Source organism: Pseudomonas sp. MB-090624 (assembly GCF_003205245.1).
GTDB classification, from domain to species: domain Bacteria; phylum Pseudomonadota; class Gammaproteobacteria; order Pseudomonadales; family Pseudomonadaceae; genus Aquipseudomonas; species Aquipseudomonas juntendi.
Genome location: NZ_QJRK01000015.1, coordinates 57,672 through 108,662, shown reverse-complemented (window position 1 = coordinate 108,662; position 50,991 = coordinate 57,672). Strand labels below are relative to the sequence as shown.

At 64.1% G+C, this 50,991-nt stretch carries 41 protein-coding genes and 1 riboswitch (1 of these 42 cut by a window edge); of the genes, 20 read left to right on the top strand and 21 right to left on the bottom strand.

The features are described from left to right. Window positions 1–356: 356 nt before the first annotated feature. Window positions 357–806: a hypothetical protein gene (locus DMX12_RS10910; RefSeq protein ID WP_232108668.1), complete on the bottom strand. Its 450-nt coding sequence runs from the start codon at window positions 804–806 to the stop codon at window positions 357–359. Between the two features lie 572 nt (window positions 807–1,378). Between DMX12_RS10910 and DMX12_RS10905 the strand changes: the two genes are divergently transcribed. The 7 genes from DMX12_RS10905 (at window position 1,379) to yccS (ending at window position 12,753) form a co-directional block, all read left to right on the top strand. Next, entirely contained in the window at window positions 1,379–3,181 is a 1,803-nt protein-coding gene (locus DMX12_RS10905; protein ID WP_110677494.1) for an acyl-CoA dehydrogenase, read from the top strand. Between the two features lie 31 nt (window positions 3,182–3,212). Further along, on the top strand, window positions 3,213–4,658 hold the full coding sequence (locus DMX12_RS10900) for a TldD/PmbA family protein (protein ID WP_110677492.1): 1,446 nt from the start codon (window positions 3,213–3,215) through the stop codon (window positions 4,656–4,658). Next, window positions 4,655–5,974, top strand: a complete 1,320-nt coding sequence (locus DMX12_RS10895; protein WP_110677490.1) for a TldD/PmbA family protein — start codon at window positions 4,655–4,657, stop codon at window positions 5,972–5,974. Before DMX12_RS10900 ends, DMX12_RS10895 begins: the two co-directional genes overlap by 4 nt. A 109-nt stretch (window positions 5,975–6,083) precedes the next feature. After that, window positions 6,084–7,511: a multidrug transporter subunit MdtD gene (mdtD, locus tag DMX12_RS10890; protein WP_029887785.1), complete on the top strand. Its 1,428-nt coding sequence runs from the start codon at window positions 6,084–6,086 to the stop codon at window positions 7,509–7,511. A 112-nt stretch (window positions 7,512–7,623) separates the two neighbouring features. Next, window positions 7,624–8,961, top strand: a complete 1,338-nt coding sequence (dbpA, locus tag DMX12_RS10885; RefSeq protein ID WP_232108669.1) for an ATP-dependent RNA helicase DbpA — start codon at window positions 7,624–7,626, stop codon at window positions 8,959–8,961. 215 nt (window positions 8,962–9,176) lie between these two features. After that, entirely contained in the window at window positions 9,177–10,358 is a 1,182-nt protein-coding gene (locus DMX12_RS10880; protein WP_110677488.1) for an NAD(P)/FAD-dependent oxidoreductase, read from the top strand. A gap of 211 nt (window positions 10,359–10,569) precedes the next feature. Continuing rightward, window positions 10,570–12,753: a YccS family putative transporter gene (yccS, locus tag DMX12_RS10875; protein WP_029886249.1), complete on the top strand. Its 2,184-nt coding sequence runs from the start codon at window positions 10,570–10,572 to the stop codon at window positions 12,751–12,753. A 49-nt stretch (window positions 12,754–12,802) separates the two neighbouring features. Here the strand turns inward: yccS and DMX12_RS10870 are convergent, their stop codons facing one another. From DMX12_RS10870 to tkt, 10 genes are all read right to left on the bottom strand, one after another. After that, the gene (locus DMX12_RS10870) at window positions 12,803–13,540 is read right to left on the bottom strand and encodes an ABC transporter substrate-binding protein (RefSeq protein ID WP_110677486.1); all 738 of its coding nucleotides are present in this window, start codon (window positions 13,538–13,540) and stop codon (window positions 12,803–12,805) included. Between the two features lie 104 nt (window positions 13,541–13,644). Further along, a complete protein-coding gene (locus DMX12_RS10865; protein ID WP_110677484.1) occupies window positions 13,645–13,941 on the bottom strand; it encodes a helix-turn-helix domain-containing protein in 297 nt (98 codons plus the stop codon). 12 nt (window positions 13,942–13,953) lie between these two features. Beyond that, entirely contained in the window at window positions 13,954–14,454 is a 501-nt protein-coding gene (locus tag DMX12_RS10860; protein WP_110677482.1) for a M48 family metallopeptidase, read from the bottom strand. 39 nt (window positions 14,455–14,493) lie between these two features. Beyond that, entirely contained in the window at window positions 14,494–16,614 is a 2,121-nt protein-coding gene (locus DMX12_RS10855; protein WP_029886251.1) for a bifunctional diguanylate cyclase/phosphodiesterase, read from the bottom strand. Between the two features lie 248 nt (window positions 16,615–16,862). After that, entirely contained in the window at window positions 16,863–17,927 is a 1,065-nt protein-coding gene (gene fba / locus DMX12_RS10850) for a class II fructose-bisphosphate aldolase (RefSeq protein WP_009681373.1), read from the bottom strand. Window positions 17,928–18,027: 100 nt separating this feature from the next. After that, window positions 18,028–18,357 (bottom strand): MliC family protein, encoded by a 330-nt coding sequence (locus DMX12_RS10845; protein ID WP_009681374.1) that lies wholly within the window; start codon window positions 18,355–18,357, stop codon window positions 18,028–18,030. Window positions 18,358–18,515: 158 nt separating this feature from the next. Then, window positions 18,516–18,767 (bottom strand): hypothetical protein, encoded by a 252-nt coding sequence (locus tag DMX12_RS10835; protein ID WP_029886252.1) that lies wholly within the window; start codon window positions 18,765–18,767, stop codon window positions 18,516–18,518. Continuing rightward, window positions 18,767–19,930, bottom strand: a complete 1,164-nt coding sequence (locus DMX12_RS10830; protein WP_110677480.1) for a phosphoglycerate kinase — start codon at window positions 19,928–19,930, stop codon at window positions 18,767–18,769. The genes DMX12_RS10835 and DMX12_RS10830 overlap by 1 nt, the downstream gene beginning before the upstream one ends. A gap of 12 nt (window positions 19,931–19,942) precedes the next feature. Next, window positions 19,943–21,004, bottom strand: a complete 1,062-nt coding sequence (gene epd / locus DMX12_RS10825; RefSeq protein WP_009681378.1) for an erythrose-4-phosphate dehydrogenase — start codon at window positions 21,002–21,004, stop codon at window positions 19,943–19,945. Between the two features lie 179 nt (window positions 21,005–21,183). Continuing rightward, the gene (gene tkt, locus DMX12_RS10820) at window positions 21,184–23,181 is read right to left on the bottom strand and encodes a transketolase (RefSeq protein ID WP_029886254.1); all 1,998 of its coding nucleotides are present in this window, start codon (window positions 23,179–23,181) and stop codon (window positions 21,184–21,186) included. Window positions 23,182–23,431: 250 nt separating this feature from the next. On the opposite strand from tkt, the gene DMX12_RS10815 reads away from it, so the two are divergent. From DMX12_RS10815 to DMX12_RS10800, 4 genes are all read left to right on the top strand, one after another. Continuing rightward, on the top strand, window positions 23,432–24,424 hold the full coding sequence (locus DMX12_RS10815) for a metalloregulator ArsR/SmtB family transcription factor (RefSeq protein ID WP_110677478.1): 993 nt from the start codon (window positions 23,432–23,434) through the stop codon (window positions 24,422–24,424). Between the two features lie 18 nt (window positions 24,425–24,442). Then, window positions 24,443–25,633 carry a methionine adenosyltransferase gene (metK, locus tag DMX12_RS10810; protein ID WP_009681381.1) on the top strand — a complete coding sequence of 397 codons (1,191 nt, stop codon included), beginning with the start codon at window positions 24,443–24,445 and terminating at the stop codon, window positions 25,631–25,633. Window positions 25,634–25,777: 144 nt separating this feature from the next. Next, the gene (gene ligB, locus DMX12_RS10805; RefSeq protein WP_110677476.1) at window positions 25,778–27,466 is read left to right on the top strand and encodes an NAD-dependent DNA ligase LigB; all 1,689 of its coding nucleotides are present in this window, start codon (window positions 25,778–25,780) and stop codon (window positions 27,464–27,466) included. A 134-nt stretch (window positions 27,467–27,600) separates the two neighbouring features. After that, window positions 27,601–27,993, top strand: a complete 393-nt coding sequence (locus tag DMX12_RS10800; RefSeq protein ID WP_009681384.1) for a DUF1090 domain-containing protein — start codon at window positions 27,601–27,603, stop codon at window positions 27,991–27,993. 97 nt (window positions 27,994–28,090) lie between these two features. Here the strand turns inward: DMX12_RS10800 and DMX12_RS10795 are convergent, their stop codons facing one another. After that, on the bottom strand, window positions 28,091–28,549 hold the full coding sequence (locus DMX12_RS10795; protein WP_054912856.1) for a cytochrome c: 459 nt from the start codon (window positions 28,547–28,549) through the stop codon (window positions 28,091–28,093). A gap of 119 nt (window positions 28,550–28,668) precedes the next feature. Between DMX12_RS10795 and DMX12_RS10790 the strand changes: the two genes are divergently transcribed. Continuing rightward, window positions 28,669–29,820 carry a murein transglycosylase A gene (locus DMX12_RS10790; protein WP_110677474.1) on the top strand — a complete coding sequence of 384 codons (1,152 nt, stop codon included), beginning with the start codon at window positions 28,669–28,671 and terminating at the stop codon, window positions 29,818–29,820. A gap of 57 nt (window positions 29,821–29,877) precedes the next feature. On the opposite strand, the gene DMX12_RS10785 is transcribed toward DMX12_RS10790, so the two are convergent. Beyond that, window positions 29,878–30,264, bottom strand: coding sequence for an MAPEG family protein (locus DMX12_RS10785; protein WP_009681388.1), 387 nt, complete (start codon window positions 30,262–30,264; stop codon window positions 29,878–29,880). 28 nt (window positions 30,265–30,292) lie between these two features. Continuing rightward, complete coding sequence (locus DMX12_RS10780) at window positions 30,293–31,126, bottom strand: EamA family transporter (RefSeq protein WP_009681389.1); 834 nt, start codon at window positions 31,124–31,126, stop codon at window positions 30,293–30,295. Between the two features lie 199 nt (window positions 31,127–31,325). On the opposite strand from DMX12_RS10780, the gene DMX12_RS10775 reads away from it, so the two are divergent. Continuing rightward, on the top strand, window positions 31,326–32,561 hold the full coding sequence (locus tag DMX12_RS10775; protein ID WP_029886258.1) for a sodium:proton antiporter: 1,236 nt from the start codon (window positions 31,326–31,328) through the stop codon (window positions 32,559–32,561). Window positions 32,562–33,069: 508 nt separating this feature from the next. On the opposite strand, the gene DMX12_RS10770 is transcribed toward DMX12_RS10775, so the two are convergent. After that, on the bottom strand, window positions 33,070–33,471 hold the full coding sequence (locus DMX12_RS10770; RefSeq protein WP_009682837.1) for an acyl-CoA thioesterase: 402 nt from the start codon (window positions 33,469–33,471) through the stop codon (window positions 33,070–33,072). Between the two features lie 178 nt (window positions 33,472–33,649). Next, window positions 33,650–33,746: riboswitch (S-adenosyl-L-homocysteine riboswitch) on the top strand. A gap of 20 nt (window positions 33,747–33,766) precedes the next feature. On the opposite strand from DMX12_RS10770, the gene ahcY reads away from it, so the two are divergent. From ahcY to DMX12_RS10745, 5 genes are all read left to right on the top strand, one after another. Further along, window positions 33,767–35,176, top strand: coding sequence for an adenosylhomocysteinase (ahcY, locus tag DMX12_RS10765; protein ID WP_110677472.1), 1,410 nt, complete (start codon window positions 33,767–33,769; stop codon window positions 35,174–35,176). A gap of 229 nt (window positions 35,177–35,405) precedes the next feature. After that, window positions 35,406–36,251, top strand: a complete 846-nt coding sequence (gene metF, locus DMX12_RS10760) for a methylenetetrahydrofolate reductase [NAD(P)H] (protein ID WP_110677500.1) — start codon at window positions 35,406–35,408, stop codon at window positions 36,249–36,251. Window positions 36,252–36,344: 93 nt separating this feature from the next. After that, entirely contained in the window at window positions 36,345–37,421 is a 1,077-nt protein-coding gene (locus tag DMX12_RS10755) for a hypothetical protein (RefSeq protein ID WP_110677471.1), read from the top strand. 56 nt (window positions 37,422–37,477) lie between these two features. Then, a complete protein-coding gene (locus DMX12_RS10750) occupies window positions 37,478–38,266 on the top strand; it encodes an ABC transporter substrate-binding protein (protein ID WP_110677469.1) in 789 nt (262 codons plus the stop codon). A gap of 219 nt (window positions 38,267–38,485) precedes the next feature. Continuing rightward, window positions 38,486–40,378 (top strand): DEAD/DEAH box helicase, encoded by a 1,893-nt coding sequence (locus tag DMX12_RS10745; RefSeq protein ID WP_110677467.1) that lies wholly within the window; start codon window positions 38,486–38,488, stop codon window positions 40,376–40,378. A 238-nt stretch (window positions 40,379–40,616) separates the two neighbouring features. Here DMX12_RS10745 and DMX12_RS10740 read toward each other — a convergent pair whose 3' ends face one another. The 3 genes from DMX12_RS10740 to DMX12_RS10730 form a co-directional block, all read right to left on the bottom strand. Beyond that, a complete protein-coding gene (locus DMX12_RS10740) occupies window positions 40,617–41,195 on the bottom strand; it encodes a YceI family protein (protein WP_009682831.1) in 579 nt (192 codons plus the stop codon). 32 nt (window positions 41,196–41,227) lie between these two features. Continuing rightward, window positions 41,228–41,779 (bottom strand): cytochrome b, encoded by a 552-nt coding sequence (locus DMX12_RS10735; RefSeq protein ID WP_009682830.1) that lies wholly within the window; start codon window positions 41,777–41,779, stop codon window positions 41,228–41,230. Between the two features lie 254 nt (window positions 41,780–42,033). Beyond that, window positions 42,034–43,899 carry a flavin monoamine oxidase family protein gene (locus DMX12_RS10730; protein WP_110677465.1) on the bottom strand — a complete coding sequence of 622 codons (1,866 nt, stop codon included), beginning with the start codon at window positions 43,897–43,899 and terminating at the stop codon, window positions 42,034–42,036. A gap of 225 nt (window positions 43,900–44,124) precedes the next feature. Between DMX12_RS10730 and DMX12_RS10725 the strand changes: the two genes are divergently transcribed. Next, complete coding sequence (locus tag DMX12_RS10725) at window positions 44,125–45,531, top strand: adenosylmethionine--8-amino-7-oxononanoate transaminase (RefSeq protein ID WP_029887358.1); 1,407 nt, start codon at window positions 44,125–44,127, stop codon at window positions 45,529–45,531. A gap of 70 nt (window positions 45,532–45,601) precedes the next feature. Next, window positions 45,602–46,321 (top strand): 16S rRNA (uracil(1498)-N(3))-methyltransferase, encoded by a 720-nt coding sequence (locus DMX12_RS10720; RefSeq protein ID WP_110677463.1) that lies wholly within the window; start codon window positions 45,602–45,604, stop codon window positions 46,319–46,321. Here the strand turns inward: DMX12_RS10720 and DMX12_RS10715 are convergent, their stop codons facing one another. From DMX12_RS10715 to DMX12_RS10705, 3 genes are all read right to left on the bottom strand, one after another. Further along, on the bottom strand, window positions 46,322–46,939 hold the full coding sequence (locus DMX12_RS10715; protein ID WP_054913905.1) for a hemolysin III family protein: 618 nt from the start codon (window positions 46,937–46,939) through the stop codon (window positions 46,322–46,324). Window positions 46,940–47,055: 116 nt separating this feature from the next. Further along, on the bottom strand, window positions 47,056–47,517 hold the full coding sequence (locus tag DMX12_RS10710) for a chemotaxis protein CheW (RefSeq protein WP_054904974.1): 462 nt from the start codon (window positions 47,515–47,517) through the stop codon (window positions 47,056–47,058). Continuing rightward, window positions 47,510–50,991, bottom strand: the 3' portion of a protein-coding gene (locus tag DMX12_RS10705; RefSeq protein WP_110677458.1) for an Hpt domain-containing protein. It continues 1,468 nt past the right edge of the window; only the last 3,482 of its 4,950 coding nucleotides appear in the window; its start codon lies off the right edge, out of view; its stop codon occupies window positions 47,510–47,512. Before DMX12_RS10705 ends, DMX12_RS10710 begins: the two co-directional genes overlap by 8 nt.

The following is a 50,991-nucleotide window of genomic DNA, read 5'->3' as shown; positions in this document are numbered from 1 at the left end:
ATGCGCAAGTACCTGACAGGCATCTGGGCGTGCATGAGCGGAGATGAGCCATTTGATACGGCCAAGCTTTTCAGCTCTGAACACCTCAGAAAAGCTTGACCGCCAACAGAGTATCTACGTTTGTTTCGGGCCAATCATTCCTGTGGAATTTGCGCGCGAACGCTTTGGCGCATGGCTTGATATTGTGTCGTATGAACAAGGCGGTCGCGCACGCCTGTCACAGGCCTCACTGGCCCGAAACAAACGTAGGAGCGAGCGCCAGCTCGCGATGCGCCGCGCGGGCGGCGCTCGGTCTTACAGGCGCCGAAGCTGCTGCGGCGAACAAAGCGGGCATCCGTTGCCGAGCAGGTGCCACGCTATCGTTCCAAGATGCGCGACCCAGAGTTACGCCAAAGCCACCAGATACTCCACCCCTTAAACGCTTCTGAAGCAAGCAACAACCCAACCCATATCCAGTTATTGATACCAGCAACGACCATGGGCAAGAGCAAAATCACCGAAACTGACGGAACAATGAAAAAAAATCTGAATGGTATCTGCACCAGCGCCAAAAACACCACGAATTTTTGACACCTGAAAAAACCCATGCATGTAACAATAACTGAAAGCTGTAAAAACAGCCCGATCCAGATCACAAGACCTGAGCCACCCCAACTCCGCGCCACTTCGAGACCACTATTTAAATCCGACCAAAAAGGTATTGCTCCTCGGGCAACATTACGCAAGATGTACAAAATAATATAAAACGTATCCATACTCGCCCAAAGCAAATGTATAGCGCGCAGCTTCTTAGTATTTGACACCATCAATAGGCACCTCTTCTATATTCATACTCCTCGTCAGGCACAACAGGACGCCAGTGCCAGGATTCCCCGGTGATCGCCCATGGATCATCAGCCTGTACATAATTTTGCGTTATCCGTCGTACATCCCCATATCGATGTATAGCCGACAGTCTGGCGAAACTTCGCTCATTTTCGCCCAACGGCATCCACCTCTGACTTACAACCCTACGGGTATTGGCGTAGTCTTTCCCGTCGCTCGCAAAAAAACGTCCCTCATCCCCTCGGGAGGTTACGAAGTTTGCGGCTAATGCCACACCAGTCCAGAGATCACTTTGGACGTAGGAAATTTCTACGACGCACGTAGGTACCAAGACTGATAGCTGCATGCCTTTTGATCTCACAGGTGCTGGAATGCTTGCTGCGAGCATCTGGTTCCGTTGACGCTCACTCAACCCAGCCCCTTCCCCCGTCAATCAACATCACACGCTCCAAATACGAGGATCTGTGACTGAACATCATTTGTATCGATCATGGTAGCCAGTCTTATTCGGCCGATCCTAGACTCGCCTCAAGCCCGCTCAAGGACCGCCCCCATGCCCGAGACCCTGCTCAGCCCCCGCAACCTCGCCTTCGAACTCTACGAAGTCCTCGACGCCGAAGCCCTCACCCAGCGCCCACGCTTCGCCGAACACAGCCGCGAAACCTTCGACGCCGCGCTGACCACCGCGCGCACCATCGCCGAGAAGTTCTTCGCCCCGCACAACCGCAAAGCCGATGAAAACGAGCCACGCTACGTCGACGGCCGCGCCGAGCTGATCCCCGAGGTGAAACCCGCCGTCGACGCGTTCCTGGAGGCCGGTTTCCTCAACGCCAACCGCGACTACGACGCAGGTGGTATGCAACTGCCCAGCCTGGTCTCGCAAGCGTGCTTCGCGCACTTCCAGGCCGCCAACGCCGGCACCACAGCCTACCCGTTCCTGACCATGGGCGCGGCCAACCTGATCGAAAGCTTCGGCACGCAGGAGCAGAAGCGCCTGTTCCTGCAGCCGATGATCGAAGGCCGCTTCTTCGGCACCATGGCCCTGACCGAACCCCACGCCGGCTCGTCGCTGGCCGATATCCGCACCCGCGCCGAACCTGCCGGCGACGGCAGCTATCGGCTCAAGGGCAACAAGATCTTCATCTCCGGCGGCGACCACGAGCTGTCGGAAAACATCGTGCACATGGTACTGGCCAAGCTGCCGGACGCCCCGCCTGGGGTGAAGGGCATCTCGCTGTTCATCGTGCCCAAGTACCACGTCAACCCCGACGGCAGCTGCGGTCCGCGCAACGATGTGCTGCTGGCCGGGCTGTTCCACAAGATGGGCTGGCGCGGCACCACCTCCACGGCGCTCAACTTCGGTGACAACGGCCAGTGCGTCGGCTATCTGGTCGGCCAGCCGCATCAAGGCCTGGCCTGCATGTTCCAGATGATGAACGAAGCGCGTATTGGCGTCGGCATGGGCGCGGTGATGCTGGGTTATGCCGGCTACCTGTATTCGCTGGAATACGCCCGCCAGCGCCCGCAGGGCCGCCTGCCGGACAACAAGGACCCGCACAGCAGCGCGGTGCCGATCATTCAGCACACCGATGTGAAACGCATGCTGCTGGCGCAGAAAGCCTACGTCGAAGGCGCCTTCGACCTTGGCCTGTACGCCGCGCGCCTGTTCGACGACACCCAGACCGGCAGTGATGAGAGCGCCCGCAACCAGGCGCAGGAACTGCTCGATCTGCTCACCCCGATCGTCAAGTCCTGGCCCTCGGCGTTCTGCCTCAAGGCCAACGAACTGGCGATCCAGATTCTCGGCGGCCACGGCTACACCCGCGAATACCCGGTGGAGCAGTACTACCGCGACAACCGCCTGAACCCGATCCACGAAGGCACCGAGGGCATCCAGTCGCTCGACCTGCTCGGCCGCAAGCTGGCGCAGAACAATGGCGCCGGCCTCAAGCAACTGCTTCGCCGAATCGCCGCCACCGGCGAGCGCGCCAGCCACCACCCCAACCTCGACCCGCTGCGCCAGCCACTGGAGCAACTGGTCAACCGCCTGCAAGGGGTCACCCTGACCCTGCTCGGTGACCTGGCCCAGGGTCAAGTCGCCGGCGCGCTGGCCAATTCGGCCCTGTACCTGAAGGCCTTCGGCCACTGTGTAATCGGCTGGCGGTGGCTGGAACAGGCAGTCCACGCCGAACTTGGGCTGCTCAAGGCCGACGCTGGCGAGCGCGACTTTTACCTCGGCAAGCTGCAAGCCGCCCGTTATTTCCTGACCTGGGAAGTACCAGGCTGCCATAATGAGCTGGCATTGCTCGAGGCGCGCGACGACACTTGCCTCGCCATGCAGGACGAGTGGTTCTAGGGGGAGCCACCGTGTACACGGAGGCTTGCACATGTTCGATTCCAGCGCCCTGCTGCGCCAGCGCTTTGCCGCGCTGCGCAGCACGGCCGAGTTGTTTTCCCTGCGCCATGTGAAACAGTCGCACCAGGCGCTTTCGGTTCGCCGCAATGTGGCCGAGCCACCCTCGTTCAGCCAGGACGAGGGCGCGATGCTCACCGTACGGGTCAATGGCGTGGAGGCCTATGCGGCCACCGCCGACCTGTCGCAGGCCGGCCTGCAGCGCGCCTTGGAGCAAGCCGAAGCACTGGCACGGCAGATCGCCCGGCATAGCCTGCTGGACCTGCGCGGGCAACCCGTGCCCAGCGCCCGCCACGACCACATCTCGCCCAACTTCGACCAGCCCGTGCCCAGCCTGGCCGACTGCCTTGGCTTGCTCGCCGCCGAATCAGCCAGCGTACCCAAGGACAGCCGCCTGGTGGACTGGCAGGCCAGTCTGGGCCTGAGCCTGGTCGAGCAGACCTACCTGAACTCAGCCGGCGCCGAGCTGCGCCATGCACAGCGCTTTCTGTTCCCGGGGCTGGGGGTAACTGCCAGCAACAGCCAGGACAGCCAGAGCCGCAGCCTGGGCCGCGACAATTTCGGCCAGCAAGGCGGCTACGAGATCGTTGAGCGTTGTGGCCTGGTTGGCGCCGCCAGCCGGGTCGCCGACGAGGCCCTGCAGTTGCTGCTGGCCCCTAATACGCCCAGTGGCCCGCGCGACCTGCTGTTGATGCCCGACCAGATGATGCTGCAGATTCACGAATCGATCGGCCACCCGCTGGAGATGGACCGCATCCTCGGTGACGAGCGTAACTACGCGGGCACCAGCTTCGTCAAAGCCAGTGACTTCGGCTACCTGCAGTACGGTTCCAGCCTGCTGAACGTGACCTTCGACCCGACCATCGGCGAAGAACTGGCCAGCTACAGCTTCGATGATGACGGCACTCTGGCCAGCAAGCAGTTCCTGATCCGCGACGGCCTGCTGCTGCGCCCGCTGGGCGGCGCGCTATCGCAGTTCCGCTCCGGCCTGGACGGTGTGGCCAACAGCCGCGCCTGTGGCTGGAACCGTGCGCCGATCGACCGCATGGCCAACCTCAACATCGAGCCGGGCGAGCACTCACTCGAACAACTCATCGCGGGCATCGAGCACGGCATCCTGATGCGGACCAACCGGTCCTGGTCCATCGACGACGCGCGCAACAAGTTCCAGTTCGGCTGCGAATGGGGCCAACTGATCGAGAACGGCGAGCTCAAGGGCATCGTCAAGAACCCCAACTACCGTGGCATCTCCGCACAGTTCTGGCGCAACCTGGCAGCGGTCGGCGACCGCAGCACCTTCCAGGTACTGGGCACGCCCAACTGCGGCAAGGGCGAACCCAACCAGGTGGTGCGCGTGGGCCACGCCTCGCCGGCCTGCGTGTTCCGCCAGATCGACGTATTCGGAGGCGACGCCTTATGAAACACGCTTTTGAAACCCTGGCCGGGGAGGTGCGCGCCGCCCTGGAAAGTGGCGAGCAGTTCACCCTTGGCTACAGCGCCGAGCAGTCCCAGTTCGTGCGCTTCAACCACGCCAAGGTGCGCCAGGCCGGGCATGTCAGCCAGGCCAGCGCGCAGCTGCGGCTGATCCGCGACGGTCGCCAAGCCGAACAGCAGGTGACCTTGAGTGGCGATGCGCAACTGGACCGCCAACGCTTGGCGGATGCCCTGGCGCAACTGCGCCAGACCCTGCCACTGCTGGCCGTCGACCCTTACCTGCGCCTGGACGAAAGCGCCTGGCACAGCTACAGCCAGCAACAGCAGCCGCTACCTGAGCTCAGCGATGTGCTGGCGTTGCTCGACCGCGAAGCGGGTGATCTGGACCTGGTCGGCATTTATGCCGCGGGCCCGGTCTGCCGGGGCTTCGCCAGCTCGTTCGGCGCCTTCGGCTGGCACCAGGCCAACAGCTTCAACTTCGACTGGAGCCTGTTCCACGAAAACGGCCAGGCGGTGAAGGCCAACTACGCCGGCCAGGTGTGGAACCCCGACGACTTCACCGCGCGCCTGCGCCAGGCGCGGGAGCAGTTGGGCTTCCTCGGGCGCCCGGCGGTCACCCTCGAACCCGGCAGCTACCGTGCCTACCTGGCCCCGGCGGCGATGGACGAAATCGCCGGCATGCTGTGCTGGGGCGGTTTTTCCGCCCAGGCGCTGGCCACCGGCAATAGCGCCTTGCAGCGCCTGTACAACGGCGATGCAAGGCTGAGCCCGCTGGTAAGTTTCACCGAGCAGGTCAGCGGCTCGCTGAGCCCGGCGTTTTCCGATGAAGGCTCACCGCGCCTGGATGTGCCGCTGATCCAGCAAGGCCGGGCGGCGCAACGGCTGATCAGCGCGCGCAGCGCCGCCGAATTCAAGCTGCTGGCCAACGGCGCCGACAGTTACGAGTCGCCCTGCGCACTCAGCCTGGCACCGGGTGGCCTGCCCATGGACGAGGTCTTGCAGCGGCTGGGCACTGGGCTGTACATCAGCAACCTGTGGTACCTCAACTACTCGGACTTGCCAGCAGCGCGTATGACCGGGCTGACCCGGTTCGCCACCTTCTGGGTGGAGAACGGGCAGATCCAGGGGCCAGTGAGCACCATGCGCTTCGATGACAGCCTGTACAGTTTGCTCGGTAGCCAACTGGAGGACCTGACCCAGGAGCGCGAGATGATCCTGTCGACCAGCACCTATGGACAACGCAGCACCGGGTCGAGTCATTTGCCAGGTGCGCTGGTCAAAGGCCTGACCCTGACATTGTGATTGGACTTGCCGGCCCTTTCGCGGCTAAAGCCGCTCCTACAACAAACGCGTAACCCCTGTAGGAGCGGCTTTAGCCGCGAAGAGGCCGGCACTGACAAACGAGGAAGTCATGCCCGAACGCACCCCGCTAGACCCCGCCACCGCCCGCTGGATCCCCTGGGTGGTCGCCATCGCCTTCTTCATGCAGTCCCTGGACGGCACCATCCTCAACACCGCGCTGCCGGCCATGGCCCGCTCGCTGGCCGAAGACCCGCTGCGGATGCAGGGCGTAATCATTGCCTACATGCTCACGGTGGCCCTGCTGATACCCGCCTCGGGCTGGATCGCCGACCGCTTCGGCACCAAGCGCATCTTCTTCAGCGCCATCCTGCTGTTCAGCTTTGGTTCGCTGCTATGCGCCGCCGCCAACAGCCTTGGCTTCCTGATTTTCGCCCGTGTGGTGCAGGGCCTGGGCGGTGCGCTGATGCTGCCGGTCGGGCGGCTGGTGGTGTTGCGCGCCTACCCGCGCAGCGAGCTGGTACGCATCATGAGCTTCATTACCATCCCCGGCCTGCTCGGGCCACTGCTGGGTCCGACGGTGGGCGGCTGGCTGGTGGAGATCCTCAGCTGGCACTGGATTTTCCTGCTCAACCTGCCTGTCGGCCTGCTGGGCTGCTACGCCGTCTGGAAGTTCATCCCCGACCTGCGCGGCGCTGAACGCACCCGCTTCGATACCCCTGGCTTCCTGCTGTTCGGCGCCGCGATGGTGCTGATCACCATTGCCATGGAGGGGCTCGGCGAGCTGCACCTGCCGCACCTGCGGGTGATGCTGCTGCTGTTTGCCGGCATGGCGTGCCTGGCTGCCTACTGGCTGCGCGCCGGGCGCGACCCCGAGCCGCTGTTCTCGCCCAGCCTGTTCCGCGTGCGCACCTTCGCCATTGGTATCCTGGGCAACCTGTTCGCGCGCCTGGGCAGCGGCGCCCTGCCGTTCCTGGTGCCGTTGCTACTGCAAGTCGCACTGGGCTATTCGCCGGCCCAGGCCGGCATGAGCATGATCCCGCTGGCGGCGGCGGCAATGGTGGCCAAATCCCTTGCCAGGCCGTTGATCGAACGCTTCGGCTACCGCATCATCCTGACCAGCAATACCTTGCTGCTGGGGCTGCTGCTGGCCAGCCTTGGGCTGGTTGACGAGCAGACGTCCTATGCCGTGTTGCTGATCCAGCTGGGGCTGCTGGGCGCGGTCAACTCGATGCAGTTCACGGCAATGAACACGGTAACCCTGATCGACCTCGACGATGCCAGCGCCAGCAGCGGCAACAGCCTGCTATCGGTGGTCGCGCAGCTGGCGCTGAGCCTGGGCGTGGCCTGCGCCGGCGCCCTGCTTGGCGGCTTCACCGCCGCCGGCAGTGCCGAAGGCGTTGACACCACGCTGGGCGCCTTCCAGCTGACCTTCGTCACCATCGGCGTGATGGCCATGCTGGCGGCGGCGATCTTCCTGCAGCTGGCACCGACGGACGGAAGGCGTGCCCGTCGTCCGGAACACCACATGGAGTCTTAGGGCGAATGGCCACGAGGCTGGTAGACTATGCGGCATTTTTCGCTTCGCACCGCAGGCCCGCCTCGTGACCACCGAATCCACCGCCTTTGCCACCTTGCCGCTGTCCACTGCCATGCTGGCCAACCTGGACGCCCTCGGCTATGCCGCGATGACTCCGATCCAGGCCCAGAGCCTGCCGGTCATCCTCAAGGGCCAGGACCTGATTGCCCAGGCCAAGACCGGCAGCGGCAAGACCGCCGCCTTCGGCATCGGCCTGCTGAACCCGATCAACCCGCGTTACTTCGGCTGCCAGGCCCTGGTGCTGTGCCCGACTCGCGAACTGGCCGACCAGGTCGCCAAGGAACTGCGCCGCCTGGCCCGCGCCGAGGACAACATCAAGATCCTGACCCTGTGCGGTGGTGTTTCGCTGGGCCCGCAGATCGCCTCACTGGAACACGGTGCGCACATCATCGTCGGTACGCCTGGGCGCATCCAGCAGCACCTGGACAAAGGCACGCTGGTACTCGATGGCCTGAACACCCTGGTGCTCGACGAAGCCGACCGCATGCTCGACATGGGCTTTTTCGATGCCATTGCCAGCATCATCGGCAAAACCCCATCGCGCCGCCAGACCCTGCTGTTCTCGGCCACCTACCCGGCCGGCATCAAGCAACTGGCCGCCGACTTCATGCGTAACCCGCAGCAAGTGAAAGTCGAGAGCCTGCACACCGACAACCAGATCGAGCAGCGCTTCATCGAGATCGACCCAGAGCAGCGCCTGGAGGCGGTGACCCGTGTGCTGGGCCACTATCGCCCGCAGTCGTGCGTGGCGTTCTGCTTCACCAAGCAGCAGTGCGAAGACGTGGTTGCCCACCTGACCGCCAAGGGTATCGTCGCCCAGGCGCTGCACGGCGACCTGGAGCAGCGCGACCGCGACCAGGTTCTGACCATGTTCGCCAACCGCAGCAGCTCGGTGCTGGTGGCCACCGACGTGGCCGCGCGCGGCCTGGACATCGATGGCCTGGACATGGTCATCAACGTCGAGCTGGCACGCGATGCGGAAATCCACGTGCACCGCGTGGGCCGTACTGGCCGCGCTGGTGAGAAGGGCCTGGCGGTGAGCCTGGTTGCCCCGGCAGAAGGCCACCGCGCCCAGGCCATCGAGCAACTGCAGAAGAGCCCGCTGCGCTGGGACCAGCTCGACAGCCTGAAGAACAAGGGCGGCGAGCCGCTGCTGCCGGTGATGAGCACCCTGTGCATCGCCGCCGGGCGCAAGGACAAGCTGCGCCCTGGCGACATTCTCGGGGCGTTGACCGGTGATGCCGGGATCCCGGGCAAGCAGGTGGGCAAGATCGCGATCTTTGACTTCCAGGCGTTTGTGGCAGTGGAGCGGGCGCTCGCCAAGCAGGCCATGCAGCGCTTGAACAGCGGCAAGATCAAGGGCCGGTCCCTGAAAGTTCGCATCGTCTGACATTTTTGGGGCTGCTTTGCAGCCCATCGCAGGCAAGCCAGCTCCCACAGGATCACCGCATCGTCTGACATTTTTTGGGGCTGCCTTGCAGCCCATCGCAGGCACGCCAGCTCCCACAGGGTCACCACAGGCCTTCAGACTTGTGCAGTACCTGTGGGAGCTGGCTTGCCTGCGATGGGCCGCACAGCGGCCCCGGCTATCCATGAGGTAACACCGTGCACTCCACCGACGTGATCATCCTCGGCGCCGGCGCCGCCGGCCTGATGTGCGCCCAGCTCAGCGCCCGCCGCGGCCGCCGGGTACTGTTGCTCGACCACGCCAACAAGCCAGGCAAGAAGATCCTCATGTCTGGCGGCGGGCGCTGCAACTTCACCAATATGTACACCGAACCGGCCAACTTCCTCTCGCACAACGCCCATTTCTGCAAATCGGCGCTGGCCCGCTACACGCAATGGGACTTCATCGAGCTGGTGTGCAAGCACGGCGTGGCGTACCACGAGAAGAAGCTCGGCCAGTTGTTCTGCGACAACAAGGCCAGCGACATCCTCGACATGCTGCTGGCCGAATGCGACGAGGCCGGTGCCGAAATCCGCATGCACACCGGCATCGAACAGATCGAAAGAACCGAAAGCGGCTACCTGCTGCAGACCAGCGGCGGGCAGTTCGCCTGCCAGTCACTGGTGATCGCCACCGGTGGCCTGTCGATCCCGACCCTGGGCGCCACCGGGTTCGGCTACCAGGTCGCGCGCCAGTTTGGCCACACCCTGCTGCCGACCCGCGCCGGGCTGGTGCCGTTCACCATCACCGAGCCACAACTCAAGGCATTGTGCAGCGAGCTGTCCGGCACTTCGCTTGATTGCACGGCCACCTGCAACGGCACCAGCTTCCGCGAAAACCTGCTGTTCACCCACCGTGGCCTGAGTGGCCCGGCAATCCTGCAGATCTCGTCGTTCTGGGAAGCCGGTGACACTGTCGAGATCAACCTGTTGCCCGACCGCGATGCACTCACCTGGCTGCAGCAGATGCAAACCGAGCGCGCCAATGCCGAACTGAAGACCGTGCTGGGCGAAGTGTTCACCCGCAAGCTGGCCAACCTGCTGGCCGAGCAGTGGTTCGAGTCCAGGCCCATGAAGCAGTACACCCCGGCAGAACTGGCGCACATTGCCGAGAAGCTGGCCAACTGGCAGGTGGTGCCTGCGGGCACCGAGGGCTACCGCACCGCCGAAGTGACCCTGGGCGGCGTGGATACCCGCGAAGTGTCGTCCAAGACCATGGAGTCGCTGAAAAGCCCCGGGCTGTACTTTATCGGCGAAGTGCTGGATGTCACCGGCCACCTGGGTGGCTTCAACTTCCAGTGGGCCTGGGCATCGGCCAACGCCGCAGCGCAGTTCGTGTAGAGTAGAATCCATTCAGCAGCACGGAACGCTTTTTGCTGGCCCGTGCCCAGCGCCGGAATCTGGGCCGCTTCGCGCCCCTTCGCGGGCATGCCCGCTCCCACGGGGTTTTGTGCAGTACCTGTGGGAGCGGGCGCGCCCGCGAAGGGCCGCAAAGCGGCCCCAGTAACCGGTTCTGAAAGGTATTCCTCTGATCACTGCCTAGCAGGCCAACATGTCATCGAGCTCGTTCCGTCAGTCACTGCGTCGCCTGTGGGGCCAAGACAAGTTCAGCTATAGCATCCGGGTCACCATCGCCCTCACCGGCAGCCTGGCCCTGTGCTGGTACCAGAACGAGATGGCCCTGCTGATCCCGCTGTTCCTCGGCATCATCGCCAGCGCCCTGGCCGAAACCGACGACAGCTGGCAGGGCCGCCTCAGCGCCCTGGCCGTCACCCTGGTGTGTTTCGCCATTGCTGCGCTGGCGGTCGAACTGCTGTTCCCCTACCCCTGGTTCTTCGCCATCGCCCTGGCCCTGGCAGCGTTCAGCCTGACCATGCTCGGCGCACTGGGCGAGCGCTACGGGGCCATTGCCTCGGCAACCCTGATCACCGCGGTGTATACCATGATCGGCGTAGACCAGCGCGGCGGCCAGGTCACGGATTTCTGGCACGAGCCCATGCTGCTGGTGGCGGGCGCGGCCTGGTACGGGCTGTTATCGGTATTGTGGCAGGCGCTGTTCTCCAACCAGCCGGTCCAGCAGAGCCTGGCCAAGCTGTTCTTCGAACTGGGCAGCTACCTGAAACTCAAGGCCAGCCTGTTCGAGCCGGTGCGCACCCTAGACGTCGAGGCCACACGCCTGGCCCTGGCCCAGCAGAATGGCAAGGTGGTGGCAGCCCTGAACGCGGCCAAGGAAATCATCCTGCACCGGGTCGGCAACAGCCAGCCAAACTCCAAGGTCAGCCGCTACCTGAAGCTGTATTTCCTGGCCCAGGACATCCACGAGCGGGTCAGTGCCTCGCATTACCCCTACAACGCCCTGACCGAAACGTTCTTTCACAGTGACGTGATGTTCCGCTGCCAGCGCCTGCTGCGCAAACAGGGTTCGTCCTGCCAGGAGCTGGCCCGCTCGATCCGCCTGCGACAGCCTTTCGTGCTGGCCAGCGGTTATCCCGAGGCCCTCGAAGACCTCAACGCTGCGCTGGAGCACCTGCGCCTGCAAAACAATCCGGCCTGGCGCGGCCTGTTGCGCTCGCTGCGGGCCCTGGCTGCCAACCTGGCCACGCTCGACCGCCTGCTCAGTGCCGCGAGCAACCCCGACAGCCTGGCCGACGCCAGTGACAGCAGCCTGCTCGACCGCTCGCCACGCTCGCTCAAAGACGTGTGGACCCGCCTGCGTACCCAGCTGACACCCACGTCGCTGCTGTTCCGGCATGCCTTGCGCCTGCCCTTGGCGCTGTCGATCGGCTACGGCATGGTGCACCTGATCCACCCCACCCAGGGCTACTGGATCATCCTCACCACCCTGTTCGTCTGCCAGCCCAACTACGGTGCGACCCGGCGCAAGCTGGTGCAGCGCATTTTCGGCACGGCCATTGGCCTGACCGTTGGCTGGGCCTTGTTCGACCTGTTCCCCAACCCGCTTATCCAGTCGCTGTTCGCCGTAGTTGCCGGGGTGGTGTTCTTCGTCAACCGCACGACCCGCTACACCCTGGCCACGGCCGCGATCACGCTGATGGTACTGTTCTGCTTCAACCAGATCGGCGACGGCTACGGCCTGTTCCTGCCGCGCCTGTTCGATACCCTGGTGGGCAGCCTGATTGCCATCCTTGCGGTGTTCCTGTTCCTGCCTGACTGGCAGGGGCGGCGCCTGAACAAGGCGCTGGCCAATACCCTGGCCTGTGCCAGCGTGTACTTGCGCCAGATAATGCAGCAGTATGCCCACGGCAAGCGCGACGACCTGGCCTACCGCCTGGCCCGGCGCAATGCCCACAACGCCGACGCGGCGCTGTCCACCACCCTGGCCAACATGCTGATGGAGCCGGGGCATTTCCGTAAGGAGGCCGATGTCGGCTTCCGGTTCCTGGTGCTGTCGCACACCCTGCTCAGCTACCTCTCGGGGCTGGGCGCGCACCGCGATACGGCATTGCCGGCCCAGGCCCAGGAACAGTTGATCGAAGGTGCCGGGCAAAGCCTGGCCAGCAGCCTGGACGAAATCGCCAACGGCCTGGCAGCGCGGCTGCCCGTGGCCATTCACAGCGATGCCGAAGAAGCGCTGGCCAACGCCCTGGAGCAGATGCCAGATGAGCTGGATGAACATCAACGGCTGGTGCAGACACAACTGGCGCTGATCTGCCGGCAGTTGGGGCCATTGCGGACCTTGGCCGCGCACCTGATCAAGGAAGGCAACCCGGGCTGAGGCCTGACCCGGCCTTTATCCACGAAGAGGCCGGTAACGCCAGCCAAGCTCAAAAGCCATGCTGGCGCAGCAGCCGGGCATAGCTGCCATCGGCCTTCATCGCTGCGATCGCCTGCTCGAACCGCTCGACAATCCGCGCACGCTCCGGGTGCTTCAGGCTGACCAGGATATGCAGGGTGTTCTCCCCCAGCGGCGGCTCAACCAGCACCACCTCGTCACGCACCTGCTGCGGTTCACGCTGCAGGTTGTAGCGGGCAACGTACTCGTCTTCCACCGCCAGGTCTACTCGCCCTGCTGCGACCATGCGCAGTGCCGAGGAAAAGGTGCGCACCGCCACCTTGTGCAGGCGCGGATCGCCGTCGAACCCAGGGGAATAGGCGTAATCACGCACGACAGCGATGGTGTAGGGGTAAAGGTCCGACTGTTGCCGGTAGCGTATCGCCTGGCCTTTTCGCTGCAGCAAGCGGATACGGTTGGTCAGGTATGGCGTGGAGAACTGCCCGATGCTGGCGCGCGCCTCGTTGTACCAGGCATCGATCAACACGTCGTAGCGCCCTTGCGCAACGCCCTGCAGCGCCCGCGCCCAGGGCGCCTCCTCATAGATGCTGGCGTAGCCGGCACGGGCCAGCGCCGTGGTGACGATGCTGGTCGCCAGGCCACCGCCCGGCAGGTCTACATCGGTGAACGGGGGCCATTTGTCCGCCACCAGGCGCAGCTTGCCCTGGCCCAGGGCAGGTGTTGCCAGCAAGATTGCCAGTACTCCCAGCGCACAAAGCAGTGGCCGCATGCTTATGTCCTTTTGCCATGGAGGGCACACACTGCGGGTGAGATTACACAACCGCACTGCCGGGGGCAGCGGCCAATAGTGTCATTTTGCCTCTATTTTTGGCCTCAAGGGTAACCCAGCACGTCGCGGATCTGCCGCAGATGCTGGCTGATCCACTGTTTGTCGACCGCGCCCCAGTCACGAATACGGTAATGCCCGGCGTGGTTGCGCGCGCCTTCCTGTTGCTCGAACTCGCAAACGATGTCCAGGTCGGCCAGCGCGGCGATGGTGTCCTGGGCGGTGCGCCGCGGCATACCGGTGGCTTCCACCAGGGCCGGCACGCTGGTCGCGGTGCGGCTGTCGATCAGCCAGGCTACGTACAGGCGCCGGTAGAAGCTGCTTTTGGTCTTGCTCACGTCCATGCTGCATGTTCCTTAGAGGTTGCCCGGCAGTTCCCGGTAGGTCAGGTAGACGCGCAGGTCGAATTCCAGTTGGTGATAATCGGGCTCCATGTGCTGGCAGAGCTGGTAGAACGCCTTGTTGTGGTCGCGCTCGCGCAAGTGCGCCAGCTCATGCACCACGATCATGCGCAAGAACTGCGGTGCGGCCTCCTTGAACAGCGAGGCGATACGGATTTCCTTCTTGGCCTTGAGCTTGCCGCCCTGCACCCGCGACACCGCGGTGTTCAGGCCGAGCGCGCGGTGGGTCAGGTCGAGCCGGCTATCGAACAACACCTTGTCCAGGCCCGGCGCACTGCGCAGGTACTGCTGGCGCAGTTCCTGGGCATAGCCGTACAGCGCCTTGTCGCTTTGCACATCATGGCGCCCGGGGTAGCGGCGCTGCAGGTACTCGCAAAGGCGGTCGCTGTCGATCATCTTGCGCACCTGCTCTTGCAGGTGCGGCGGGTAGGCTTGCAGGTAACGTAATACGGTCATGGCAGTGCATTCGGCGTAACGAATGCCGATTCTAGCCAATCATGGCGCTGGCCAGGAGAAAATCACCGGGAAGCGGGTAGCGTCCGAGGCGGTCATGGGGTGGGCCACCAGGAAACCCTGCACATACTCGCAACCATTGGCCTTGAGCCAGGCTGCCTGGGCCGGGGTTTCCACGCCCTCGGCAATGACCGTGATGCCGTAGTCGGCGCACAAGCTGATGACACTGCGCACCAAGGCGGTATCCACTGCCGTATCAGGCAAGCGTGCCACCAGGTGGCGATCCAGCTTCAGGGTATCGATCGGCAGGTCCCGCAGCATGCGCAGTGAACAGTCGCCGGCGCCAAAGTCATCCAGCGCCACCCGTACGCCCAGCTCGCGCAGGCGATGGATCTGTTTCACCGCCGCATCGATGTTGTACATCAATGAGGTCTCTGCAACCTCGACCTCCAGTTGCGCCGGGTCCAACTGGTAAAACTGGATCACCCGCTGCAGTTCTTCGACCAGCCCGGGCATGACGAACTGCGCACGGCTCAGGCTGATACCCAGCACCAGGTCTGCGGGAAAGTGCTGGTACCAGGCATGGCGTTGGGCCGCGCCCTGGCGGTAGATCCAGCTGGCCAGCCGGTTGATCAGCCGGGCTTCCTCGAGCAGAGGAATGAACAGGCCTGGCGGCACATCGCCGACGCTCGGGTGCTGCCAGCGCAACAAGGCCTCGAAGCCGCGCAGGTGGCCATCGATGAAGCTGACCTGCGGCTGGTACACCAGAGTGAAGTCCTGTTGCTCGATGGCGGTGCGCACGCTGTCTTCGAGCATCAGCCGCGAACGCGCCCGCCCGTTGAGTTCCTGGTCGTAAAAGCGGTACTGCTGGCGCCCGGCCTGCTTGGCGGCATACATCGCCGCATCGGCTGCGCGCAGCAGGCCTTCGACATTGGCACCGCATTCCGGATAGGTGGCAATGCCGATGCTCACCCCAAGGCACACATCCAGGCCGTCCACTTCATGGCGGATGGACACCCGCTCCAGCAGCCGCTCGGCATAACGCCCAGCCTGCTCCGGGTAAGGCAGGCTGTCGAACAGCGCGGTGAATTCATCGCCGCCCATGCGCGCCAGCAAGGCCTCGCTGCCCAGGCAGTCCTTGAGTTGCTCGGCGACCCAGCGCAACACCCGGTCACCGGCGTCATGGCCAAGGGTGTCGTTGATGCGCTTGAAACCGTCCAGGTCCATGTACATCAGCGCCTGGGCCTTGTCCGAGCGCTCGTTGCGCAACAGAGCGCCTTCGGCCGCCTGGTAGAAGCCGCGGCGGTTCAGCAGGCCGGTCAGCGGGTCGGTAACGGCCTGGTACTCCAGTTGCTGGTGCAGGTTGCGCACTGCCGACATGTCCAGCACGGTCACCACCATGGCCTGCTGGTCGGCTGGCAACGGCGCGCACGACAATGCCACCGGAACAAGCTCGCCGGCCAGCGTGCGCAGTTGCGCGTCGTGCACGCGGTAGATTTCTTGCCCCAGGTAAGCGCGGTAGAACTCCGATTCAAGCCACGGGCAGGCAGCGGGAAGCTGCACCAGGTCGAGCAGTTGGGCGCCCTGAATGTGCTGCACGGGAGCCGCCAGCAAGCGGGAAATGGCCGGGTTGGCAAAGCTGATCACGCCCTGTGCGTCCACCACCAGAATGCCTTCGGCGGCGTTCTCCAGAATCGACCCATTGAACGCCCTGGCGGCTTCCAGCTCCCGGGTCAGGCGCTGCAACATGCGCCGGTTGCGCTGCTGGTCGAGCAAGGCCTGGACTTTGGGCTTGAGAACCTTGGGGTCGAACGGTTTGAACATGTAGTCCACGGCGCCGCTGGCGTAGCCTTTGAGCACGGCCGCTTCGGACTGTTCGTTCGCGGTCAGGAAAATGATCGGTGTCAGCCGCGTACGTTGGCTGCCGCGCATCAGCCGGGCAACTTCAAAGCCGTCCATCTCCGGCATTTGCACGTCCAGCAGGACCAGGTCGACATCATGCTCCAGCAAGGTGCTGAGGGCTTCCATCCCCGAACCGGCTGTCAACACCTGCCAATCTTGCCGAGCCAGCAAAGCCCGCATGCTGATGAGGTTTTCGGGGTAATCGTCTACCACCAGAAGAACCGAACTGCCATCCAGTGGCTGAGGGTAAGCGCCATCCATGCTGCTTCTCTTGTATGTCCAACTACGACTTGCTATTGGCTCCGAGCTTAACTCTAGCCGTGGCTACGAAAGACGCAATGCAAGGCATGGCAATAAGCCATGGACGAAGAAATTAGTCGACTAACGGTAGCTGTGCAACATGACTGTGAGCCTGATGCCGGGGGCCGCCAAACCGCTCCCAAGGCCTGAATGCCAAGCAAAAAAAACCCGCATTTCTGCGGGTTTTTCTATAACGCTCAACGGTTCGATCAGTTGACCTTGGCCGCCAGCTCGCCTTTGGCATAACGCTGGAACATGCCTTCCAGGGAGATCGGCTTGATCTTCGAGGCATTGCCGGCAGTGCCAAACGCTTCGTAACGGGCGATGCACACATCACGCATGGCCTTCACGGTTTCAGCGAAGAACTTGCGAGGGTCGAACTCACTCGGGTGCATGGCCATGTGGCGGCGCATGGCACCGGTGGAAGCCAGGCGCAGGTCGGTGTCGATGTTGACCTTGCGCACGCCGTACTTGATGCCTTCAACGATTTCTTCAACCGGTACGCCGTAGGTTTCCTTGATCTCGCCACCGTACTGGTTGATGATCGCCAACCACTCCTGCGGTACCGACGAGGAGCCGTGCATCACCAGGTGGGTATTGGGGATGCGCTTGTGGATTTCCTTGATACGCTCGATGGCCAGGATGTCACCGGTTGGCGGCTTGGTGAACTTGTAGGCACCGTGGCTGGTACCAATGGCGATGGCCAATGCATCGACCTGGGTCTTCTTGACGAAGTCAGCGGCTTCTTCCGGGTCGGTCAGCATCTGGCTGTGGTCCAGAACACCTTCGGCACCGATACCGTCTTCTTCACCGGCCATGCCGGTTTCCAGCGAACCCAGGCAGCCCAGCTCGCCTTCTACCGAAACGCCACAGGCGTGCGCCATGGCCACGGTCTGCTGGGTGACACGCACGTTGTATTCGTAGTCGGTCGGGGTCTTGCCGTCTTCGCCCAGCGAGCCGTCCATCATGACCGAGCTGAAGCCCAGCTGGATCGAGCGCTGGCAGACATCAGGGCTGGTGCCATGGTCCTGGTGCATGCACACCGGAATGTGCGGGAATTCTTCGATGGCAGCCAGGATCAGGTGGCGCAGGAACGGGGCGCCGGCGTATTTGCGGGCACCGGCCGAGGCCTGCACGATCACCGGGGAGTCGGTCTTGTCGGCCGCTTCCATGATGGCGCGCATCTGCTCGAGGTTGTTGACGTTGAAAGCTGGTACGCCGTAACCGAACTCGGCGGCGTGGTCCAGCATCTGGCGCATGCTAATGAGTGCCATTGTGTATCTCTCTCCCGACAAGCGTCGTATGTTTCGTGCAAGCCTGCCGCAGGGGCGGTTGCTGTTCAAGTAGTGTGGGCCGCCATTGCGGCCCGGCCAGTCACGGTGCCTTGCAGCCCCGCCCAATCAGATCGTTGGTTGCCACCCAGTACACCAGGCCTTCTTCGCCCTTGGTGTGGAAGGCCAGCATGCCATCGCTGTACAGCGCGCCCGAGGCACCTGGTTCGGCCTTGAGCCGGTAGACCTGGTCACCGCCGCCCAGGCGCACGTCGACCTGGTCACGCTGGGCATCGGCGAAGCGCCACAGCACCTCGGCCTGGGTATCGCAGACCCAGCGGGTCCAGTTGTCTGCCGGGGCGGGTTGCGCCGGCTGCAGCAGTGAGCAGCCTGCCAGTGTCGCCAGGACCGTCACGGCCAAAAGCGCTTTCATTCAGTTTCCTCGATTTGGGGCTGCTTTGCAGCCCTTCGTGGGCTTGCCCGCTCCCACAGGTCAAGCGCGGTACCTGTGGGAGCGGGCAAGCCCGCGAAGGGCGCACGGCGGCCCCTTTCCAAGACCACAAATCAGCCTTCAGGTTGCCTGTTACCCGATCAAGGGCAACCCGGCGCCTTGCGCTGGTGGTCTTCGTCGTACTTTTCCAGGCCTTCCGGGCCCACACGCTTGCTGATCACCGGCACGGTCTCGGCCTGCCACTCGGACTGGTAGCAGCCGCCCTTGGGCGGCTGCGCCGGGTCGTCAGGCGAAGCCGGGCTGCCGGAGCACGCGCTCAGCAGACCCGCCAGCACCATCACAGGCAATTGCTTGACCATCAGGCCACTCCCTTTGCCAGGCGCCGAAGTCATCAGGCCTTGGCCCGCTCTTCCAGGATTGCCACGGCTGGCAGGACCTTGCCCTCGACGAACTCGAGGAACGCGCCGCCACCGGTAGAAATGTAGGAGATTTCCTTGCTAACGCCATATTTGTCGATGGCCGCCAGGGTGTCACCGCCACCGGCGATGGAGAACGCGTCGCTGTCGGCGATGGCCTTGGCCAGCACCTGGGTACCCTTGCCGAACTGGTCGAACTCGAACACGCCGACCGGGCCGTTCCACAGGATGGTCTTCGACGACTTCAGCAACTCGGCGAACTGGGCTGCGGTTTGCGGGCCGATGTCCAGGATCATGTCGTCGGCGGCAACATCGGCGATGGCCTTGACGGTGGCTTCGGCATCTTCGGCGAACGCCTTGGCGACCACCACGTCAACCGGCAGCGGCACATTGACCTTGGCAGCGATGGCCTTGGCCGTGTCGACCAGGTCCGGCTCGTACAGCGACTTGCCGACAGGGTGGCCGGCAGCGGCCAGGAAGGTATTGGCAATGCCACCACCGACGATCAGCTGGTCGCAGACCGCGCTCAGGCTGTTCAGCACGTCCAGCTTGGTGGAAACCTTGGAGCCGGCGACGATAGCCGCCATCGGCTTGGCCGGCGCCTTCAGGGCTTTGCCCAGGGCATCCAGCTCGGCAGCCAGCAGCGGGCCTGCAGCTGCAACCTTGGCGAACTTGGCCACACCGTGGGTCGAGCCCTCGGCGCGGTGCGCGGTGCCGAACGCGTCCATGACAAACACGTCGCACAGCGCAGCGTACTGCTGGGCCAGCTCGTCGGCGTTCTTCTTCTCGCCCTTGTTGAAGCGCACGTTCTCGAACAGCACCAGCTCACCGGCCTGCACCGCGACGCCGCCCAGGTAGTCGGCAACCAGCGGCACCTCGCGGCCCAGGGCCTTGCACAGGTACTCGGCAACCGGCTTGAGGCTGTTTTCGGCAGAGAACTCGCCTTCGGTCGGGCGGCCCAGGTGCGAGCAGACCATTACCGCCGCGCCCTTCTCCAGGGCCAGCTTGATGGTCGGCAGCGCTGCCAGGATGCGCGCGTCGCTGGTTACCACACCGTCCTTCACAGGCACGTTGAGGTCTTCGCGGATCAGTACGCGCTTACCTTGCAGGTCGAGGTCGGTCATCTTCAACACGGTCATGAATGCAGTCCTTCAGGGCTGTTTATTGCGGGTTGGGTGAACGACGTGCAGATAGTGTTCGGCAACGTCGAGCATACGGTTGGCGAACCCCCATTCGTTATCGAACCAGGCCAGCAGGTTGACCAGGCGGGGCCCGGCAACACGCGTCTGGCTGGCATCGACGATCGCCGAATGCGGGTCATGGTTGAAATCACAGCTGGCATGCGGCAGCTCGGTGTAGGCCAGCAAGCCTTTCAGCGGGCCGGCCAGCGCGGCCTCGCGCAGCACCCGGTTGACCTCGGCGGCACTGGTGTCGCGGGCGGTCTGCAGGGTGATGTCCAGGCAAGACACGTTGACGGTCGGCACGCGTACCGCTTTGGCCTGGATTCGCCCGGCAAGTTCCGGAAGCAGGCGCTCGATACCGCGCGCCAGACCAGTGGACACCGGTATCACCGACTGGAAGGCCGAACGGGTGCGGCGCAAGTCTTCGTGGTGATAGGCGTCGATCACCGGCTGGTCGTTCATCGCCGAGTGGATGGTAGTGATCTGCACGTACTCGATGCCGAACGCCTGGTCCAGCACACGCAACAGGGGCACGCCGCAGTTGGTGGTGCAGGAGGCATTGGAAACCAGCCGCTCCTGGCCGGTCAGGCAAGCCTGGTTGATGCCATAGACCACGGTGGCATCGACATCGGCCTCGCTGGCCATGGGCTGGGAGAACAGCACGCGCGGGGCACCGGCATCGAGGAAGCGCTGGCCGTCGGCGCGGGTGTTGTAGGCACCGGAGCACTCCAGCACCAGGTCGATACCCAGGGCAGCCCAATCGATGCCTTCGGGGGTGGCGCTGCGCATGACTTTCACGCAGTCGCCATTGATATGCAGGCAGTCGCCGTCGACCTTCACCTGGCCAGGGAAGCGGCCGTGGGTGGAGTCGAAGCGAGTCAGGTACTCCAGGCTGGCCTGGTCGGCCAGGTCATTCAGCGCAACGATCTCGAAACCGGCCTTCGCCCCCCGCTCGAACAGCGCGCGCAGGACACAGCGGCCGATACGGCCATAACCGTTGAGTGCAACTTTGTAGGGACGCAGGTGGGGCATTCGTTGGCTCGCTAACGCATGATGGCGGTTGGGGCCGCGTGGCGGCCCATCGCGACGCAAGGCCGCTCCCACAGGGTGCGGCATGCGCAGTACCCTGTAGGAGCGGCCTTGTGTCGCGATGGAGGGCAGAGCCCTCCCCTTGCACGACCTGGAGGGCGTCACTGCCCTCCCGGGTTACATCAGTCTTCCAGCAGCTCTTCGGCAGTACCGAGGATGTTCTCCAGGGTGAAGCCGAACTCCTCGAACAGGGCCGAAGCCGGCGCCGACTCACCGTAGGTGGTCATGCCGATCACGCGGCCTTCCAGGCCGACGTACTTGTACCAGAAGTCGGCGTGGGCGGCTTCGATGGCGATGCGCGCGCCCACTTCCAGCGGCAGCACGGACTGCTTGTAGGCAGCATCCTGGGCATCGAACACGCTGGTGCACGGCATGGAAACCACGCGCACCTTGCGCCCCTGCTCGGTCAGCTTGTCGAAGGCCTGAACCGCCAGGCCCACTTCCGAACCGGTGGCGATCAGGATCAGCTCAGGCTCGCCTGCACAGTCCTTGAGCACATAGCCACCACGGCTGATGTCGGCGATCTGCTGCGCGCTGCGCGCCTGGTGCTGCAGGTTCTGGCGCGAGAAGATCAGCGCCGAAGGGCCGTCCTTGCGCTCCAGGGCGTTTTTCCAGGACACAGCGGATTCAACGGCGTCAGCCGGGCGCCAGGTGTCCAGGTTCGGCGTGCTGCGCAGGCTGGTCAGCTGCTCGATCGGCTGGTGGGTAGGGCCGTCTTCGCCCAGGCCGATGGAGTCGTGGGTATACACATGGATCACACGCTGCTTCATCAGCGCCGACATGCGCACGGCGTTGCGGGCGTATTCCATGAACATCAGGAAGGTCGCGCCGTAAGGCACCAGGCCGCCGTGCAGGGCAACACCGTTCATGATGGCGGTCATGCCGAACTCGCGTACGCCATAGAACACGTAGTTGCCGCTGGCGTCATTGGCTTCGACGCCCTTGCAGCCCTTCCACAGGGTCAGGTTGGAGCCGGCCAGGTCGGCCGAACCGCCGAGGAACTCGGGCAGCAGCGGGCCGAAGGCGTTCAGGGCGTTCTGGCTGGCCTTGCGGCTGGCGATGGTTTCACCCTTGGCAGCCACTTCTTCGATGTAGGCCTGGGCCTTGGCACTGAAGTCGGCCGGCAGTTCGCCGCGGGTACGGCGCTTGAACTCGGCAGCCAGCTCCGGGTAAGCCTTGGCGTAGGCGTCGAAGCGCTGGTTCCACTCGGCTTCGACCTGGGCACCGGCAGCCTTGGCATCCCACTCGGCATAGATGTCGGCCGGGATTTCGAACGGGCCGTAGTTCCAGTTCAGGGCCTGGCGGGTCAGGGCGATTTCGTCGTTGCCCAGCGGTGCGCCGTGGCAGTCTTCCTTGCCCTGTTTGTTCGGCGAACCGAAACCGATGGTGGTCTTGCAGCAGATCAGGGTCGGGCGATCGCTCTTGCGGGCGGTTTCGATGGCGGTCTTGATCTCGTCGGCGTCATGGCCGTCGACGTTGCGGATCACCTGCCAGTTGTAGGCTTCGAAGCGCGCAGGGGTGTTGTCGGTGAACCAGCCGTGCACTTCGCCGTCGATGGAGATGCCGTTGTCGTCGTAGAAGGCGACCAGCTTGTTCAGGCCCAGGGTGCCGGCAAGCGAGGCGACTTCGTGGGAGATGCCTTCCATCATGCAGCCATCGCCCAGGAACACATAAGTGTTGTGGTCGACGATGGTGTGGCCGTCACGGTTGAACTGGGCAGCCAGCACTTTTTCTGCCAGGGCGAAGCCCACGGCGTTGGCGATACCCTGGCCGAGCGGGCCGGTGGTGGTCTCCACGCCCGGGGTGTAGCCGTATTCCGGGTGGCCCGGGGTGCGGCTGTGCAACTGACGGAAGGCCTTGAGGTCGTCGATCGACAGGTCGTAGCCGGTCAGGTGCAGCAGCGAGTAGATCAGCATCGAGCCGTGGCCGTTGGACAGCACGAAGCGGTCGCGGTCGGCGAAGTGCGGGTTGCTCGGGTTGTGTTTCAGGTAGTCACGCCACAGTACTTCGGCGATATCCGCCATGCCCATGGGGGCACCTGGGTGGCCGCTATTAGCCTTTTGCACGGCATCCATGCTGAGGGCGCGAATGGCGTTGGCACGTTCACGACGGCTGGGCATCGCTGGTCTCCTGGGGGGCTTGTAGAGGTGGTGTCACGAAAAAGACGACCATTTTCGCCCACTGGGGGGCTTGGGGCAAACATTTAAGCGCCAAGCGGCCAGCTTTAAGCTTCAAGAAAGAAGCAGGGGCCGAGCCGGAGTGCTCTGGAGCCTGTAGCCTGCAGTTTGAAGGCTGCAACTCATCGCCAATATCAAAACTTTTTGATATTGGCCTTGCTAGGGCACCAATGCCTGACTAGACTGCCCGCCCATGAACCTCCGTGTGCAATCGATCCCCGAGCAATGCGAAACATTGGCCGCCCTGTGCAAGGCCAGTGGCGACGCCTTGCGCCTGAATGTGCTGCGAGCCCTGGCCAACGACTCGTTCGGTGTACTGGAGCTGGCCCAGATCTTCGGCATCGGGCAGTCGGGCATGAGCCACCACCTCAAGGTGCTGGCCCAGGCAGAGCTGGTCGCCACCCGCCGTGAAGGCAATGCCATCTTCTACCGCCGCGCCCTGCCCGACAGCCTGCGCCTGGGTGGCCGGCTGCACGCGGCGCTGCTGGAAGAGGTGGATGCCCTGGCCCTGCCGGCCGATGTGCAGACGCGCATCGCGCAGGTCCAGCAACGCCGCGCGGTCACCAGCCAGGACTTCTTCCTGCGCGTGGAAGAAAAGTTCCGCGCCCAGCAAGACCTGATCGCCGGCCTGCCGCAGTACCGCGAGAGCCTGCTGGCGCTGCTCGACAAGCTGCATTTCGACCCGGCGGCCAGTGCCCTGGAAGTCGGCCCCGGCGACGGTGGTTTTCTGCCCGACCTGGCCCGGCGGTTTGCCCACGTCACTGCGCTGGACAACAGCGCGACCATGCTCGAACTGGCGCGCCAGGTGTGCCAGCGCGAGGGGCTCGACAATGTGACCCTGCAGTTGGCCGATGCACTGGGTGCCACGGATGTGGCCGCCGACTGCGTTGTGCTGAACATGGTACTGCACCATTTCAGCGACCCGGCCCTGGCCTTGCGCCAGCTGGCCAAACGGGTGAAGGCAGGCGGCAGCCTGCTGGTCACCGAGTTGTGCAGCCATGACCAGGGGTGGGCCCGCGAAGCCTGCGGCGACCTGTGGCTTGGCTTTGAACAGGACGACCTGGCCCGCTGGGCCAACGCGGCCGGGCTGGCCCATGCGGACAGCCTGTACGTGGGCTTGCGCAACGGCTTCCAGATCCAGGTCCGGCACTTCCAGCGCACGGCTGGCGACATACACCATCGGTAAATTTCAGGAACCTTCGAGATGAGCGAATACTCCCTTTTCACCTCCGAGTCCGTGTCCGAAGGGCATCCGGACAAGATCGCCGACCAGATTTCGGACGCAGTCCTCGATGCCATCATCGCCCAGGACAAATACGCCCGCGTAGCGTGTGAAACACTGGTCAAGACCGGTGTCGCCATCATCGCTGGTGAGGTCACCACCTCGGCCTGGGTCGACCTGGAAGACCTGGTGCGCAAAGTCATCATCGATATCGGCTACAACAGCTCCGACGTCGGCTTCGACGGCGCCACCTGCGCCGTGATGAACATCATCGGCAAGCAGTCGGTAGACATCGCCCAGGGCGTCGACCGCTCCAAGCCGGAAGACCAGGGCGCCGGCGACCAGGGCCTGATGTTCGGTTATGCCAGCAACGAAACCGAAGTGCTGATGCCGGCGCCTATCTGCTTCTCGCACCGCCTGGTCGAGCGCCAGGCCGAAGCACGCAAGTCCGGCCTGCTGCCATGGCTGCGCCCGGATGCCAAGTCGCAGGTCACCTGCCGCTATGAAAACGGCAAGGTCGTAGGCATCGACGCAGTGGTACTGTCGACCCAGCACAACCCTGAGGTTTCGCAGAAAGACCTGCAAGAAGCGGTGATGGAGCTGATCGTCAAGCACACCCTGCCTGCCGAACTGCTGCACAAAGGTACCCAGTACCACATCAACCCGACAGGCAACTTCATCATCGGTGGCCCGGTGGGCGACTGCGGCCTGACCGGCCGCAAGATCATCGTCGACTCCTACGGCGGCATGGCGCGTCACGGTGGTGGTGCGTTCTCCGGCAAGGACCCGTCCAAGGTCGACCGCTCCGCCGCCTACGCCGGCCGCTACGTGGCCAAGAACATCGTCGCCGCCGGCCTGGCCGAGCGTTGCGAGATCCAGGTGTCGTACGCCATTGGCGTGGCCCAGCCGACCTCCATCTCGATCAACACCTTCGGTACCGGCAAGGTCTCCGACGAGAAGATCATCCAGCTGGTGCGCGAGTGCTTCGACCTGCGCCCGTACGCGATCACCACCATGCTCGACCTGCTGCACCCGATGTACCAGGAAACCGCTGCCTACGGCCACTTCGGCCGTACCCCGCAGCAGAAGACTGTCGGCGACGACACCTTCACCACCTTCACCTGGGAGCGTACCGACCGCGCCCAGTCGCTGCGTGACGCTGCTGGCCTGTAAGTTTTCCTGCAGCGCTGGACGAAAGCCCCTGCCGAGCGATCGGCAGGGGCTTTTTCATGACATATCGACTCACAATCGCTTACCGGCAATGCCTGCCAGCTTGCCTACGCTGAGGGGCCAACCCGCCATGCAAGGATGCAGGCCATGCCGCTCATGCTGTTCATCACCCTGCTGGGGGTGCTCGCCGCACCACTGGCGCACGCCAGCTCATGCCCCGGCTGGAACCCCCAGCAAGTCGCCAGCGAGGTTGCCCAACTGCGAAAAACCCTTGGCAGTTGGGACGACCACTACCATCGCCAAGGCATTGCCTTGGTACCAGATGAGCTTTATGACCAGAGCCGCCAACGCCTCGCGCAGTTGCAGCAGTGCTTCGGCCTGGCCGGTGGCCCTGCGCCCCTGGCCAACGCGGGCGGCCCGGTACCCCACCCCATTCCCCACACGGGCATCGACAAGCTGCACGACCGCCACGCCGTGCAGCGCTGGCTGGCCGGCAAGGCCGATGTCTGGGTCCAGCCCAAGGTCGATGGCGTGGCGGTGTCGCTCATTTACCGAGAGGGCCGCCTGGTGCAACTGATCAGCCGGGGCAACGGCGCCCAAGGGCACGACTGGAGCCGCCACATCCCCCAGCTGGGTAGCATCACCCGCCAGCTGCCGCAGGCCATGGACCTGCAGTTGCAGGGTGAGCTGTACCTGCGCTTGAACGCGCATGTTCAGGCCCAGGCGGGCGGCGCCAAGGCGCGCGATACCGTGGCCGGGTTACTCGCCCGCAAGCGCCTGAGCAGCGAACAGGGCGAGGCGGTGGGCCTGTTCGTCTGGGACTGGCCGCAAGGCCCCGAGCAACAGGCCGAACGCCTCGCGCAGCTGGCACAGCTGGGCTTTGCCGACAGCCAGCGCTACAGCGTTGCCATCAATACGCTGGATGAGGCGGCCCAATGGCGTGAACACTGGTACCACGCTGCCCTGCCCTTCGCCAGCGATGGTGTGGTGCTGCGCCAGGGTAGCCGGCCACCCGCTGAACGGTGGCAGGCCAAGGCACCGTACTGGCTCGCCGCCTGGAAGTACCCGTACATGCAAGCATTGGCCGAAGTTCGCGACGTGCGCTTTCGGGTCGGTCGTACCGGGCGGGTCACGCCCGTGCTGCACCTGCTGCCGGTAACCCTCGACAACCGACGGGTCACGCAAGTGAGCATGGGTTCGCTGGCGCGCTGGCACAGCCTGGACATTCGCCCTGGGGACCAGGTGGCGGTGAGCCTGGCCGGGCTGACCATTCCGCGCCTGGAGCAGGTGGTACACCGCGCTGTCGAGCGCGTGCCGGTAGCGGTACCGGCAGCTGGCCAGTATCACGCCCACAGCTGTTGGCAAGCCAGCGTGGGCTGTGAAGAACAGTTCATTGCCCGCCTGGCGTGGCTGAGCGGCAAGCACGGCCTGGCCCTGCCGCGCACCGGGCCGGGCACCTGGCGCCGGCTGGTCGCAGCCGGGCTGGCAACCTCGCTCACAGACTGGCTGCAACTGGATGCCACACGCCTGAGCGAGGTTGCAGGAATCAGTGCGCGAACGGCAGCCCAGTTGCGCAGCAGTTTCGACGACGCCCGCACCCGGTCGTTTGACCAGTGGCTGCGGGGGCTGGGCGCTCCCCTGCCCAATGGCATGCAGATTACTGGCGACTGGCAAGCACTGGCGGCCCGCACGGCTGACACTTGGCAGGTATTACCCGGCATTGGCGAAAAGCGCGCACGACAACTGGTGGATTTTTTTGCAGCCGCCGAGGTTCGAGCCATAGCAACGCAGCTGGGCGAGCACGGTATCGAAGGCTTTGAGCGCCCTAAGCAATGATTTTTTACCAATTAGCCTGTAGGAAATTCCTGAGATTCAAGCGGAAATACCCGGCAAGGGTTTCTAAAAGGACAAAACCAAGGCAGGATTTCACCCTAATTTTTTGCTGCCCCGCCCCGTCCAGGAGGCTTTTCATGAAACGTATTTCCACCCTTTTCCTGCTCGCGACCATTGCGGCGGCCGCAGGCACCGCCCAGGCTGCCCAGCCGGATGCCGGCCTGACTGGCTGCGCCGCCAAGCGCAGCGCCATCGAGAACCAGCTGAAGATTGCCCGTGACCACGGCAACAGCGACCAGGTCGCAGGCCTGGAAGCAGCGCTGCGCGGGGTCGACAACTGCACCGACGCCAGCCTGCGCAAGGAACGCGAGCAAAAGGTGCTCGACGCCCGTCATGAAGTGGCGCAGCGCGAAAAAGACCTGAAGAAGGCCGAGAAAAAGGGCGACGCCGAGAAGATCAACAAGCGCAAGGACAAACTCGCCGAGTCGCGCAAAGAGCTGCAGGAAGCAGTAGACGATCTCGACCGCTGAGGTATCTGACTTGCAAGTGCGGTCTTTGTGGGAGCGGCCTTGTGTCGCGCCCACAGAAGCATGTGCAAGCCTCAGGTTTGTGCAAACAGCACAGCCATCAATGATTGCGGAACTCGCTATGGCAGGCCTTGCAGGCCGCCTCGACCTTGTCCATCGGCGCTTTCAGTTGCGCAGGGTCCAGCGGCTGCGTGCGGGTCACATCGACCAGTTCGCCGGTCACGCCTTCCAGCTGCCGGGCCAGCTCATGGAAGCGCGCCTGGCGCTCCCACACTGCGGCACGGGCACTGCTGTCACCGCCATCGCGTACCTGCGGGAAGTGCTGCCACGGCTGGTGCGAGAGGTTGTCCAGTTGCAGCGCACCGCCGGCAAACTTCACCCCGTCGAACGGCAACCGGCCACGCAGCATGCCGCCCAGGTCTTCGCTGGTCTTGAGCATGTCCTTGAAGATGACCTTGCGCTTGCCCAGCGGCGAGTTGGGGTCAACCCGCTCGCAACCACTCAAGGCTGCACCCAGGGCCACTGCTGCCAGCACTACAACGGTCAATCGCTTCAACATGACGCTCACTTCGGCCTGCGAAAAGGGGCGGCCAGTATCGCTGCCCCGCAGCCAAACACCAATAGCCACATAAAAAACAGGGGCGAATCTTCATGTTCACCCACCACAGGAATGCACACATGAAATCTGCCCTGCGCCACCTGGCCTGGACATTCCCGGTACTGGCCCTGCTGGCTGGCTGCAATGGCGGCGAGAGCGCCAAGCCCGAGCCGCATGCGGTAGCCACCTACGCCCCCGCCACCTGGAAAGACCTGCCCGCAGTCAGTGACGAAGACTTGCTGGCCGGGTTCTACGCCTGGCGCAGCGGTTGCGAAAAACTCAAGCGCGACCCGGTCTGGGCCGCGACCTGCGAAGCGGCGGGTAGCGCCCAGGCCAGTGCCGCGCAGGTGCGCACCTTCCTGGAGCAGAACCTGGAGGTCTACGGCCTGCGCTCGGCCGAGAACAACGCCAACGGCCTGATCACCGGCTACTACGAACCGGTCTACCCCGGCAGCCTGAGCCCATCGAAAACCAACCATGTGGCGGTTTACGGCGTGCCCGAGGACATGATTGTCGTCGACCTGGCCAGCGTGTACCCCGAACTCAAGGGCAAGCGCTTGCGTGGCCGCCTCGAGGGTCGGGTGCTCAAGCCTTACGACACCGCCGAGGTGATCAACCGTGACGGCGTGAAAGCCCCCGTGCTGGCCTGGCTGAGCGACCCGATGGACCTGCAGTTCCTGCAGATCCAGGGCTCAGGCCGAATCCAGCTGGAAGATGGCCGCCAGCTGCGCCTGGGCTATGCCGATCAGAACGGCCACCCCTACCGGCCGATCGGTCGCTGGCTGGTCGAGCAGGGCCAGTTGAAAAAGGACGAGGTGAGCATGGGCGCCATCCATGCCTGGGCCCAGGCGAACCCCCAGCGCGTCGCGGAGTTGCTTGCCAGCAACCCAAGCTACGTGTTCTTCAGCACCCGCCCGGACAGCAACGAGGGCCCGCGCGGTTCGCTGAACGTACCGCTGACCCCAGGCTACAGCGTGGCCATCGACCGCAAGGTGATCCCTCTGGGTAGCCTGTTGTGGTTGTCCACCACGCGCCCCGACGGCTCGCCGGTGGTGCGCCCGGTTGGCGCCCAGGACACGGGCGGCGCCATTGCTGGCGAAGTGCGTGCCGACCTGTTCTGGGGTACCGGGCCCGAGGCCGGCGAGTTGGCGGGGAACATGAAGCAACAAGGGCAGATCTGGATGCTCTGGCCCAAGGGCCAGCCGCTGCCAGAGGTGCCCAAGGTTCCTTGACGTTGCGCGGGCCCTGCGAGGGCGGCTTCAGCCGCGCCACAGGGCCCACGCAGGCCTTCAGATGGAAACCACGAAGAACGCCACGATGATCGCCAGCCCGGCCAGCCATACCAGCGAGCGCAAGGCAGCCCAGTCGGCCAGGTAGCAAATGATGTAGAGCAGCCGGCTGGTGATGTACATCACCCCCAGAACATCCTGGGTCACCTGCTCGGCATTGCCGACAATGTCTGCCACCAGCACGGCTGCGGCGAACGCCGGAAATGCCTCGTAGCTGTTCTGCTGCGCAGCATGCGCGCGGCGTGGCAGCCCGGACAGCGTATCGAGGAAGGCACGCGGGTCATGGTTGTCCCGCATGCCAAAGCGGCCACTGCTGACCTTGGCGATCAAGGCACACAGCGGCGGCAGGAACAGCGCGATCAGGATGCACCACAAAGCGACGGTCATAGGCAGGACTCCTTGTTCAGTCTTCAGGTCAGAGCTTCATTACCAGCATGCCGGCCAGCACCAGCCCGCAAGCTAGGAGTCTTGGGCCGCCAAAAGGTTCTTTGAGGTAGCGCATACCCAGTAATACCACCAGCACCACGCTCAATTCCCGCAATGCCGCAGCCTCGGCCACAGAGCCCAGGTGCATGGCCCACAGCACCAGCGCGTAGCTGAACAGCACACAGAACCCTACCGCCAGCCCCAGGCGCCACTGGCTGCGCCAGAACGCTACGAAGGGCGCACGCCGCGCCACACTGGCCAGTAGCGGGAATGGCCAGGCACTGAGCAGGGTCAGCCACACCAGGTAATCCCACGGCTTGCCCCACAGGCGCACGGCCTGCCCGTCGAACCAGGTGTAGCAACCGATGCACAGGCCGATCAGGGCCACCACCGGTAGCATCGCCCAGGGCAGCCGGTCACCGCCGCCGCCCTGCCACAGCAGGCAGGCCATGCCGCACGGAATCAGCAGGATCCCGATGATCTGCTGCTGGCTCAGCGACTCCCCGGCAAACGCCAGGGTCAAGCCCAGCACCACCAGCGGCGACAACCCGCGCATCAGAGGGTAGACCAGGCCCAGGTCACCCACCCGGTAGGCCTGGATCAGCAGATAGCGGTACAGCTGCTCGGCCAGCGCCGAAGCCAGCAGCCACGGCCAGATACTGGCCGGTGGCAGTTGCACGAACGGCAGCGCCAGCACGGCGAAGGCCAAGGCCACGGTGTCCATGCTGGCAATGACCAGCAGCCGCTCGCCGCTGAATTTGATCAGGGTGTTCCAGGTCGCGTGCAGCAGCGCGGCGACCAGCACCAAGGATGTTGCCAGCACGTCTTGTTTTCCTTATGGCTTTCGTGGCTGTGAATATAGAGCGTTAGCGGGCCATTGTGCGGCCAATCGCCGGCCCCAGAATGGGAACGTTCGCAACGAATTCGGTCAAAGGCTGTGTCCCGAACCCCTCGCCAGGTCATCAAAGAACTGCCCGAGCCATTCGGGTTACGACTTGGAAGCCACTGTTACAGGATTCGGGATGCTTGAATTAGTTGCCGCGTTTATCTGCCTGACCACCCTCCTCACCTATGTGAACTACCGTTTCATCGGCCTGCCGCCCGCCATCGGCGTGATGGTCACGGCGCTGCTGTTTTCCCTGATGCTGCAAGGCCTGAGCCTGATCGGCTTCCCTGGCCTGGAAGAGCGCGTCGAAGGCCTGATGAACCAGATCGATTTCAATGACCTGCTGATGCACTGGATGCTGGCATTTCTGCTGTTTGCCGGCGCCCTGCACGTCAACCTCACCGACCTGCGCAGCTACCGCTGGCCAATCGGGCTACTGGCGACCGTGGGCGTGCTGATTGCCACCGTGGTCATCGGCTACCTGTCGCATTGGGTCTTTGCCATGTTCGGCTGGCAGGTTCCGCTGATCTACTGCCTGCTGTTCGGTGCACTGATTTCACCGACCGATCCGATTGCCGTGCTCGGCGCGCTGCGTACGGCCAATGCGCCAAAACCCTTGAAGACCACCATCGTCGGCGAGTCGTTGTTCAACGACGGTACCGCCGTGGTGGTGTTCACCGTGTTGCTGGGCATCATCCAGCTGGGCGAAACCCCAAGCATCAGCGACACGGCGGTGCTGTTCGCCCGCGAGGCCATTGGCGGTGTGCTCTTCGGCGGCCTGATCGGCTACGCCACCTACCGCATGATCAAGAGCGTGGAGCAGTACCAGGTCGAGGTCATGCTGACCCTGGCACTGGTGATCGGAGGCTCGGCGATGTGCTACGAGCTGCACGTGTCGGCGCCGATCGCCATGGTGGTGGCGGGCCTGATCATCGGCAACCTGGGGCGCAACCTGGCCATGAACGACATGACCCGCCGCTACATGGACGGTTTCTGGGAGCTGATCGATGACATGCTCAATGCGCTGCTGTTCGCCCTGATCGGCCTGGAGCTGTTGCTGCTGCCGTTCAACTGGATGCACCTGGCCGCTGGCGGCGTGCTGGCGCTGGCGGTGCTGCTTTCGCGGTTGCTGACCGTGGCCCCGGCCATCGTGCTGTTGCGGCGCTGGCGGCCGGTGCCCAAAGGCACGGTGCGGGTACTGACCTGGGGGGGCTTGCGTGGCGGGGTCTCGGTGGCCCTGGCGCTGTCGCTGCCCTTGGGCGATGAGCGCGACCTGCTGCTGTCGATTACCTACATCGTGGTGCTGTCGTCGATCCTGGTGCAGGGCTTGAGCATCGGCCGGGTGGTGCGCAAGGTCAGCGCCCAGCCTTGAGAATGCCGGGGCCGCTCTGCGGCCCATCGCCGGCAAGCCAGCTCCCACAGGGATCGCCTTAGGGCTGACTGGTGTTTGCCACAAGGTATGGCAGCGCCTGTTAGAGCGAGCGCCGCCCGCGCGGTGCATCGCGAGCTGCGCTCGCTCCTACGTTTGTTTCGGGCCAATTATTCCTCTGGGATTCGCGCGCGAACGCCTTGGTGCATGCCTCAATATCGCGCCGTACAAACAAGGCGGCCGCGCGCGCCTGTCACAGGCGTTACTGGCCCGAAACAAACGTAGGAGCGAGCGCAGCTCGCGATTGCGCCGCGCGGGCGGCGCTCGATCTCACAGGCGCTGAAGATGCTCCGGCTACCCTTGCCAGGAACCATAGAATCTCCCACAGGGATCGCGTCAGGGTTGCCAGGTGCTCGCCGCTGCATATCTTGTGACAAACACCTGTCAGCCCTGTTGCGATCCCTGTGGGAGCTGGCTTGCCGGCGATGGGCTGCAGCGCAGCCCCATACGATCACTCGACGGCAGAATCCGGGAACTGGTCCTGCACATACTTGATCGCGGTTCGCCCATGGGCCGCCGGCAAGCCGTCTTCACCCAGGTTGACGAAGACCATCTTGTCGACGGTCAGGATGCTCTTGCGGGTGATCTTGTTGCGTACCTCGCATTTGAGGGTGATCGAGGTGCGGCCGAACTCCGTCGCGGTGATGCCCAGCTCGATGATGTCGCCCTGGCGCGAGGCACTGACGAAATTGATTTCCGACATGTACTTGGTCACCACGCGCTGGTTGCCCAGCTGTACGATGGCGTAGATCGCCGCCTCTTCGTCGATCCAGCGCAACAGGCTGCCACCGAACAGGGTGCCATTGGGGTTGAGGTCTTCGGGTTTAACCCACTTGCGGGTGTGAAAGTTCATCAGTACTCCTGACCTGCTTGGCTAACGTGCGCCCATGATGGCAGAGCAGCTGCGATCGCTCCATTGCACATCGACTATCGTCGCGATTAATCGACAGAAAACCTTGGGCAACCCGGCAGGCACAGCTATAATCTGCGCCGCTTCACATGGTTGCCCACAGCGGTGCCATGCCCGCCACCTGTCCGAGGGGCGCTGCAGCAGGCTAGGCCTGTCAGGCTCGGATGGGGCGTTGCTCGCTCTCGCGGGCGCTTAACGCACAACGGCGCCCATTCGCACACTACGAATGGAGGCTCTCATGAGCGCTGCAAACATGCCTACTGGTTTTACCGATTTCAAAGTCGCCGACATCTCCCTGGCCGCCTGGGGCCGTCGCGAAACCATCATCGCCGAATCGGAAATGCCTGCGCTGATGGGCCTGCGTCGCAAGTACCTGGCCGAGCAACCGCTCAAGGGCGCGAAGATCCTGGGCTGCATCCACATGACCATCCAGACCGCCGTGCTGATCGAAACTCTGGTAGCCCTGGGTGCCGAAGTGCGCTGGTCGTCCTGCAACATCTTCTCCACCCAGGACCAGGCCGCCGCCTCCATCGCCGCTGCCGGTATCCCGGTGTTCGCCTGGAAAGGTGAAACCGAAGAAGAGTACGAGTGGTGCCTGGAGCAGACCATCCTCAAGGATGGCCAGCCATGGGACGCCAACATGATCCTCGACGACGGTGGCGACCTGACCGAACTGCTGCACAAGAAGTACCCGCAGGTACTGGACCGCGTGCACGGCGTGACCGAAGAAACCACCACTGGCGTGCACCGCCTGCTGGACATGCTGGCCAAGGGCGAGCTGAAAGTCCCGGCAATCAACGTCAACGACTCGGTCACCAAGAGCAAGAACGACAACAAGTATGGCTGCCGTCACAGCCTGAACGACGCCATCAAGCGTGGTACCGACCACCTGCTGTCGGGCAAGCAGGCGCTGGTGATCGGCTACGGCGACGTGGGCAAGGGTTCGGCGCAGTCGCTGCGCCAGGAAGGCATGATCGTCAAGGTCACCGAAGTCGACCCGATCTGCGCCATGCAGGCCTGCATGGACGGCTTCGAGGTGGTATCGCCGTTCATCGACGGTATCAACGACGGCAGCGAAGCCAGCATCGATAAAGCCCTGCTGGGCAAGATCGACCTGATCGTGACCACCACCGGCAACGTCAATGTCTGCGATGCCAACATGCTCAAGGCCCTGAAGAAGCGTGCCGTGGTGTGCAACATCGGCCACTTCGACAACGAGATCGACACGGCCTTCATGCGCAAGAACTGGGCCTGGGAAGAGGTCAAGCCGCAGGTGCACAAGATCCACCGCACCGGTGCCGGCAGCTTCGACCCGCAGAACGACGACTACCTGATCCTGCTGGCCGAAGGCCGCCTGGTAAACCTGGGCAACGCCACCGGCCACCCAAGCCGCATCATGGACGGTTCGTTCGCCAACCAGGTCCTGGCCCAGATCTTCCTGTTCGAGCAGAAGTTCGCCGACCTGTCGGCCGAGAAGAAGGCCGAGCGCCTGACCGTGGAAGTGCTGCCGAAAAAGCTCGACGAAGAAGTGGCCCTGGAAATGGTCCGCGGCTTCGGCGGCGTGGTCACCCAGCTGACCAAACAGCAAGCCGACTACATCGGCGTGACCGTCGAAGGCCCGTTCAAGCCGCACGCTTACCGCTACTAAGCGGCAGGGTTGGAGCTGCTAGCAGCGAGTTGCAAGTTGCAAGTTGCAAGTTGCAAGTTGCAAGTTGCAAGCAGAAGCAGACCGTGTTGCTGCTGCTTGTAGCTCCAGCCTTTTAAAACCTTGAACGATGACCAGCCAGACCGGCCATCACCGATCTGGCTTTTACTTGCAGCTTGAAGCTTGCAGCTTGCAGCTTGCCGCTTGCCGCTTGCTGCCAGAGGAACGCCTGATGTCACAAGAACGCCGCTACAGTTTCGAGTTCTTCCCGACCAAGACCGATGCCGGTCATGAAAAGCTGATGGGTGTAGCCCGCCAGCTGGCTGCCTGCAACCCGGACTTCTTCTCCTGCACCTACGGTGCCGGTGGTTCGACCCGCGACCGTACTCTGAACACCGTGCTGCAGCTGGAAAGCGAAGTACAGGTACCGGCCGCCCCGCACCTGTCGTGCGTGGGCGACACCAAGGCTGAACTGCGCGCCCTGCTGGCCGAGTACAAGGCCGCCGGCATCAAGCGCATCGTGGCCTTGCGCGGCGACCTGCCGTCGGGCATGGGCATGGCCTCCGGCGAACTGCGCTACGCCAGCGACCTGGTCGAGTTCATCCGCGCGGAAACCGCCGATCACTTCCACCTGGAAGTGGCTGCCTACCCCGAAATGCACCCACAGGCGCGCAACTTCGAGGCCGACCTGGGCAACTTCGTGCACAAGGTCAAGGCCGGTGCTGACAGCGCCATCACCCAGTACTTCTTCAACGCCGACAGCTACTTCTACTTTGTCGAGCGCGCGCAGAAGCTGGGCGTGGATATCCCGGTGGTGCCGGGCATCATGCCAATCACCAACTACAGCAAACTGGCACGCTTCTCCGATGCCTGTGGCGCCGAGATTCCGCGCTGGATCCGCAAGCAGCTGGAAGCCTACGGTGATGACACCACAAGCATCCAGGCCTTCGGCGAAGAAGTCATCACCCGCATGTGCGAACAACTGCTGCAAGGCGGCGCACCGGGCCTGCACTTCTACACCCTGAACCAGGCCGAGGCGAGCCTGGCGCTGTGGAACAACCTCAAGCTCCCGCGCTGAAACTTTTTGGCAATGTCTGCTTAAGAAATGATTAAGGCTTTGGTCATAGACTAAGGCCTTGTTCTTTTTTGGGTTACACAGGTCTTGCCTGCCATGCAGCATCCCCAGCCATCTCGCCCACAGCTCGTCTACCTGGCTTTTGGCCCCGCGACCTATCATCAGGAAGCCTGTTTCAGCATCATCAGCGCCCTTGCCCAGCTCGGCGGCACCGCCAGCAGCGTCATGGACATCCAGGTCTACACCGACAACCCGCAACCCTATGCCGGGCTACCGGTCACCACTCATGTACTGGACGAGGCCACGCGCCAAGCCTGGAACGCCCCGCACGGCTACCACTTTCGCAGCAAGCATGTGCTGTTGCGCCAGGTACTGCGCCAGCACCCGCTGGCCGTGCTGATCGACACCGATACCTTTTTCCGCAAGTCACCACTGCAACTGTTCGACCGGGTCGCGCCCGGCAAGCTGCTGTGCAACACCATCGGCCCGCACTATGGGGCGAACCCGAAGTGCCTGCTGTATAAAAACCTGCTGGGCCCTCTGCAGTCCCGCGGCCTGGCCGACTGCCAGATGCCCCTGGTCAACTCCGGGGTGATCGGCCTCACTGCCGCCGACGCGGGCACCCTGGACCGCTCCATCGACCTGATGGACACGCTCTACCCGCTGGCCCGCGAGGCCTACACCCTGGAAGAATTCTGCCTGGCAGTCGTGGCCCACGGTCACCTGCAGCTGGCGGCATGCTCCGACGTCATTCACCATTACTGGAGCCGCAAGGCGCAGTTCCGCGCCAAGATCCAGGCCTGGCTGGCCAAACATGGGCAACATCCACTCAGCCCGGCAGCGCTGGCCGACGTCGCCCTGGTCAACGACCAGCTGCCCCGGCCACCGGCCTTGCACCGCCTGGGCTACAAGGCATTGAGCCTGACCCTTCCGCCCCAGGAACGTCAGTTTGCCCGTGAGTTGCTGTACGGCTGCTACCCCTACGCCAACGAGTTCGACCGCGCCTGCGCGTCGGCCTGGTGGGACAAGGCCCTGGAAAACCTCAATGCCCGCCACGGCCCCACCGACCCCGAGCGCCTGCGCCAGTGCTTGCGCCACCCCGGGCTGCGCTTGTCGCTGGGGGAACGACGCAAGGACATCGAGCATCACCTGCTCAGGTCTTCCCACGCTTGAATGGCCCGGTGCCCTGCCCTCTGGCCTTGCACCGGCCGAGCGCGTAATCTCCCGGCATGCCCCACATCGCCCGGCTGTTCTGGATCCTGCTGCTCGTTTGCCTGAGCCCGATGGCCCTGGGCGAACGCTTGCGCCTGGTCTCTGACGACTGGGCGCCCTACGTGTACCAGCAGGACGGCCATCCACGCGGCATCGACTACGAAGTGACCAACCTGGTGTTCGCCCGCCTCGGGGTCGAGGTGGAATGGCAGTTCCTGCCGTGGAAGCGTTGCCTGGCAATGGTCGAACAAGGCCTGGCCGACGGTATTGTCGATATCTTCCAGACCGAGTCGCGTCAGCCCTACCTGGTCTACGCGCCAGAGCCCATGTCGGAGGTCGAGTTCATCCTGTTCCAGGCCAGTGTGCGCCGCCACGTGGTCAACCAGCTGGAAGACCTGGCCGGGCTTACCGTCGGCACCTCGCCCGGCTACACCTATGGCGCAGCTTTCAGCGGGGCCACCTACTTCAAGCGCGAAGCCGCGCCCACCCACGAAGCCAATTTCGGCAAGCTGATGCTGGGCCGTGTCGACCTGGCGATCACCGACCGCAAGGCTGGCCATTACCTGGCGCAGCAGCTGGGCCTGCAACGGCAGGTCGAGGCGCTGCCACTGGTGGTCAGGCGCCAGCACCAGTACCTGGCCCTGGTGCGCAAGCCGGGCCGCGAGGCACTGGCCGAGGCGTTTGCCGAAGAACTGCGGCGTTTCAAGCAGGAAGCGGCCTATACGGCGATCAGCAACCGCTACACAGGCGACACCAAAAACATTCTCAACGCCGTTGAGCAGCAGGAAAGCAGCACAGCGCGATAGCTCTGTTATACTCGGGCCTTCCCGCCCGGCTCACGCCCGGACGCTCGGCCTCGCAACAGGCATCCCGATCGGCACTGGCGCACCTTCGCGTCCACCCTCCGTTTCCCGGATGTGCAGTGAAAGCCCAGCTGGACCGGACGCGATCGCATCCCGACGATGCCCGTCGCGCCAGGCAGAACATCCCATACGGGCCCAGCCCAAACGAGAACAGGATCGCCCATGTCCTTTGCTTCCCTCGGTCTCTCCGAGGCTCTTGTCCGCGCTATCGAAGCTGCGGGCTATACCCAGCCGACCCCCGTGCAACAGCGGGCCATTCCCGCCGTGTTGCAAGGCCGCGACCTGATGGTTGCCGCCCAGACTGGTACTGGTAAGACCGGCGGCTTTGCCCTGCCGATTCTCGAGCGCCTGTTCCCGGCCGGCCACCCCGACAAGTCGCAGCGCCATGGCCCGCGCCAACCCCGCGTGCTGGTACTGACCCCGACCCGCGAACTGGCCGCCCAGGTGCATGACAGCTTCAAGGTGTATGCCCGCGACTTGCCCCTGGTCAGCGCCTGCATCTTCGGCGGCGTAGGCATGAACCCTCAGATCCAGGCCATCGCCAAGGGTGTCGACGTACTGGTCGCCTGCCCTGGCCGCCTGCTCGACCTGGCCGGCCAAGGCAAGGTCGATCTGGCCCACGTTGAAATCCTCGTCCTGGACGAAGCCGACCGCATGCTCGACATGGGCTTTATCCACGACGTGAAGAAGGTACTTGCCCGCTTGCCGGCCAAGCGCCAGAACCTGCTGTTCTCGGCCACCTTCTCCAAAGACATCACCGACCTCGCCGACAAGCTCCTGCACAACCCGGAGCGCATCGAAGTCACCCCGCCGAACACCACCGTGGAGCGTATCGAGCAACGCGTGTATCGCCTGCCGGCCAGCCACAAGCGTGCCCTGCTGGCGCACCTGATCACCCTCGGTGCCTGGGAACAGGTGCTGGTGTTCACCCGGACCAAGCACGGTGCCAACCGCCTGGCCGAGTACCTGGAAAAGCACGGCCTGACCGCCGCCGCCATCCATGGCAACAAGAGCCAGAACGCTCGTACCAAGGCGCTGGCCGACTTCAAGGCCAACAGCGTCCGGGTACTGGTCGCTACCGACATCGCCGCCCGCGGCCTGGACATCGACCAACTGCCACACGTGGTCAACTTCGAGCTGCCGAACGTCGAGGAAGACTACGTGCACCGTATCGGCCGTACTGGCCGCGCCGGCCGTTCGGGCGAGGCCATTTCCTTGGTCGCCCCGGATGAAGAAAAACTGCTCAAGAGCATCGAGCGCGTCACTCGCCAGCGCATTCCCGATGGCGACCTGATGGGCTTCGACGCCAGCCAGGTAGAGGCCGAAAAGCCCGAAGTACGCGAGCGCCCGCAGAACAACGGCCGCGGTGGCCGTAACCAGCAGGCCCGCGGCGAAGGTGGCAAAGACGCCAATGGCGGCCGCAAGGACAAGGGCAAGGACAAAGGCAAGGCCAAGCAGCAAACAGCTGAAAAGCCCGCCGACAAGGAAAAGAGCGGCGACAGGCAACAGCAGCCGCGCAAGCCGCGTGACAAGAAGCCGCGCCAGCAGCAACAAGCCAGCAGCAGCCCCAGCGTGCCGAAGGTTCCGGCCGATCGTGACCCGGAAGAGTTCCTGGACGACGAGATCGACAACTTCGGTAACCGCGCTGACTACGTCAGCCCCTACCAAGGCAAGAACCAGGGCCGCAATCGTCGCCCGGGTGGCGGTCAGGGCCAGGGCCAAGGCAATGGTCAGCGCAGCAACACTGGTGGTCAGGGCCAGGCCCGTAGCGGCGGCCAGCAGCGCAGCGGCGGTGGCAGCGGCGAAAAACGCCCGCCGCGCGCCAACAACGGAGGCGGTGCCCGTCGTGATGGCGGCGCTGGCCGTGGTCGCCCGGCCCGTGACGATGCTGCCCGGCAGGAGCCAGCCGTGCGCAACCCGCGCCAGGCGGAAAAACAGCCGGTGATCATCCGCAAGGAATCCAAGCTCGACCGTTTCCCTACGCCTGAGCAGCTGGATGACTTGCCAAGCCGCCCCCGCGGTGAGCGCCCAGCGCTGCTGACCCGCAAGGGCTAAGCCCAGGTAGCAAAAAAAGACGCCGCCCGATGGGCTAATGCCAGTCAGTTAAGTAATGTGGGGCCGCTTTGCGACCCTTCGCGGGCACGCCCGCTCCCACAGGGATAGCGCATTTCTTGAATTTAGCGCAAAACGTGTGGGAGCGGGCGTGCCCGCGAAGGGCTGCAAAGCAGCCCCAGTAACACTTAACTGACAGCCATTACCCGATGGGCGGCGTTTTTCAGGGGCAACGCAATACTTACTTCTGCTTCACGCCTTCGACACTGATATCCAGGTCCAGAGTTTGCGAAGCCGGGCCCGGGCCCTTGATGCCGAAGTCGTTCAGGTTCAGCGTGGTGGTCGCGTTGAAGCCTGCACGCTCCCCGCCCCATGGGTCTTTGCCTTCACCGTTGAAGGTTGCCTTGAAGGTGACCGGCTTGGTCACGCCGTGCATGGTCAGGTCGCCAGTCACGTCAGCGGTCTTGTCGCCAGTCGACTTCACGCTGGTGGAGACGAACTTGGCGTCCGGGTATTTTTTCACGTCCAGGAAGTCAGCGCTGGCAATGTGCTTGTCACGCTCGGCGTGGTTCGACCACAGGCTGGCGGTTTTCAGGTCGACGCTGATCTTGCTGGCTTCAGGCTTGGCGCTGTCCCAAGTGAAGTTGCCGTCGAAGTCCTTGAAAGTACCGTGGATGAAGCTGTAGCCCAGGTGGCTGATTTTCCAGTCAACGAACGCGTGCTGGCCTTCCTTGTCGATCTTGTACTCGGCAGCCATTGCCTGGCCAGCAGAGAGCAGAGCGGTACCCAGCGCCAGAGCGGCAAAAGTCTTTTTCAACATCCTGTTCCTTCCTATGCAATTGAGGTTGAGGGTCAAGCTTTGCGGCCCAGCATGCGGGTCAGGGTCGCGTCACGGTCGATGAAATGGTGCTTGAGTGCAGCCAGGCCATGCAGCACGGCAAAAATCACCAAGCCCCAGGCCAGCCACAGGTGGATTACCCCTGCCACGTCTGCCTGGTCCGGCAGGTCACTGATCAACGCCGGCACTTCGAACAGGCCGAATACCGGAATGCCAACGCCGTCGGCAGTGGAAATCAGGTAGCCGGCGCCCATCACGGCAAACAACCCGAGATACAGCGCCAGATGGCCCAGTTTGGCCGCCAGGCGGGTGAAGCTGCCATGGTTGGCCGGTGCCGGCGGTGGCGGGCTGATGAAACGCCAGAGTACACGCAGCAGCATTACCGCCAGCAGCACCAGGCCGATGCTCTTGTGCAGGTCCGGGCCGGCTTTGCGCCACGGGCTGTAGTAGTCGAGGCCGACCATCCACAGGCCCAGGCCGAACAGGCCGAAGACTGCCAGTGCCACGCCCCAGTGCAGGACGATGCTGACCACGCCGTAGCGGGAAGGTGAATTGCGCAGTTGCATGTTGACGTGTTTCCCCGTGAAAGCTGTGCACAGACTAACGCGTAACGTATCGAATAAAAGCGGAAAAAATTGCTTCGGATTATCGATAAATCCGATAGAAATTCTGAACGCTTCCCATTAAGGAAACATTAACGCCAACGGCTGTGAATGGGGTAGCCAGGGCCGGCCTCTACCAGGGCGCCCGCTCCCGCCAAGGACCACTGTGTCCGTTGCAGGAGCGGGGCTACCCCCCTAGAGACCGGCACTGCGACCGATCAACCCGCCTTGGCCTGCGGGTTGGCGACAGGTTTCTTGGCCGGCTCCGACTTGGCGTTGGCCTTTTTGCTCTCGGCAGGCTTGGTCGCTGGCTTGTGCGCTGGCGCATGCTTGGCAGGGGCGGCCTTGGCCGCAGCAGGCTTGGCTGGCGCCGCCTTCACTGCCGGTGCCGGTGCCGGTGCTGGTGCTGCCTGGGGCGCTGGCGCAGGGGCAACGACCGGCGCCGCTTCGTCAGCCTTGGCTACCGGCTGGGCCTTGGCCTCTGGCGCGTCAGCGCCACCGAGCAGGCGCTTGAAGAAGCCTGGCTTGTCTTGCTTGGCCTCATCGCCTGCCTTGGACTCAGCCTTGGCAGGTGCCTGCTCAGCCTTGCCCGCTTTGTCGGACGAGCCACCGAACAGGTTGGAGAAGAACCCGCCCTTGCTCGCGGCAGCTGCCCCGGCACCGGCGGCGGCTGCCGCGACCGGCGCGGCCTTGACCGGGTCGAACGACTTGCCGGCCAGCAGGTCCTGGGCCTGGCTGGCGGCACGTTGGCCGCTGCGCAGGGCGCCTTCCAGGGTGCCCGGGTACAAGGCATCGGTGTGCTCACCGGCAAAGGTGATGCGCTGCACCGGGCGCTCCCACAGGCGCCAGAACTTGCTGATCTGACCCGGCCCGTAGGCCAGGTAGGCACCGCCGGTACCGGCATCGACGCTATACCGCTTCACCTCGTAACCGGTGAACGCACCGCGTGCCTGCGGGTAGAAGGCATGCAGACGGATCAACACCTGGTCGACCATCTGCTTGTCGCCGAAAGCCTGCAGCAGGCGGGCGTTGTCGCCGGACAGGTTGATCACCACGTTCGCCCCGCCCTTCAGCGCCGGCTCGATCCACAGCATGCCCAGACCGGCGTTGCTGAACACCTCGCCCGACATGCGCGCGCGGCTTTCCCAGACCGGCTTCTTGAACTTGAGCATCAGCTGGTCACGCCAGCCATAGTTGGTGCCCTTGAGCGCCGCCAGGTGCTGGCTGTCCAGCCCCGGGGTGATCTGGATCTTGGCCAGGGCGCGCAATGGCACGGCCATGACCAGGTAATCGGCCTGGTAACCGACACTGCCGACCTTGACGGTGACGCTGTCCTTGTCCTGAACGATGGCGGTGACCGGCGAGCTGGTCTTGATGGTCTTCAGCTGCTTGACGAAGGCCTGGGCCAGCACCGGGCTGCCGCCAGGCAGGCGCGCGGCCCGCAGGTCACGGTCACTGACGTTGCGGTAAACACGGTTCTGCTGGGCGAAGTACAGCAGCGACAGGCGCGACGGTTCGTCGTAACGGGTGCGGATTTGCTGGTTGATCAGTTGCCGGGCGGTGGCCGGCAGTTGCAGCTTGTCCAGCCAGCTGGCGACGTTGATCTGGTCAAGGGCAAACAGCGTGCTGGTGGCCTGCGGATTGAGCGGGTCGTCGATAGAGCGGGCCAGGTCATCGAGGGTTTTCTCGTAACGCTTGAGTGCCTCGGCGGTGGCCGGCTGCTTGGTGGCCAGGTCGGTTGCGCTGAAGTACTCACCGTCGATCAGGTAACCCGGGGTGCGCACGAACTCTGGCGCCGGCAGGGTCGTGAGCTTGAAGCGCTCGAGGTACTCATTGAGCACAGGTTGCGCCTTGGCGTTGCCGATCCACTCGCTGGTGGCCAGGCCAGAGCGCCCGCCCATGCTGGCCTTGGCCTCCAGCAGGGTGACCTGCCAGCCTTTGTTCTGCAGCTCATAGGCTGCCGTAAGGCCCGCCAGGCCACCGCCGACGACGATCGCCGTGGGTGTCTTGTCCTTCGCCAGCGCAGCGCCGCTGGACACACCAATCAATACCAACGCGCACAGGCGCACCCAAGCAGCAGCCATGTCGGCGAACTCCGAGTCAGAGGTTACAGGAACGAGGAGGGGCAGAAATGCCCCGAGCGAGATGCGTTAAGAATACGTCAGCCGTGCCGGCCCTGCCAGCGCAGTGATATCAAGTGCCCTTGGCAACTGACAATTTTACCTGCTGCCGCCCGGCGGTTGTCCAACCCTGCGGCATTGCTTAGGCTTACGCGGTCGAACCACGCCGCAAAGCCAGGAGAAGTGCCGATGGGCCTCAATGATCAGTGGATGCAACGTGACCTCAAGGTCCTGTGGCACCCCTGCACCCAGATGAAAGACCATGAGCAGCTGCCGCTGATCCCGATCAGGCGCGGTGAAGGCGTATGGCTCGAAGACTTCGAAGGCAAGCGCTACCTGGACGCGGTGAGCAGCTGGTGGGTCAATGTGTTCGGCCACGCCAACCCGCGCATCAACCAGCGCATCAAGGACCAGGTCGACCAGCTGGAACACGTGATCCTGGCCGGCTTCAGCCATCAGCCGGTGATCGAGCTGTCCGAGCGCCTGGTGGCCATGACCCCGGCCGGGCTTGACCGGGTGTTCTACGCCGACAACGGCTCATCGTGCATCGAAGTCGCGTTGAAGATGAGCTTCCACTACTGGCAGAACGTCGGCAAGCCAGGCAAGAAACGCTTCGTCACCCTGACCAACAGCTACCACGGCGAAACCATCGCCGCGATGTCGGTCGGCGATGTGCCGCTGTTCACCGAGACGTACCAGGCGCTGCTGCTCGATACCCTCAAGGTGCCGAGCCCGGACTGCTACCTGCGCCCCGAGGGCATGGGCTGGGAAGAGCATTCGCGCAACATGTTCGCCAGTATGGAACAGACCCTGGCCGAGCACCACGAAACCATTTCGGCAGTGATCGTCGAGCCGCTGATCCAGGGCGCCGGCGGCATGCGCATGTACCACCCGGTGTACCTCAAGCTGTTGCGCGAGGCCTGCGACCGCTACGACGTGCACCTGATTCACGACGAAATCGCGGTGGGCTTTGGCCGTACCGGCACGATGTTCGCCTGCGAGCAGGCCGGCATCCGCCCAGACTTCCTGTGCCTGTCCAAGGCCCTTACCGGGGGCTACCTGCCACTGGCGGCCTGCCTGACCACCGACAAGGTGTACCAGGCCTTCTATGACGATTACCCGACCCTGCGGGCGTTCCTGCACTCGCACAGCTACACCGGCAACCCGCTGGCCTGCGCAGCGGCGCTGGCGACCCTGGACATCTTTGCCGAGGACAACGTGATCGAGGCCAACAAGGCCCTGGCCGCACGCATGGCCAGCGCCACCGCCCACCTGGCCGACCACGCCCACGTGGCCGAGATCCGCCAGACCGGCATGGCGCTGGCCATCGAGATGGTCCAGGACAAAGCGGGCAAGGTCGCCTACCCCTGGCAACAGCGCCGGGGCCTGAAGGTGTTCGAACACGCCTTGAGCCGCGGCGCTCTGTTGCGCCCGTTGGGCAGCGTGGTGTACTTCCTGCCGCCGTACGTGATCACCCCCGAGCAGATCGACTTCCTTGCCGAGGTCGCCAGCGAAGGCATCGACCTTGCCACCCGCGAGCGCATCAGCGTGGCGGTGCCGGCCAACTTCCACCCCGACTTCCGCGACCCGGGCTGATCGTGCAGCCCTTTCGCGACACAAGGCCGCTCCGACCCAGGGCGCGTTTCCCTTTGCCAACGAGCACTACATGAGACTGTCCCGCTTTTTCATCGATGCCCCCCTGAGCCTTGGCGAGCATGACCTGCCCGAGGCCCAGGCCCACTATATTGGCCGCGTCTTGCGCATGGCCCCCGGCGACGCCGTGCAGCTGTTTGATGGCAGCGGCCAGGAATACCGTGGCCATTTGCTTGAAGTGGGCAAGAAAACCGTACGCGTCAGCCTCGACCAGGCGTTTGCCGGCCAGGCCGATTCGCCTTTGCACATCCACCTTGGCCAAGGCCTGTCCCGCGGCGAGCGGATGGACTGGGCGATCCAGAAAGCCACCGAACTGGGCGCCAACGCCATCACGCCTATCGTCAGCGAGCGCTGCGAAGTGCGCCTCAAAGACGAACGCGCCGACAAGCGCCTGGCGCACTGGCGCCAAGTGGCAATCAGCGCCTGCGAGCAATGCGGCCGCTCCACCTTGCCGGCCATCAACCCACCCACCACCCTGGCCGAATGGCTGAGCAGCACCCAGGCTGAGCTGAAGCTGGTGCTGCACCCGGTGGCCGAGCCGCTCACGAGCCATGCCAGGCCCGCCACCCTGGCCTTCTTGATCGGCCCTGAAGGCGGCCTTGGCGACGCTGAAGTCGAACAGGCGCAAAGCGCAGGCTTCCAGGCCGCACGCCTCGGCCCGCGCGTGCTGCGCACCGAAACCGCACCGGTAGTGGCGCTGTCGGTAGCGCAGCAGTTGTGGGGCGACTTTTAACTAGCGCACGTAGAACGACACCGCCACGAAGTGCAAAAGGCTGCCGGCGATCACGAACAGGTGCCAGATACCGTGCGCGTGGCGCAGGCGGCTGTCGAGGGCGAAGAAGATGATGCCCACGGTATAGAACACTCCGCCGGCGGCGAGCCAGGCAAAGCCGGCGGTACCCAATGCCTGCAGCAAGGGATTGACCGCCACCAGTACGATCCAGCCCATCACCGCGTAGATGATGATCGACAGGATCCGCGCTTCGGAGCGGGGCTTGATTTCCTGCAACATGCCGATCACTGCCAGCCCCCAGACCACGCCGAACAGGCTCCAGCCCCACGGGCCATGCAGGCTGACCAGGCAAAAAGGTGTATAGCTGCCGGCAATCAGCAGGTAGATCGACAAGTGATCGAGCTTGCGCATGATCACCTTCGCCCGGCCGCGCGTGCTGTGGTAGAGGGTGGAGATGCTGTACAGCAACAGCAAGGTGCTGCCGTAGATGGAGAAACTGACGATCTTCCACGGGTCACCTTGCATACCCGCAACCACGATCAGCCAGATGGCACCGATGCTAGCCAGGATGGCACCGACCAGGTGCGTCCAGGCATTGAAGCGTTCACCGTAATACATGCAAACACAGACCTCTCTAGGAGCGGCTAGTTTCAAGCGGCAAGCTGCAAGCCGATCGCGGTGAAATGAACACCGCCCTCAAGCTCGCAACTTCAAGTTTGAAACTTCGAGCGCTGCTATTGCAATTGCGCGTCACGCACCAGCCTTTCCAGCGCAACCAGGTCCGGCACCCGCGCCACTTGCTCGCCCACCTGCACGGCGGCCAACTCCAGCCGCCCCAGCGCCACGTCCACATAGTTGAGCTGGCTGTCGAGCTTGCAGGAACGCGGAATGTCCTGCAGCAGCAATGCCAGGTAGCGCAGGCCGGTGTCGCCCAAGGCATTGAGCACCACCACCCGCGCCCGCTCCCCGCACGGTGTTTCGCCACCGCAGGCAGCCTCGAAACCGATCAGCGGCAGGCGCTGCTGGCGCCAGTCGATCCAGCCCAGGTGCCAGGGCGGGTCGCCGCGCTGGCACAACAGGTTGCGTTGGCCGCTCAACTCGGCCACCGCCACGTTCGGTAGCACCAGGGTCCGGTCACCCAAGGGCAGCAACAACCCGGTCAGGCTGCTGCGCTGGCCGGCAATCAGTTCAAGCATGGGTCTGGCTCCACTGGGCGATACTTTGCAACAGCAACGACTCTTGGTACGGCTTGCCCAAGTATTCGTTCACGCCAATCGCCATGGCCCGGTCGCGGTGCTTCTGCCCGGTACGCGAGGTAATCATGATGATCGGCAGGTCTTTGAGCCGCTCATCACGGCGGATACGCGTAGCGACTTCGAAGCCGTCCATGCGCGGCATCTCGATGTCCAGCAGCAGCACATCGGGGCGGTGCTCCTGCAGCAAAGCCATGGCATCGACGCCGTCCTTGGCCGTGAGCACGCTCATGCCGTGGCGTTCCAGCAGGCGGCTGGTGACCTTGCGCACCGTGACCGAGTCGTCCACCACCATCACCAGCAAGGCGCGGCGCGGTACCGGGCCGGGCAACTGGCGCGGGTTGGCGCCCCCGGGCAGGCGCGCCAACCTGCGCTGCTGGCCACGCAGTTGGCCCAGCAGGTCGAGAATCAGCACGACCCGCCCATCGCCCAGCAACGTCGCCCCGGAAAGCCCGGCAACGGCGGCAAATTGCGGCCCCAGGCTTTTCACCACGATCTCCCGGCTGGGTGACAAGGCATCAGCCTGGATCGCGAACGACTGCTCCTTGGAATGCACCAGCAGCACCGGCAGCGGCACACTTTGCCCCAGCAAGCTCGGGCGCGGCATGCCTTGCAGCAACTCGCCCAGGTAGCGCAACTCGTATTCGTGGCCGGCATACACATAGCGTGGCGTGTCCAGTTGGTAGCACGCCGCCAGCTCGGCCGGCGGCACGCGGACGATGCCTTCGATGGTATTGAGCGGGATGGCGTACTGTTCCTCGCCCAGGTGCACCATCAAGGCGCGGTTGATCGACACCGTGAACGGCAGGCGAATCAGGAACCGCGCGCCTTTGCCCTGGGCCGACTCGATGCTCATCGAACCGCCCAGCTGCTTGACCTCCTCGTGCACCACGTCCATGCCCAGGCCACGCCCGGATATCTGGGTAATCTTCTCGGCGGTGGAAAAGCCGGGGCGCAGGATGAACTGCAGGATCTCGTGGTCGCTCAAGTGCGCCTGCGGGTCCAGCAAGCCGCGTTTGATCGCCTTGCGCCGTACAGCCTCCAGTGGCACGCCGGCACCGTCGTCGGTCATTTCGATGACGATATCGGCGCCTTCGTGCAGCAAGTTCAGGTGGATGGTACCCAGCTCCGGCTTGCCCGCAGCCAGGCGCATTTCGCGGCTTTCCAGGCCATGGTCCACGGCGTTGCGCAGCATGTGCTCCAGCGGCGCCACCATGCGTTCGAGCACGCTGCGGTCCAGTTCGCCCTCGGCGTTGCCGACCACCAGCTCCACTTGCTTGCCCAGCTCGCTGGCCACCTGGCGCACCACCCGCTGCAAGCGCGGTACAAGGCGTTCGAAAGGCACCATCAGGGTGGCAGTCAGGCCCTCCTGCAACTGGCTGTTCACCCGCGCCTGTTGCTGCAGCAGGCTGTACGCCTCCTGGGCGCGCTGGGCCAGGGTTTCCTTCAGGTCGAGCAGGTCCGAGGCAGACTCGAACAGTGCCCGCGACAGCTGCTGCAACTGCGAATGGCGGTCCAGCTCCAGGGGGTCGAAATCGTCGTAGGCATCGCCCTCGAACGGCTGGCGGCTGGAGATCCGCCCCTGGGTCTCGCTATCCAGGCGCAACAACTGGTCGCGCATGCGCTCTAGGGTGGTTTCCATTTCGTTGAGGGCAAACTGCGCATCGTTGACCTGCTGCTCGATGCGCCCACGGATGATCGAATGCTCACCTGCCAGGTTGCCCAGGTCGTCGAGCAGTTCGGCATCGACCTTGACCATGTCGCCGGCGGCGCGCTCAGGTGCCGCTGCCGGCACTTCGGCAGCGCTGGCATCTTGCGGCCCCTGGCCTGCGGCACTGTCGGTCAGTGCCGCGCTGCTGAAATTGCGTATGTAGTCGATCAGCGCCGTGGCCGCGTGCAGCGGCTGCCCCAGGCGCACGGCATCGAGCATTTGGGCCAGGCGATCGTGGCAGTTCTGCAACAAGGCGAACAACGGTGCACTGGGTGGCAGGCGGCCGGCGGCCAGAAGCTCGTAGAGAAACTCAAGCTCATGGGCAAGGTCGCCGATTGGGGTGATTTCGACCATGCGCGCCACGCCCTTGAGGGTGTGCAGGTCGCGCATCAGGTTGTCCACCTCGACGCTGCTGCGCGGGTCGGCTTGCCAGCGGGCCAGGGCTGCAGCGGCGCTTTCGACGATGTCCGAGCTTTCTTCGAGGAATACCTCCAACAACTCCTCGCCAGGGCTTTCGGCCTCCTCGACCTGGGGCTCGGCCACTTCCGGCGGCAGTGACGGGCGTGGCAAGCCCAGGCCCAAGGCGTCGGTCAGGTCCATGTCCGGGTGCAGCGGGGTGACCGCGTCGATACCCACCAGGCCGGTGGCATCCGGGGCCAGCGCCTGGTCCAGCAGCGCACGCAGGCGCTCGACCAGTTCCGGGCGCGGCGCGACATCCTGGCCGGCCGCCACTTCATCGAGCATGTCCATCAGGGCTTCATGGGCGCCCTGGGCCAGGGCGAAGAAACCTGCTTCGGCAGCCAGGCTGCCCTCCTCCACGGCACCATAGAGGTCGAGCAGGGCCTCGCACAGGTCATCCATTGGGCGAAGGTCGGCCAGGTGCGCGGCATGGCCCAGCGTGGTCATTTCATCCAGCAGGGTGTCCAGCGCATCGCGTTGGCCGGGCTGCTGCTGCCAACGCGACAGCAACGATTCGGCGTTGAGCAGGGTATCCATCGCTTGCGCGAGGAAACTGGCCACCCACTGCGGGTCATGCCTGCCGCGCCGCTGCTGCTGAGGGTCGGCGTGCAGGCTGGCCAGCCGCTCGTCCACTGCCTGGCCAACCCGCTCGATCAGGTCCGAGGCCCCGGCAATGGCGGCCAGCGGGTTGCTGTCCAGTTGCGCCAGGCCCAGCTGGAACAACGCCCGGGCAGCCTCAAGCCACTCGACTTCAGCCATCTGCAGCGGTAACTGGTGGCCCTTGTATTCGCGTACCAGGCGGTCGAAGGCCGTGGCCAGTTCGGCAAGCGGCATCACCCCGGCCATGGCGGCGCTGCCCTTGAGCGTGTGCAAGGCACGTTGCAGGTCATCGCTGACCGGCGTGTCATGGCCGCCGGCACCCTGCAGGAACGCGTCGAGACTGGCCAGGTGGCCTTGCGCTTCGCTGCGGAAGATGTCCAGCAACTGCGGGTCGAGGCCATCGAGGTCGGCGACCGCGGGTGGGTCGTTTTCAGCCAGGCCATGCAGATGCCCAGCCAGTCGTTCGATGTCGCTCAGCTGCGGTAACTGGCCTGCGGCAAAGTCGGCCAGCAGGTCTGGCAACTGCACGAAGGCCTGCTGCAGCGCCACCACGCCCTGGGCGCTGAGCGCCCTGCGGCCTTCGATTACACGGTTCAACAGGTGTTCGGCGCCCCACGCCAGTTCGGCCACGGCTTCGGCATGGACCA

What these genes read in the sequence shown, in the direction of transcription:
- DMX12_RS10725 (WP_029887358.1), top strand. Translation starts at nt 44,125, where the DNA reads ATGGGCCTCAATGATCAGTGGATGCAACGTGACCTCAAGGTCCTGTGG.
- DMX12_RS10795 (WP_054912856.1), bottom strand. Translation starts at nt 28,549, where the DNA reads ATGTTGAAGCGATTGACCGTTGTAGTGCTGGCAGCAGTGGCCCTGGGT.
- dbpA (WP_232108669.1), top strand. Translation starts at nt 7,624, where the DNA reads ATGCTGGCCAACCTGGACGCCCTCGGCTATGCCGCGATGACTCCGATC.
- DMX12_RS10900 (WP_110677492.1), top strand. Translation starts at nt 3,213, where the DNA reads ATGTTCGATTCCAGCGCCCTGCTGCGCCAGCGCTTTGCCGCGCTGCGC.
- DMX12_RS10910 (WP_232108668.1), bottom strand. Translation starts at nt 806, where the DNA reads ATGGTGTCAAATACTAAGAAGCTGCGCGCTATACATTTGCTTTGGGCG.
- DMX12_RS10870 (WP_110677486.1), bottom strand. Translation starts at nt 13,540, where the DNA reads ATGCGGCCACTGCTTTGTGCGCTGGGAGTACTGGCAATCTTGCTGGCA.
- DMX12_RS10830 (WP_110677480.1), bottom strand. Translation starts at nt 19,930, where the DNA reads ATGACCGTGTTGAAGATGACCGACCTCGACCTGCAAGGTAAGCGCGTA.
- DMX12_RS10710 (WP_054904974.1), bottom strand. Translation starts at nt 47,517, where the DNA reads ATGCTTGAACTGATTGCCGGCCAGCGCAGCAGCCTGACCGGGTTGTTG.
- fba (WP_009681373.1), bottom strand. Translation starts at nt 17,927, where the DNA reads ATGGCACTCATTAGCATGCGCCAGATGCTGGACCACGCCGCCGAGTTC.
- DMX12_RS10735 (WP_009682830.1), bottom strand. Translation starts at nt 41,779, where the DNA reads ATGCAACTGCGCAATTCACCTTCCCGCTACGGCGTGGTCAGCATCGTC.
- DMX12_RS10790 (WP_110677474.1), top strand. Translation starts at nt 28,669, where the DNA reads ATGAAATCTGCCCTGCGCCACCTGGCCTGGACATTCCCGGTACTGGCC.
- DMX12_RS10835 (WP_029886252.1), bottom strand. Translation starts at nt 18,767, where the DNA reads ATGACTTCGGCGCCTGGCAAAGGGAGTGGCCTGATGGTCAAGCAATTG.
- DMX12_RS10905 (WP_110677494.1), top strand. Translation starts at nt 1,379, where the DNA reads ATGCCCGAGACCCTGCTCAGCCCCCGCAACCTCGCCTTCGAACTCTAC.
- DMX12_RS10745 (WP_110677467.1), top strand. Translation starts at nt 38,486, where the DNA reads ATGTCCTTTGCTTCCCTCGGTCTCTCCGAGGCTCTTGTCCGCGCTATC.
- yccS (WP_029886249.1), top strand. Translation starts at nt 10,570, where the DNA reads ATGTCATCGAGCTCGTTCCGTCAGTCACTGCGTCGCCTGTGGGGCCAA.
- DMX12_RS10750 (WP_110677469.1), top strand. Translation starts at nt 37,478, where the DNA reads ATGCCCCACATCGCCCGGCTGTTCTGGATCCTGCTGCTCGTTTGCCTG.
- DMX12_RS10730 (WP_110677465.1), bottom strand. Translation starts at nt 43,899, where the DNA reads ATGGCTGCTGCTTGGGTGCGCCTGTGCGCGTTGGTATTGATTGGTGTG.
- ligB (WP_110677476.1), top strand. Translation starts at nt 25,778, where the DNA reads ATGCCGCTCATGCTGTTCATCACCCTGCTGGGGGTGCTCGCCGCACCA.
- DMX12_RS10715 (WP_054913905.1), bottom strand. Translation starts at nt 46,939, where the DNA reads ATGTATTACGGTGAACGCTTCAATGCCTGGACGCACCTGGTCGGTGCC.
- DMX12_RS10845 (WP_009681374.1), bottom strand. Translation starts at nt 18,357, where the DNA reads ATGAAAGCGCTTTTGGCCGTGACGGTCCTGGCGACACTGGCAGGCTGC.
- mdtD (WP_029887785.1), top strand. Translation starts at nt 6,084, where the DNA reads ATGCCCGAACGCACCCCGCTAGACCCCGCCACCGCCCGCTGGATCCCC.
- DMX12_RS10815 (WP_110677478.1), top strand. Translation starts at nt 23,432, where the DNA reads ATGAACCTCCGTGTGCAATCGATCCCCGAGCAATGCGAAACATTGGCC.
- DMX12_RS10770 (WP_009682837.1), bottom strand. Translation starts at nt 33,471, where the DNA reads ATGAACTTTCACACCCGCAAGTGGGTTAAACCCGAAGACCTCAACCCC.
- DMX12_RS10865 (WP_110677484.1), bottom strand. Translation starts at nt 13,941, where the DNA reads ATGGACGTGAGCAAGACCAAAAGCAGCTTCTACCGGCGCCTGTACGTA.
- DMX12_RS10860 (WP_110677482.1), bottom strand. Translation starts at nt 14,454, where the DNA reads ATGACCGTATTACGTTACCTGCAAGCCTACCCGCCGCACCTGCAAGAG.
- epd (WP_009681378.1), bottom strand. Translation starts at nt 21,004, where the DNA reads ATGCCCCACCTGCGTCCCTACAAAGTTGCACTCAACGGTTATGGCCGT.
- tkt (WP_029886254.1), bottom strand. Translation starts at nt 23,181, where the DNA reads ATGCCCAGCCGTCGTGAACGTGCCAACGCCATTCGCGCCCTCAGCATG.
- metF (WP_110677500.1), top strand. Translation starts at nt 35,406, where the DNA reads ATGTCACAAGAACGCCGCTACAGTTTCGAGTTCTTCCCGACCAAGACC.
- DMX12_RS10785 (WP_009681388.1), bottom strand. Translation starts at nt 30,264, where the DNA reads ATGACCGTCGCTTTGTGGTGCATCCTGATCGCGCTGTTCCTGCCGCCG.
- DMX12_RS10720 (WP_110677463.1), top strand. Translation starts at nt 45,602, where the DNA reads ATGAGACTGTCCCGCTTTTTCATCGATGCCCCCCTGAGCCTTGGCGAG.
- DMX12_RS10855 (WP_029886251.1), bottom strand. Translation starts at nt 16,614, where the DNA reads ATGGATGGCGCTTACCCTCAGCCACTGGATGGCAGTTCGGTTCTTCTG.
- ahcY (WP_110677472.1), top strand. Translation starts at nt 33,767, where the DNA reads ATGAGCGCTGCAAACATGCCTACTGGTTTTACCGATTTCAAAGTCGCC.
- DMX12_RS10775 (WP_029886258.1), top strand. Translation starts at nt 31,326, where the DNA reads ATGCTTGAATTAGTTGCCGCGTTTATCTGCCTGACCACCCTCCTCACC.
- DMX12_RS10895 (WP_110677490.1), top strand. Translation starts at nt 4,655, where the DNA reads ATGAAACACGCTTTTGAAACCCTGGCCGGGGAGGTGCGCGCCGCCCTG.
- DMX12_RS10755 (WP_110677471.1), top strand. Translation starts at nt 36,345, where the DNA reads ATGCAGCATCCCCAGCCATCTCGCCCACAGCTCGTCTACCTGGCTTTT.
- metK (WP_009681381.1), top strand. Translation starts at nt 24,443, where the DNA reads ATGAGCGAATACTCCCTTTTCACCTCCGAGTCCGTGTCCGAAGGGCAT.
- DMX12_RS10800 (WP_009681384.1), top strand. Translation starts at nt 27,601, where the DNA reads ATGAAACGTATTTCCACCCTTTTCCTGCTCGCGACCATTGCGGCGGCC.
- DMX12_RS10740 (WP_009682831.1), bottom strand. Translation starts at nt 41,195, where the DNA reads ATGTTGAAAAAGACTTTTGCCGCTCTGGCGCTGGGTACCGCTCTGCTC.